The organism is Bacillus sp. DNRA2, assembly GCF_012843265.1.
Lineage (GTDB): Bacteria > Bacillota > Bacilli > Bacillales > Cytobacillaceae > Bacillus_BU.
Window position 1 is genome coordinate 1 of record NZ_JABAIT010000003.1, and the last position, 57,671, is coordinate 57,671.

A 57,671-nucleotide genomic window follows, 5' to 3' on the forward strand; every position below is an offset into this window, starting at 1 on the left:
TACACACTGTAATATAAATTGAACCGCCGTATACGGAACCGTACGTACGGTGGTGTGAGAGGGGCGAAAATAATAATCTTATTTTCCCTCTACTCGATTCGTATTTTTATATTAATTGTTCTTCATATCCTTTAGGGAACCAAATCAGTGGATTTTCACCGAGATCTCGGCTTGTCTCATAATGAACCGGAGCGAAATCCTTCTTTTCCCAAAACTCCTTTGACTTCGCTCGAGGATTCGTTTTTATGGGTAAACCGAAACTTTTGGCATAATTGACTAATGCTGTGCCTAAGCCATGGTCTTGGTAATCAGATAGAACTTCTAACTTCCAGAGCTCAAGGTAATTTTTGGGAGGGGAAAAGTATCGATTATATTTTGCATCAACCTCATATAGGCTCATTCTGGCAACTAGCAAGTCGGCTAAATAGATTCCATAAAAAGGGGAAGCGCTATCATTTTCAATGATGTTGGCTTGTAGGTCTTCTAACATTGATAATTCTTGAAGACCATACTCTTTAAATTTACTAAAATCCTCTAATGTTTTGTAATTCACTCTTAATTTCTCTACTTTTACGTCCACTTAGTTTCCTCCTATTTTTCATTAGTCCAAAACCTGTGAAGCAATTAGTTGATTATTACCAAAAAACATTATTTTTCTAGATAATTCTATTATATACTAAAAAGTCTAAAAATTCTGCATTTTTAAACCCAAGCGAAACCACCTAAAGCTATTTCAAATTGAATATTGTGTTTTGATAAGCATTTTTATATCCTAAGCTAGGATAACAGGGTTTAAAAAAGTTTGCAGAATCGAAATGTTCAATTTTCCATTTTGTTGATAAAATAAAAGCTATCATAGAAAAAATGGGGTTAAAATTTATGAAGATTGGAATTATTGGTGGGGGTTCAATTGGGCTGCTTTTTGCCTATTATTTAAATCAAGCTGCATCGGTGACGTTATATACAAGAACGCTTGAGCAGGCCGATAAGATTAATCGAGAAGGACTTTGCTTAAAATATCAAGATCATTTGCATCATACATACGTTTCGGGGAAAACACTTGAAAGCTGGCAGGGTCAAGAGGATTTAACGATTGTGACGGTTAAGCAATATCAGCTAGAAGCTGTGTTTACAAAAATCCGTCAACAAACTAAACCAACAGGCCGATTACTATTTTTACAGAATGGAATGGGGCATATCAAGCATCTCAAAGCCATCACCAACTGCGAGGTATACGTAGGGTCTGTTGAGCATGGCGCTTATCGTAACAGTGAAAATATTGTCACGCACACTGGTGAGGGGGTAACCCGCTTAGCAGTAATTAATGGTGAACACTCATTTCTTGAAGAGTTTATCGATAAAATTCCGAAATCCTTTCCGTTTGTAGTGGAAGAGCATTATTATCAAATGCTTGTAAAAAAACTGATTGTCAACGCCATCATTAATCCAATGACGGCTGTCCTCAAGGTACCAAATGGAGAATTACTATCTAATCCTTATTATTTTAGCAGCATGAAGTGTTTGTTCAAGGAGCTAATGAGTGTTCTCGAGGTTGATGATCATGATGCGTATTTTCAGCATGTTGTGACAGTTTGTCAGAACACAGCGGGCAATCGTTCCTCGATGCTCAAGGATATTGAAAATCACCAGCCGACTGAGATTGATGCTATATTGGGCTATATTTTAGAAGAAGCTGAAAAGAAAGCCATTCATGTTCCAATCATAGAAACCTATTATCACCTTATTAAAGGATTTAGTATCGGTAAAGGGGAGGAATAAATGTCGAGTCTTATTGCGAATTTGATTGCTGCCATCATTACAATCCCTTTATTAGGTTATCTAATCGTGTTTTTTATTAGTAAATATGTTTTAAAAAATAATCGAAAAGCGTTTCACATGGCGATTGATTGGAGCACGGCATTTCTAATTATTGCTGTTCATCATCTAATTATGGTGATTTGGGAGCACTCATATTTATGGCTCCTCTCGATATTTATGATTTTCGTAGCAAGTGGGTTTGTATTAGTTCATTGGAAAGTAAAGCAGGAAATATTGATTAAACCAATTTTGAAGGGCTTTTGGCGCATGAACTTTTTACTATTTTTTATAGCCTATTTCTTTTTGCTCGTATTTGGAATCGTCCAAAGAATAAGCAGTTAAAGATGATGAAATCGTTATTAATTAGGCAAAGTTTTTTCCTTTTCTAAAATGAAAGTGCTATACTCATTAAGGAATTACAATAGTTGACTAGAAAGGAAGTACAGTAGATGGAGATGTTAAATCTCTCGCTTCCGGCCAATAACCGGTTTGCAACAGAATATTTGGCTCAGACGCCTGATATGATGCAATTTTTTCATTACCGATATCAAAATCATTCTGATTATATAGAGCGATTAAACGAGTTAGCAGGTCGTGAGTTTAACCGTGAGAAAATAGCAGACCATATAGAATATTTTATGACCAAATATCCTACTTCTTATGCGGTGGATCATTCGCTGTCAAAGCTTCGGCAATCAAATAGCGTAGTAGTCATTGGTGGTCAGCAGGCAGGCGTCTTAACTGGTCCGCTGTATGCGGTACATAAAGTGATTTCAATTATTGCTCTCGCAAAACAAAAAGAGTCAGAGCTCGGGATACCAGTTGTTCCAATTTTCTGGATTGCGGGAGAAGACCACGACTATGCCGAGGTCAATCATATTTTTACTGAAGCGGATCAAAAAATTGAGAAAATGACCTATCCTCAATTGGTTCACGGGAAGAAAATGGTCTCTGATATAAGCCTTGATAGAGAACTTTGTGACACTTGGGTTAAGAAAATTATTGAATCCTTTGGTGAAACAGAGTATACAAAGGCGTTACTGGATTTTACCGCTCAGGCAATTGAGCAATCAACAACATTGGTTGATTTTTTTGCCCACATTATTATGGAAATGTTTAAGGATTTTGGCTTGTTAATTATTGATTCAGGTGACATGGCGTTACGAAAATTAGAACAGGACTATTTTCAGTCAATTATTAACAATAGTCAGGAAATTACGGATGCGGTATTGGCTCAACAGGCAATCCTCCAAACCTGTGGCTATTCCAATGCGATTGAACTGAAAGAGACAGCTGCTAATCTTTTCTATTATGATGAAGAATCTAACTCGCGCATTTTACTTGAATACCAGCCGGAGACTAAACTTTTTATTGGCAAAAATCATTCTCTACAATTTTCCTATGCAGACTTGATTGAGTTATCAACGGAAAAACCCCATTTATTAAGCAATAACGTGGTGACGCGCCCGTTGACCCAGGAGTGGTTGTTTCCGACGCTTGCCTTCATTGCTGGCCCAGGCGAAATCGCTTATTGGAGTGAATTGAAGCAAGCTTTTGAATTATTTCAAATAAAGCTTCCACCAATAGTACCGAGACTAAATATAACTTTATTAGAACGCCCTATTGAAACTGATATTGCTGAGTTGGGACTATCACTTGAGGCAGTATTAAAGGAAGGAATTAGCGCACCCAAAGAGGAGTTTCTTCATTCAGTAAAGGATCCTGAACTCGAGCAGCTTTTCTTAAAATTAAACAAAGAGTTTTCGGAGCAGTACGAAGTTATTATCGAGAAAATCGAGGAAATCGATCGAGGCTTGAACACATTAATCAAGAAAAATGAACAGTTGATCCAAAAGCAAATTAGGTTTTTGGAGGATAAGGTTCATGAGTCGATTTATCAAAAACACATGGTGACTTTAAGAAAGCTTGATCGCATCGGCAATGCCCTCAGACCAAACGGAGCACCACAGGAACGAATCCTTAATCCGTATTATTTTCTAAATAAATACGGATTTGAATTCATCAAGCAGTTGGTGATGCTAGATTATCAATTTGATGGTACACATAAGGTTGTTAAATTATAAAGACGAGGGACTAATTCATCGAGAGTTAGTCTCTTTGTTTTTGTGCGGGTTATTTTTGTTAAAAATCGACAATTTTATGACGGTGGAATGTAGGAATGAAGGCTCATCATTGTGAAGAAACACGGTTTACAGAAAAACTTGGATTTTTTTGAACTTTTATGAAGAAAGACCTATGTCAAAATCCCTGAAAAAATCAGGCTTTTTTCAAGATGAGAAATTATTGTCGCAAGAAAACAATGAAAACACAGTGGAAAAAGCAGTTGTATTAGCAGGGATTCAGTATCGATTAGAGAATACTAAAAATATGTGGAGAAAAGTGGGGGGATGTGGTAAATTTAGAAAGGAAAGTGGGGGTAGTGGATATGTTCATGGGTGAGTATCATCATAACGTTGATAATAAAGGTCGATTAATCGTCCCTGCTAAGTTCCGTGATGACCTTGGTGAGACTTTTATTTTAACACGCGGACTGGATCAATGTTTGTTTGGATACCCACTTTCTGAATGGAAACTACTGGAGGAAAAGCTTAAAGGGCTTCCACTCACTAAAAAGGATGCTCGTGCTTTTACTCGATTTTTCTTTTCTGGTGCCACAGAATGTGAACTGGATAAAACAGGCAGGATTAATATTTCCGCCCCATTGCTTCAATATGCAAACTTAGAAAAAGAATGTGTGGTTCTTGGCGTTTCTAGTCGAATTGAAATTTGGAGCAAGGCAATTTGGGAAGAATATTTCTTAAAGTCCGAGGAATCCTTTGCAGACATTGCGGAGAATATGATCGGGTTTGATATTTAGCCTCTCCGACGAGAATGATTAGAAAGGTGGAAGAAACACCATGTTCGAACACACAACAGTGTTGCTGCATGAAGCAGTTGATGGATTAAACATACAACCAGATGGAGTTTACGTTGATTGTACATTGGGAGGAGCAGGTCACAGTGAGCTTATTCTTTCAAAGCTTTCAAGTGAGGGTAGATTATATGCCTTTGACCAAGACGAAACTGCAATCGCCCATGCCAAGGAAAAATTGGCACAGTACCAATCTAACCTAACCATTATTAAAAGTAATTTTTCCAACCTCAAAGAAGAGTTATTGGCCTATGGAGTACATCATGTTGATGGAGTTTTATATGATTTAGGAGTATCGTCCCCACAATTAGACACTCCTGAACGTGGCTTTAGCTATCACCATGATGCCCCTTTAGACATGCGAATGGACAAACAATCCAACGTTTCAGCCTATGATGTTGTCAATTCATGGCGTTATGAAGATTTAGTCCGCATTTTCTTCCAGTATGGTGAGGAAAAATTTTCAAAACAAATTGCTCGAAAAATAGAAGCAGCACGTGAAGTGAAGCCAATTGAGACAACTTTTGAATTGGTCGAGCTCATTAAAGAAGCAATTCCTGCACCGGCAAGGAGAAAAGGTGGACACCCCGCAAAAAGAATTTTCCAAGCAATTCGAATTGCTGTAAATGATGAATTGGGTGTATTTGAGAAATCTTTACAGGATGCGATTTCACTGTTAAACCCTGGTGGTCGTATAAGCGTCATTACCTTCCATTCTTTAGAGGATCGGATTTGTAAGGTTACTTTTAAAAAGGCTAGTGAACTGCCGCAATTACCGCCTGGTTTGCCGATGATTCCTAAAGAATATGAACCGGAGTTAAAGCTTATTACTAGAAAGCCGGTAGTGCCATCGGATGCTGAACTTGAAGCAAATAACCGGGCTAGGTCTGCCAAATTACGTGTTGCTGAGAAAAATAAATAAGAAAACAATATTTCGGGAGGGAAGTAAATGAGTAACTTAGCCAAAAAGCTGCAGCAGGACATACAAAAGCGGGAAATACAACAAACGAAAACAGCGGTTGAGAGAAAAGTACTGTTTTCCCCTGGAGAAAAAATATTAGCTTTGCTGTTTGGAGCCTGTATTTGCATTGGTTCTGTTCAGATTGTATCGAACGCAGCAGAAATCTATAAAGTAAACAAGGGAATTCAAGATGTTGAGGCACAAATTCAAGAACAGCAAAAAGTTAATGGTGATTTAACTGTTCAGGTTGCAGAATTAAGCACATATGAGCGGATTTGGTCTATTGCTACAAAGGAGCTCGGCCTACAATTAAACGACAATGTTAAGGTTGTGCAAGAATAATGATTAAGAAACAACCCAATATGAATCGGGGAGCAGCGATATTATTTGTAATATTCAGCCTGCTCTTTTTTGTCTTAATTACCCATTACATCACTATTCAAGTTTCTGGTGAAGCAAAGGGTGAATCATTAGCCGCAAAAGCACAGCAAAAATATACGAAGGAAAGAGTTATCGAGGCTTCAAGAGGAACGATTTTTGACCGTAATGAAGAAGCGATTGCCAAAGATACAACCTCTTATACAGTGATTGCAATATTAGATAAGAAGATGACGACCGACCCCGATAAACCAAAGCATGTTGTTGACAAGGAAATGACTGCTGAAAAGCTGGCGAAAATTCTTCCAATTAGTAAGTCGGAGATTTTGGAAGCACTAAGCCAAAAGGGAAGGTTCCAGGTCGAATTTGGTATGGCAGGGCGCGATATTTCCCATCAAATGAAAACGGAAATTGAAGCAATGAAGCTTCCAGGGATTACTTTTATTCGTGATAAGAAAAGGTTTTATCCAAATGGGGTATTTGCTTCCCACTTAGTTGGGTTTGTTGAGAAAAAGGAAAATAAAGATGGAACAAATAAAACAGTAGGGGCCCTAGGAATCGAAAGTTCGTTAAATGATGTATTAACTGGGAAGAATGGATCAGTAAAATATGATAGTGATCTTTGGGGCTACCTTCTACCTGATGGGGAGGAAAAAGTCGTCCCGGCGCAAAATGGGGATGATATCTATTTAACGATTGATAAAAAAATTCAAACGTTTTTAGAGGATGCACTGAATAAGGTTGCCGAAGAATACAAGCCGAAAAAAATCATTGCTGTGGTGGCTGACCCAAAAACGGGTGAAATATTGGCGATGGGTCAACGGCCTACCTTCCATCCAAAAACAAGAGAAGGTATTGAGAAAAGCTGGCATAATGAGGCAATTGAAAATTCGTTTGAACCGGGTTCTACCATGAAAATTTTCACCTTGGCAGCAGCCGTTGAAGAAGGCGTATTTAACCCGAATGAATACTATCAATCTGGTTCCTACCGAGTCACACCAAATTCAAAAGCGATTCGTGACCATAACGGAAGCGGATGGGGAACGATTTCATTTCTTGAAGGGGTTCAGCGTTCTTCCAATGTTGCATTCGCGAGAATTGCCAACGAGAAGCTTGGTTTTGATAGGTATCGAGAATATTTAACGAAATTCGGATTTGAACAACCGACCGGGATTGATTTGCCAAATGAAACATCAGGGAAAATTGTTTACCAATATCCAATTGATAAAATTACGACTGCATTTGGACAAGGTACGGCAATCACACCAATCCAGCAAGTCCAAGCTGCAACGGCAGTGGCAAACGGTGGAAAAATGATGCAGCCTTATGTGGTTAGTAAAATCGTCGATCCCAATACTGGTAAGGTTATTAAAAGTGGCCAACCAAAAGTGGCGGGCACGCCAATTTCTGCGGAAACGGCCAAAGAGGTTCGAGACATTTTAGAAACGGTTATTACTTCCCCGAAGGGAACAGGAAACCGTTATAAAATTGATGGATATGATGTTGTTGGTAAGACAGGAACGGCGCAAATTCCGGGAGCAAAGGGTTATTTAACTGGAGCGTCCAACTATATTTTTTCATTCCTTGGTATGGCACCAAAGGATGATCCGAAACTAATCGTATATGTAGCGGTGCAACAGCCTGAATTAGAGAGCTATTTTGATGGTTCGATTCCTGTTTCAATGATTTTTAATTCAGTGATGAAAAATAGCTTGCAATATTTAAATATAAAGCCTGCAACAATGGAAAAGGCTGAAACGAACAACATGCCAGATTTAACGGCTTCATCGCTTGACAAGGCGCTTGCTGAAATAAGTAAAAAGGGTCTAGAAGCTGTCGTAATCGGCGATGGTGATCTGATTCTTGAGCAATATCCGGCTAAAAATACAGCAATTCTCGAAGGGGAAAAAGTGATCTTAAAAACGGACGGTTCTCTAGTCATCCCTGATTTATCCGGCTGGTCTCGCCGCGAAGCGATGACTTTGGCTAAAATGGCTGATTTAAAACTCACCGTTACTGGTAATGGGTATGTCGTCGGGCAAAATATTGCCCAGGGAACTCAGGTCGAAAAAGACAGCTATTTAATCATCGAGTGCAAAACGCCAGCTGAGATACAGAAGGAAACGGAAGAGAAACAGAACGAAGAAAATAATCCGAAACAAGGCGAGGAAGAGGTTCATGATTGAACCTCTTCGTTCTATTTAAAAGGGTACAAGCATATAAATGAACGGAGCTTAGTTGAAATGGACAAATTCTCCAATCAGAAAGCGGTAGATTCTTTGGTTAGAGATGAAGTCTGATAGTAGGAGAAAGGAGTTTCGTTCATACATGCGTGTATCTCAAGTTACCGTTCGGAAAAGATTAGCCATCGCTCTTATTGTTGGTCTCGCCATCTTCCTAGTGATCGATTTGAGGCTGGGATATGTGCAGTTTTTCTTAGGTGAATTACTTACGGATCGGGCGAAAGATTCGTGGAGTCGAAATATCCCATTTGAACCAAAGCGAGGCGAAATTATAGATCGCAGTGGTGTCAAGCTTGCAACTAATGTGAGTTCTCCGACTGTGTATGTCGTTCCGAGACAGATTGTTGATCCGGTGAAAACCTCAGAGAAATTAGCAGCTGCATTAAATATGTCAAAAGAAAAGGCCTATCAGCATATTACAAAAAAAACATCGATAGAACGAATACCTGAAGGACGGAAAATTTCTCATGAAAAAGCAAAGGAAATTCGTTCACTAGGTCTTAAAGGAGTATACATTGGTGAGGATTCCAAACGACATTATCCGTTCGGAACGTATTTGTCCCATGTTTTAGGCTTTGCTGGAGCTTACAATCAAGGCCTAATGGGGCTAGAACTATATTATGATAAGGAATTAATGGGAGAACAGGGATCTGTGCAATTTTATGCTGATGCCAAGGGAAAACGGATGAATGACATGGCTGATGATTATCAGCCGCCTAAGGATGGGCTTGATTTAAAATTAACAATTGATACGAAAATTCAAACGGTGCTAGAGCGGGAGATGGATATTGCGGAAACGAGCTATCAGCCTGAAGGGATTATTGCGATTGCGATGAATCCAAATACGGGTGAAATTCTCGGGATGTCCAGTCGTCCTAGCTTTGACCCAGCCAATTTTAAAAATGTTCCCCAGGAAATTTATAATCGAAATTTACCTGTCTGGAGTACGTATGAGCCGGGGTCAACTTTTAAAATCATCACTTTAGCAGCGGCAATAGAGGAGGGGAAGGTTGACCTTGAAAAAGAACATTTCCATGACCCTGGGTTTGTCGAGGTAGGAGGATCAAGACTGAGATGTTGGAAGCGTGGTGGGCATGGTGATCAAACCTTTCTTGAAGTTGTCCAAAACTCATGTAACCCGGGCTTTGTTGAGCTTGGTCAGCGTTTAGGAAAGGACACTTTGTTTAAATACATTAAGAATTTTGGCTTTGGTCAAAAATCAGGAATTGATTTGCAGGGTGAAGGAACAGGGATTTTGTTTAATTTAAAAAATGTCGGCCCAGTTGAATTGGCGACAACAGCATTTGGTCAAGGGGTTTCAGTAACACCAATTCAACAGGTAGCAGCAATTTCAGCGGCTATCAATGGTGGCACTTTATATACACCATATATCGCTAAGGAACTCGTCGATCCTGAGACCGGAGAAGTGGTAATGAAGAAAACACCTGTCGCCAAACGAAACGTTATTTCCAAGGAAACATCGGAAAAGGTCCGCTATGCATTGGAAAATGTCGTGGCCCAAGGTTCGGGGGGCAAAGCGTTTGTTGATGGCTATCGGGTTGGTGGAAAAACAGGTACAGCGCAAAAGGCGCAAAATGGTCATTATTTAGAGAATAACCATATTGTGTCTTTCATCGGATTTGCACCAGCAGACGACCCGCAGATTGTCGTTTATGTTGCTGTTGATAATCCAAAAGGGACCGTGCAATTTGGTAGCCAGGTTTCAGCCCCAATTGTCGGTAATATTATGAAGGATGTCCTTCCTGTGATGGGAGTAGAACCACGCAAACAACAAATCGATAAGAAAATCGCCTTTGGGGATGTGCCGATGATTGAGGTACCGGACGTAGTCGGCTTTAAAAAGCATGAACTTCGTGAGTTATTTATTAATTTAAAAATTGATTCAAGTGGTGACGGTGATACGGTCGTAAAGCAATCACCTCAGCCGGGTGTAAAAATAAAAGAAGGATCGACGATTAGACTTTATTTTGGTGATGAAAAGGCCGCTGCTAAAAAGAAGGTAAAGTCAGAGGATAATAAGGATAAAGACAAAAAGGAAAAGACAGCGGATAAGTCAAACTAGCTATGTCAAACAAGCTAATAAGCAAGGATAGAATGATCATGAAGGGTTTAAAGAGGCGGCAAATGGTTCATTCGCCGCTTCTTTTTTTTGGAAACCCACTTTTATGCCAAAAAATATCCTATAGGTCGTGGCTATATTACCTCGAATCGTGTACAATAAAACCGCTATATTGTTAATTAGGACTCTTTTTTACAAGAGCATTCACAGTCAAAAAAAACGTTAGCTAAAGCTTTTGGATGAGAGGATATGATACTTTATGAAATTACATACATTGCTTCAGAGTTTACATCCACTGGCTCCATTTGAGTTTGAGGATGTTGAGGTGACTTCGATTGAAAATGATAATCGCAAAGTCACTAAAGGAAGCCTGTTTGTATGTGTCAAAGGCTATACCGTTGATGGACACCAGTTTGCAGCATCAGCTGTTCAAAATGGTGCAGTAGCTATTTTAGCAGAAAAGCCCTTAGACTTACCTGTTCCAGTGATCGTTGTGACAAACACGGTTCGGGCTATGGCTGTGCTTGGGGATGCTTTTTATTCACACCCGACACAAAAGCTACACTTAATTGGAATCACTGGTACCAATGGGAAAACAACGACGAGCCATTTGATTGAAAAAATCTTTGCTGATTTTGGTAAAAAAACGGGATTAATCGGGACGATGTATACCAAGATTGGAAACCAAATGTATGAAACAAAAAATACAACTCCAGAAAGTCTCACCCTGCAAAAACTGTTTAAACAGATGGTAGATGAAAAGGTTGAGGTTGCCGTGATGGAGGTGTCTTCGCATGCCCTCGATTTGGGGCGTGTCCATGGCTGTGCTTTCGATACGGCGGTATTCACTAATTTAACGCAAGATCATCTCGACTATCATCAGACAATGGCTGAGTATAAACGGGCAAAAGGCTTGTTATTTTCCCAACTTGGGAATGCGTTTTCTGACCATGAACCGAAGTTTGCCATTTTAAATGTTGATGACGAAGCAACAAAAATGTATGAAAAATCAACCGCAGCCCATGTGATAAGCTACGGAATTGATCTTCCTGCGGACATTAGTGCTCGCAATATTTCGATGAACGCAGGCGGAACCACCTTTGAATTAGTTACGCCACTAGGTGCTTCTGTGGTGACAACAAAGCTGGTTGGGAAATTTAATGTTTACAATGTATTGGCTAGTATTGCAGTTGCACTTGTTTACCGGATTCCGTTAAAACAGATAATTGAATCGATTGAAGCTGTCCAAGGTGTGCCAGGACGAATGGAGCTTGTCGATGAAGGCCAATCTTACGCAGTTATTGTTGATTATGCCCATACACCAGACAGTTTGGAGAATGTCTTGAAAACGATTGGGCAATTTGCAAATGAACGGATCTATGTGATTGTCGGCTGCGGTGGTGACCGTGATCGGACGAAGCGTCCACTTATGGCACAAATTGCCGTGAAATATGGGACCAATCCAATTTTTACTTCAGATAATCCTCGCAGTGAGGATCCGCTGGCGATTCTTAAAGATATGGAAGCAGGTGTCTCTGGTGAAACGTATCAGGTGATAGTGGATCGGAAAGAAGCGATTCATTTTGCAGTGAAAGCAGCTAAACCTGGCGATATCATTTTAATAGCAGGGAAAGGTCATGAAACGTATCAGCAAATAGGCAATCAAATTCTCGCCTTTGATGATCGACTTGTTGCGAAGGAGGCCATAAAGGGGGAAAGCGGATGTATTTAGAGTTTGAGATACTTAAAGCTGTTTTTCCAAAAGTGGTTGGACTGGATGATCATCAAATGGCATTTCACTCAATTGCCGTCACTGGTGATGCGTTGCAGCCCAAAGGTCTGTTTCTACCGATTTTGGAAAATGAAGGTGATTTGCTTCATGCAATCAATCATGGCGCAATTGCAGCGGTATGGGATGAGTTTATCCCTATTCCCGCTTATACGCCGAACTATTTTCCGCTCTTTTTAACAAAGCAACTATTTGCCGATATAGAAAAATTATTAAGTTTATACAAAGAAAAAGTATTGCAGGAAGAGGATGTAAAGGAAATGTCCATTTTAGTAGACGTAGAACTTCTTAAAGAAAAAATTTCAACATATGATAATTCTAAAAAGTTAACGCAAATTATTCAGATCATGGAAGAATTAGCGGTAGCAAGGAGGGGATAACATGCTGGAGCAGGTGATATTTTTTACAATTATTATGGGTTTTTTAATCACAGTACTACTTTCTCCAGTGTTTATTCCATTCTTGAGAAGATTGAAATTCGGACAAAGCATACGTGAAGAAGGTCCAAAATCGCATCAAAAGAAAACAGGAACACCAACCATGGGAGGAGTTATGATTCTCCTGTCGATTATTGTGACGACCCTTGTGATGACCGGGAAATTTGCCGAGCCAACTGTTAAAACGTATTTATTATTGTTCGTCACATTTGGTTTTGGTTTATTAGGCTTTTTGGATGATTTTATTAAGGTTGTGATGAAACGGAATTTAGGTCTGACATCAAGACAAAAAATGCTTGGTCAAATTATTATTTCAGTGATTTTTTATATCGTTTATACACAAAATCATTTCTCGACTGAGGTTAACATTCCTGTTCTGGATGTTTCGTTTGATTTAGGTTGGTTTTATTTATTCTTCGTCATTTTTTGGTTAGTTGGTTTTTCCAATGCCGTCAACTTAACAGATGGATTGGATGGACTTGTTTCCGGTACAGCTGCAATTGCGTTTGGGGCATTTGCGGTGTTAGCGTGGAATCAATCACAATTTGAGATTGCTATCTTTTCAGTGGCGGTCGTAGGAGCCGTATTAGGATTTTTAGTGTTCAATGCCCATCCGGCTAAGGTGTTTATGGGTGATACAGGTTCACTGGCTCTTGGCGGAGCTATTTGTACCATTGCGATTTTAACCAAACTGGAAATCTTGCTGATTATTATCGGTGGTGTATTTGTGATTGAAACATTATCGGTCATTCTCCAAGTAGCCTCATTTAAAACGACCGGGAAAAGAATATTTCGGATGAGTCCATTGCACCATCATTATGAATTAGTCGGTTGGTCAGAATGGCGGGTTGTCGTGACATTCTGGACAGTTGGCTTATTGTTTGCTGTGTTAGGAATCTATTTAGAGGTGTGGTTATAAACATGAAAAAAATTGAGAACTATCGTCATAAAAAAATCTTAGTATTAGGTTTGGCGAAAAGTGGTGTTAGTGCGGCATCACTTTTACATAAACTTGGTGCTTTCGTGACAGTAAATGATATGAAGCCATTATCTGAAAACCCTGAGGCACAAGGGTTGCTAGAACAGGGAATTAAGGTAATCTGCGGAGATCATCCGATTGAATTATTGGATGAAGGCTTTGAGCTAATAGTAAAAAACCCTGGAATTCCTTATCATAATCCGATGATTGCCTGTGCGATTGAACGTGAAATCCCGGTCATAACTGAGGTGGAGCTTGCTTATCAAATTTCTGAAGCACCATTTATCGGAATTACGGGTACGAACGGAAAAACGACGACGACTACACTTATATTTGAAATGTTAAAAGAAGGTCAAAAGCAACCATTAATTGCCGGAAACATCGGAACGGTAGCTTCAGGAGTTGCAGAGGCTGCACAACAAGAAAATACGATTGTCATCGAATTATCTTCGTTTCAATTAATGGGGATTTCGACGTTTAGACCGAAAATTGCCATCGTCACAAATCTTTATGACGCTCACTTAGATTATCATGGAACAAGACAAGAATATTGGGGCGCAAAAGGAAATATTACGAAACATCAAACAAGCGCTGACTATTTAATTGTAAATGGTGATCAGTTGCAGTGCCAAGAGTTGGCAAAGCAATCTCATGCAAAAGTTTATTATTTTTCCACATCAAAAAAACTTGATGAGGGAGCTTATCTAGAAAACGGCTGGGTTATGTGGGGGCAGGAGCAGGTGGTTCTTCAAAAGGATATCGTTCTTCCTGGTGTACATAATTTAGAAAATATCTTATCAGCGGTTGCTGCAGCAAAACTAAGCGGTGTATCCAATCAAGCAATTTATCAAGTCCTAAGTACGTTTAAAGGGGTTAAGCATCGATTGCAATATATTGCTGAAACTGCGGGACGCCGTTTTTATAACGACTCAAAAGCTACGAATATTTTAGCAACATCTAAAGCTCTTTCGGCATTTGAGGCACCAATTGTTCTTCTCGCAGGAGGATTGGACCGTGGCAATAGCTTTGATGAATTGGTACCATTTTTGTCCAATGTAAAAGCGGTGGTGACCTTTGGACAAACAGCAGGAAAGATTGAGGATGCCGCTAGACAGGCTGGAATAAAAGGAATCAAACGCGTCGATAATGTGGAAAAGGCCGTTCCTGTTGCTTTCGAGCTTTCTGAGCCGGGGGATGTCATTCTCCTATCTCCGGCGTGTGCAAGCTGGGATCAACATAAAACTTTTGAGGTTAGGGGAGACATTTTTATTGAAGCTGTGCATAAGCTTTAATAAGGGTTTGTCCTCCTAAAGCATTCAGGAATCAGGCTCTAAACTCACAGTTGAGGTGTGTTACATTGCCGCAAAAAAAAACTACTCCTGATTTGTTGCTGATGATCATTACGTTTACATTGTTAGCTGTTGGACTGATTATGGTCTACAGTGCCAGTGCCGTCTGGGCCGATTATAAATTTAATGATTCATTTTTCTTTGCGAAAAGGCAGCTTTTGTTTGCTGTTGTTGGGATCTTTGCGATGTTTTTTATTATGAACATTGATTATTGGACATGGCGAACATGGGCGAAGGTACTCATCATCACCTGTTTTGTGTTGCTGGTTCTCGTGCTCATACCCGGAATTGGTAATGTTCGAAATGGCTCACGAAGTTGGATTGGTGTCGGGGCCTTTTCAGTTCAGCCTTCTGAGTTCATGAAGCTGGCGATGATTGCCTTTTTGGCAAAATTTTTATCTGAACGTCAAAAGCTTATTACATCATTTCGACTTGGACTCGTACCATCTTTAGCACTCGTATTTACGGCATTTGCAATGATCATGTTACAGCCTGATTTGGGTACGGGTACGGTGATGGTCGGAACGTGTGTAGTCATGATTTTTATTGCTGGAGCGCGAATTAGTCACTTTGCTGGTTTGGGATTATTGGGTGTTGCCGGATTTGTTGGATTAATTATCTCAGCTCCTTATCGGATGAAACGGATTACCTCGTTCCTTGATCCATGGTCTGATCCTTTGGGCAGTGGATTTCAAATCATCCAATCACTTTATGCAATTGGGCCGGGAGGTTTGTTCGGACTCGGTTTGGGGCAAAGTCGTCAGAAGTTTTTCTATCTACCGGAGCCGCAAACGGATTTTATCTTTGCGATATTGGCAGAAGAACTTGGTTTCATTGGCGGGTCATTTGTCTTGCTACTTTTTGCCCTCCTGTTATGGCGAGGTATCCGAATTGCCTTAGGTGCACCTGACCTATATGGCAGCTTTTTAGCTGTCGGAATTATTGCAATGATTGCGATTCAGGTCATGATTAATATAGGCGTTGTAACAGGTTTAATGCCTGTTACCGGGATCACACTACCGTTTTTAAGCTATGGAGGCTCGTCGCTAACCCTCATGCTCATGGCGATAGGAGTGCTCCTAAATATAAGCCGCTACGCAAGGTTATAATGGGACCCTGTTCAAACAGGGTTTCTTTCATTTGTATTACAATTTGATTATCTTTTTATTGAAATATTAACAATTAAGATTTTTATAGTAAAATTGGAAAGTGACTGCTAAACAATCATATTTGATTATATGTAATCATCATTAGTTCTAACATAGTAAGTAGCGCTTAAGGATTTTCTAATTAGAGGTGAAAAAATGAAAATTGTTGTCAGTGGTGGAGGAACGGGAGGACATATTTATCCTGCGTTAGCATTAATCCGTGAAATAAACAAAAAAGTAAATAATGCACAATTTTTATATATTGGAACAAAAGAAGGATTAGAAAGCAAATTGGTACCGATGGAGCAGATACCATTTGAAGCAATCCATATTACTGGTTTTAAGCGAAAGTTTTCATTCGATAATATCAAAACTATATTTCGATTTTTAAAAGGCGTTCGAGATAGCAAGAAACTCTTGAGAAAGTTTAAACCAGATGTCGTGATCGGTACTGGGGGTTATGTGTGCGGACCGGTCGTTTACGCTGCAGCGAAATTGGGGATACCAACGATTATTCATGAGCAGAATAGCGTTCCCGGTTTAACCAATAAATTTCTAAGCCGTTATGTTGACCGTGTAGCTATTTGCTTTGATGAAGCAAGACAGTACTTTCCTGAATCAAAAGTCGTCATGACTGGAAATCCACGTGCCTCAGAGGTATTGGGACAGGATGGCGATAAGGGAAGAGCATCAGTTGGCTTGGCAACAAACAAGCCTGCTGTACTGATATTTGGTGGTAGCCGTGGGGCAAGACCAATTAATGAAGCTGTTCTAAAATCATTATCACAATTAGCAGAAAAGCCATATCAAGTTTTATATGTAACGGGTGATGTTCATTATGAAAAGGTGCTTTCCGAGGCTGAAATTTCCGGAAATCCTGATAATGTTATTATAAAGCCATTTATTCATAATATGCCGCAAGTTCTAGCTGGAATCGATTTAACAGTATCGCGGGCTGGGGCCACAACATTAGCTGAGTTAACCTCACTGGGTGTTCCAAGTATTTTGATCCCTAGTCCATATGTAACAAATAATCATCAAGAGAAAAATGCTCGTGCCCTTAGTGACCATGATGCGGCTGTTTTGCTATTAGAATCCGAACTGAATTCCGCGAAGTTGATTAAAAAAATCGATGAAATTCTTCTAAACGAAAACAAACTAGAGGAAATGAAGCAGGCAGCCAAACAATTAGGAATTCCTGATGCCGCTGAAAGATTATATGCAGTGATGAAGGAAATTACGAAAAGGTCTTGAAAATAGTGCCCAGATAGTTGCTTAAGCATAAACTACATTACACCGAACCTAACGAATGAAAGGCGGGTTTTAAGATTATGAACGGTTTTTTAACCGAATTAACTGCTTTACAGATTGGTAAGGTTAAAGAAAATGAGCTTCTCAGTTCACACACAACGATGAAAATAGGTGGACCAGCCGAGATTTTCATCGAGCCTTCCTCAATCGAGAATTTACAAAAAACAGTTCAGTTGATTCGAAAATATAATATGTCATGGCGGGCCATCGGAAGAGGCTCAAATTTACTTGTATCAGATCAAGGAATTGAAGGGGTCGTGCTTAAACTTGGCTCTGGTCTTGATCAATTAGAAGTAAATGGAACGGAAGTGAAGGTTGGCGGTGGCTACTCCCTCGTCAGCTTTGCGACAATTATTTGTAAGCGAGGTTTATCTGGATTGGAATTCGCCGGTGGTATACCAGGTTCTGTTGGCGGAGCTGTGTATATGAATGCTGGTGCCCATGGTAATGATATTTCTAAAATATTAACAAAAGCCCATGTTCTTTTTCCAGACGGAACGATGGAGTGGCTTACAAATGAACAAATGGAATTTTCATACAGGACCTCAGTGCTTCAGAAGAAACGGCCGGGAATTGTTGTGGAAGCCGTATTTGAATTGATCCCGGGTGAAAAAGAGTTAATCATTGCCGAAATGCAGAAAAATAAGGATTATCGTAAAAAAACACAACCTTGGAATTACCCATGTGCTGGAAGTATTTTTCGCAATCCACTGCCAAACTATGCCGGTCAATTAATTGAAAAGGCTGGATTAAAGGGCTTTGCAATCGGTGGTGCTAAAATTTCCGATATGCATGGGAACTTTATCGTTAACAACGGCAATGCTACTGCGCAAGATGTCCTTGATTTAATTCAATATATTAAGGATAAAATATATGAGCTATATCATGTCAGAATGGAAACAGAAGTTGAAATTATCGGGAAAAACTTACAGAAATGATGCCGATTGAATCCCATATTATGTTATAATGCTTTAATAGGACAAAGAATGGTCTTAGTAAATAACGGCATGGTTTCGTGCCGTTGTTTTTCGCTTTTAAAGTATTATCAACTACCTTTAAGAGGTGAAATATGTGGATAAGGGGAAAATTGTCTCCCTTGAAGATCGAATTCCAAAGCTCAAGGAACAACGCAAACGTAAAGCCAATAAACGCTTAACCATTCTATTATTTTGCTTTTTCTTGCTCATGAGCTGCATCATCTATTTTCAATCTCCGTTAAGTCATGTAAGAAATATATATGTTAAAGGTAATGAAGTATATTCTTCAGAAGATATCGGGGAGCTTTCAGGGTTGACAAAAAAGACAAATATTTGGAAGGTCAATGAAAAACAAGTTGAAACCAATTTACGAAAACTTAAAGAAATAAAAGCTGTTTCAGTGAAAGTTCAACTACCTTCAACAGTCACGATTAAAATTGACGAGCATCAACAAATTGCTTATATCAATAAAGGTGATCGCTTTTCACCGGTACTTGAAAATGGCGAAATTCTTCCAGAAATGAATCGAGGCGCTTTTCCTGTTCAAGCTCCAATATTAGTTGGTTTTTCGAAGGGGAAAGTTTTAAAAAGAATGATTTCTGAGCTTCAAAACCTTCCAAAAGGCATTGTGAATTCAATTTCTGAGGTTCAATACTCACCGAAAGAAACTGATGAATATAGCATAAAACTCTTCATGAATGATGGGTTTGAGGTTCATGCAACCTTACGTAGCTTTTCTAAAAAAATGGAACATTATCCTTCAATTATTAGTCAATTAAATCCAGAAGAAAAGGGCATAATCGACCTGGAGGTAGGCTCCTACTTCAAAGCTTATAAACAGGAAGGAGCTGAAGAAGGTGAAAATGCTAGTGAAGGTGAAGGGTAAGCACGTCATCCTTTCATTAGTTTGCTTAGTTTTGGGGTTTATGATTGCCTTCTCTTATCAAAGGACAGAAGCTGAAAATAAACAGGCTAACATACCGGACAAGCAGTTGCAAAGAAATTTAGATTTACGGAATCAACTGATTGAACAAGAGGAATTGAACCGAAAATTGCAAAACGAACTTGCGAAAAAACAGCAGCAGGTTCTTGAAATAGAAAAGGAGCTTTCTTCTGAAGCACAGGTGTTTTTTAACCTTGCGGAAGACACCGAAAAATACCGGATGTTTCTAGGAAAAGTCAAGGTTAAGGGTAAGGGTGTTGAAGTAACGTTAGCTGATGGAGATTACAATCCGAAGGAAGAAAATGTAAATAACTATATCGTTCATGAACAACATGTCTTTAAAGTGATAAACGAACTGTTTATTTCCGGGGCCTCGGCCATCGCAATCAATGGCCAAAGACTCTCGTCTAATTCCTATATCATATGTAATGGTCCAGTCATTACCATTGATGGCACCCAGCAACCGGCTCCTTTCATTATTTCGGCAATCGGTGATCCAGATGTTATGAGTGCAGCAATAAATTTGACAGGTGGAGTTAAAGACCAACTAGTTAATGATAATATAGTCGTTAAAATCGAAAAGAAGGAAAATGTTGTATTAGAGCCAATTTTGGGAAACTAAAAACAGGTGAAGCCAGGATATGAAATATTTAAATTTTACTGCAATAGCTGTAATTATCGGTCTGATGCTAGCAATCCAATTTCAAACTGTCAAAAAACCTGTGGAAAGAGATACACGAGACACTTGGCAGCTTCAAGAGGATTTATTAAAAGAAAAAGAGGTTTACTCTAAGCTTCTTCAAGAAATTCGCTCCAACGAAGAAAAGCTAGCTAAGTATGAAACTGAACGGAGCAAAAGTAAGGAACAAGTTTTACGGGAAACCCTTGATGAACTAAAAACACAGGCGGGGTTAACGGAGGTTTCTGGAACAGGAATTATTCTGGTGATTGAGCCAGCCTATGAGGACGTTTTGTTTGCTGGAGATGTTCCAGCTATCTCTCCAGATTCACTTAAGCGTCTGGTGAACGAGCTAAACATGAACGGTGCCATGTATATATCAATTGACGGGAAACGGTTGATTAATACATCTGTTATTCGTGATATTAATGGCATTACAAAAATTGATGGCCATTCACTAAAGGATTTTCCAATCGAAATTAAGGTTATTGCCGAAAATGTCAAAAATGCTGAAAAGCTCTATAACCGGATGCAAGCTTCACAGGCTGCAGAGGAGTTATATAAATTTGACAGTTTACGCGTAAATGTATCCAAACCATCCGATGACCTCACGATTCCTGCGTTTGAAGATACAATCAGAATAAAGAATATGGAACCAGTGGAATCCGAAAAAGGAGGCAGTAAATAAGATGTGGCTTCCGATTCTGGGATTAATTGTCGGAGTTGTTCTTGGACTGCTTACCGATATTCGAATCCCTGATGAATACTCAAATTATTTGTCTATAGCTGTACTAGCTGCACTTGATACTTTGTTTGGTGGAATAAGGGCACATTTGCAAAATATTTACGATGAAAAGGTATTTGTGTCCGGATTTTTTTTCAATATACTTTTAGCTGCAAGTTTGGCTTTTCTGGGTGTACATCTTGGTGTAGACTTGTATTTAGCAGCAGTTTTTGCGTTTGGTGTGCGGCTCTTCCAAAATATCGCGGTAATTAGACGGATATTATTGACAAAATGGTCAACACCACGTGAAAAAATAGAAAAAAATTGAATTATAAAAAAGGGAATAATTATGTTGTGACGAATAATTCTATAATATATTCTGTTTCAACTAAAAATTTGTTGTTCAATAACAGAAATTGCGAAAAGGAGGTGCCAATGAATGAACAGCAATGAAATATATGTAAGTCTTGACATCGGTACATCCAGTGTAAAAGTAATCATTGGTGATATGGTCAATGACTCCTTAAATATTATTGGTGTTGGCAATGTGAAGTCTGAAGGCTTGCGCAAGGGCTCCATTGTGGATATAGATGATACCGTTCATTCAATTAAACGTGCGATTGAGCAAGCAGAGCGAATGATCGGCATGGAAATAAGACAAGTAATCGTAGGTGTTACCGGTAACCACGTTTCATTACAACCGTGTCACGGTGTTGTTGCAGTATCAAGTGAAAATCGAGAAATATCAGATGTTGATGTAGCACGAGTCATTGAAGCTGCTCAAGTCATTTCAATTCCGCCTGAAAGAGAAATCATTGATGTTATTCCTAAACAATTTATCGTTGACGGACTTGATGAAATTACCGACCCTCGTGGTATGATTGGTGTTCGTTTGGAAATGGAAGGAACGATCATTACCGGTTCAAAAACAATCCTACATAACACACTACGCTGTGTTGAACGTGCGGGTCTAGACATTCTCGATATTACCCTCCATCCTTTGGCTGCTGGTTCTTTTGCCTTATCAAAAGATGAAAAAAGTTTAGGCGTAGCACTAGTGGATATCGGCGGAGGTTCTACAACGATTGCTATTTTTGAAAATGGATATTTGCAAGCAACAAGTGTCATCCCAGTTGGAGGGGACCATATTACGAAGGATATCTCCGTAGGTCTACGAACAACCACTGAGGATGCTGAAAAAATAAAGATTAAATACGGACATGCCTTCTATGATCACGCTTCAGAAGAAGAAGTTTTCAGCGTTCCAACAATCGGTAGTGATCAGCAACAGCATTTCAATCAGGTTGAATTATCAGACGTTATCGAAGCGCGCTTGGAGGAAATATATGAGTTAGTCCAAGCAGAAATTAGACGATTAGGTTTTTCAGATCTACCTGGTGGAATAGTATTAACCGGTGGGGTCGCGAATATGCAAGGGGTTTTAGAGCTTGCTCAGGTTATTTTTCAAAATAGAGTGAGAATGGCAATTCCTGATTATATTGGTGTTCGTGAGCCACAATATACTACAGCTGTAGGTTTAATCCAGTTCGCCTATAAAAATGCTAGATTAAAAGGGAGAAAGCACGACCGAGATGGTCATGATATAATGGAAAAGCGTGTTCAAAAGCAGCCACAACCAAAAGCTAAGCCAGACAAGCAGCAACCAGAAGAAAAAATGTCAACTAGAATGAAAAAGTTCCTAGGGTACTTTTTTGAGTAAACGGCTATCAGGAATACGACGAATTAGGAGGATTTGTCATGTTGGAGTTTGATACAAATTTAGATCAACTAGCTACAATAAAAGTCATCGGCGTTGGTGGCGGCGGAAACAATGCGGTAAATCGTATGATTGAGCATGGTGTTCAAGGTGTTGACTTTATTGCAGTTAATACTGATGCTCAGGCGTTAAATTTATCAAAAGCAGAAATCAAAATGCAAATTGGTGGGAAATTAACTCGCGGACTTGGTGCCGGGGCAAATCCTGAGGTAGGTAAAAAAGCTGCCGAAGAAAGTCGCGAACAAATAGAAGAAGCTTTAAAAGGTGCCGACATGGTTTTCGTAACTGCTGGAATGGGTGGTGGCACTGGTACTGGAGCAGCTCCTGTAATCGCGCAAATAGCCCGAGAGTTAGGAGCTCTTACTGTTGGAGTCGTTACGCGCCCGTTTACTTTTGAAGGTAAAAAGCGTGCGTCACAAGCGGCTGGTGGTATTGCTTCAATGAAGGAAGCAGTCGATACCTTGATTGTTATTCCAAATGATCGTTTATTGGAAATTGTTGATAAGAGCACACCAATGCTTGAAGCATTCCGTGAGGCAGACAATGTACTTCGTCAAGGGGTACAAGGTATTTCCGATTTGATTGCCGTACCAGGGCTAATTAACCTCGATTTTGCTGACGTCAAAACCATCATGTCATCAAAAGGTTCTGCTTTAATGGGAATCGGTGTTGCTTCTGGTGAAAATCGTGCCACTGAAGCAGCGAAAAAAGCCATTTCATCTCCATTATTGGAAACTTCTATCGATGGCGCTCAAGGTGTCTTGATGAATATTACCGGTGGCACAAACTTAAGTCTTTACGAGGTTCAAGAAGCGGCAGATATCGTTGCAACAGCCTCTGACCAAGAAGTAAATATGATTTTCGGTTCCGTCATTAACGAGAACCTTAAGGACGAAATTGTCGTAACGGTTATTGCAACAGGTTTTAATGAAGAAGTGGTTCAACCAAAAATGACTCGCCCAGCATTTGGCGGTGTAAAATCTGGCTTGAATTCAATCAAACGAGAGCCAAAACGTGAAGAAGTGCAGCAGGAAGCACCACGAACTGTACAATCACAACAACCAACTGAAGATACATTAGATATCCCAACATTCTTAAGAAACCGCAATCGCAGACGATAAGAATATATTTAAAAACAAGACCCATTGATTGGGTCTTGTTTTTTTGCGCCTTCCGCCCCTAAGCGAGCCGCTTACGCTTTTCTACAAAACTTCCCCTTTTTTGTGTACAGGAAGTGACATACTTCTGTTACCTTGATACGTTATACTTTTTCGTAACAGCCTACTAGAATCGCTTGAGAAGTTTGTTTCATGATTAAAACTAAAAGCTGTTCCCACCTTATTAAAACGGTCCAAGGAAGGGGGGAATAAGGTGACCGTTTACCTTGATGTAATCTGGGCTTTAAACGTGTTATTTGATAGCCTCCTCTTGTTTTTAACAGCGATCATATTAAAACGACAGGTATCAAAGTGGCGTATCTTTTGTGGTGGGTTACTTGGTTCAATTATCGTGCTATTAGCGGTAACCCCGGTTCACCATTTGTCAGGACATCCGCTCTCAAAGCTGCTTTTTTCTATTTTTATGGTGCTTATAGCCTTTGGTTATAAACGCTTCCGTTATTTTATTTCAGGGCTCATGACTTTTTACTTCACAACCTTTCTCGTGGGTGGTGCTCTGATAGGGACACATTATTTTGTTCATTTTGATTTTGAGTTATCCTCATCCGTTATGTTAGCAAGTGTAAAGGGCTTTGGTGATCCGATTAGTTGGATGTTTGTTCTCCTAGGTTTTCCGATTGCTTGGCATTTTTCAAAATCAAATATCGACAGAGTTGAAACTGTTAAAATTCAGGCGAATCATCTTGTAAAGGTGCGAGTTGAATTTGAAGAGATTATCTTGGAGTTAACTGGCTTAGTAGATAGCGGAAATCAGTTATATGACCCGATTTCCAAAGCTCCAGTTATGTTTGTTTCGATCAAAAAATATATGGAGGAAATTCCCGAATCTATTGTACGAATTGTCGACAATCCGGACTCAGTTATGTTCGGTGACGAACATATTCCAACCAACTTAGAAGGAAAAATGAGAATTATTCCTTGCAAGGTGGTCGGGACAGAACACCAGCTCATGATTGCCTTTAAGGCGGACCAAATTGTGATTGAGCAGGATGATCATTGTTTTATAAGGAAAAATGATTTAATTTCTTTTACGATGCAAGAGCTATCAAGTGAAGATTCTTTTCAATGTATCGTTCATCCCAAAATGTTGTCAGGGCCTAAAGAGCGCACCACGACTAAAGTTAGTTAATAATACTATACTCAGTAAAATGAATATTTAGAAGGTGAGGATAAATTATGAAAAGAATCAAACTACGCCTTTACTACTATTGGTATAAATTATTATTGAAACTTGGACTCAAAAGCGATGAGGTATATTATATTGGCGGAAGTGAAGCACTCCCACCTCCATTAACGAAAGAAGAAGAGGAAGTATTACTCAAGAAGCTTCCAAACGGTGATAAAACAGCAAGGTCGATGCTGATTGAGCGGAATTTACGCCTTGTCGTTTATATCGCCAGGAAGTTTGAAAATACCGGAATCAATATTGAAGACTTAATCAGTATCGGTACAATCGGTTTAATTAAGGCAGTTAATACCTTTAATCCGGAAAAGAAAATCAAACTGGCTACATATGCCTCCCGGTGCATTGAGAATGAAATATTAATGTATCTAAGACGAAATAATAAAATCCGCTCTGAAGTTTCATTTGATGAGCCACTCAATATAGATTGGGACGGGAATGAGCTCTTACTGTCGGATGTTCTCGGGACAGAGGATGATATTATCACTAAGGATTTAGAAGCGAATGTTGATCGAAAATTGCTACTGAAGGCGCTTCATCAACTATCAGATCGCGAAAAACAAATTATGGAGCTGCGCTTTGGCTTAGGTAGCGGTGAGGAAAAAACACAGAAGGATGTCGCGGATATGCTGGGGATTTCACAGTCATATATATCTAGATTAGAAAAGCGCATTATTAAACGACTTCGTAAAGAATTCAATAAAATGGTTTAAATAAAAATAGCCAGGTTCTTGATTGAATTTCTATATTAAAAAAATATTTTTTCGGGCCAATCATTCCTAATTTTTCAAGGATTTTCCGTTTTTTTCGAGATTTGCGTCTAAATGGCTTGTGCATATTTTTCCTTCTTGCGGAGATACTGTTTTTTGTACAGCAACTCCTGTGAGGAGGGAATGGATTGACTCGAAACAAAGTTGAAATTTGCGGGGTTGACACATCAAAGCTTCCAGTTTTAAAAAATGAGGAAATGAGAGAACTCTTCAAGCAAATGCATAAGGGCGATATTACAGCTCGTGAAAAACTCGTGAATGGCAATTTAAGATTAGTACTAAGTGTTATTCAACGTTTTAACAATCGAGGCGAGTTTGTTGATGACTTGTTTCAAGTCGGATGTATTGGTCTTATGAAATCAATCGATAATTTTGATTTAAGTCAAAACGTGAAGTTTTCTACCTACGCTGTTCCGATGATTATTGGCGAAATACGCAGGTACTTAAGGGATAATAATCCGATCCGGGTGTCTCGCTCGCTTCGGGATATTGCCTATAAGGCCCTGCAAGTCAGGGAGAGACTGATGAGTGAAACCTCCCGTGAGCCAACAGCTGAGGAAATTGCCAAGGTGTTAGAAGTACCACATGAAGAAATTGTTTTTGCTTTAGATGCAATTCAAGACCCTGTCTCATTATTTGAGCCAATCTATAATGATGGCGGCGATCCGATTTATGTGATGGATCAACTAAGCGATGAGAAAAATAAAGACACTCAATGGATAGAAGAGATTGCCTTAAAGGAAGGCATGAGACGCTTGAATGAACGAGAGAAATTAATTTTGCGAAAACGGTTTTTTCAAGGAAAAACGCAAATGGAAGTTGCCGAGGAAATTGGAATCTCCCAAGCGCAAGTATCTCGTTTAGAAAAAGCGGCAATTAAACAAATGAATAAAAACATCCAACATTAAAGCTGCCAATATCGGCAGCTTTTCGTATTTTTATTTATTTTTGCTGATTCGAAGACATATAATCTAAAAGAAGCACTGTGAGGTGAACAGAATGGTCAAAATATCAGATTTTCAAATTAAAGATGTTGTGAATGTGTTTGATGGGAAAAGGCTTGGCAATATCGGCGACATTGATATTAATCTGAACACTGGAAAAATAGATGCCGTTGTGATTGGTGGAACAGGCAAAGTGCTCGGTATATTCGGTAAGGATGATCAAATTGTGATCCCTTGGAAGAATATCATTAAAATTGGTGAAGATGTTATTTTAGTTCGTTATCAAGATGCTCGTAGCAGTCAATATCTTGAAACAGAGCTAAAGTAAACGCTTTTTTGCTGGGAGCAATTACGTCAATGTGGTACACTAAAGTAAAATGTTATGAGGGGTTAATTCATGGAACCTTTTATTTTAAAAGGAACATCTTTTTTTGAAATAGAAGAATGGACAAAAGCACATCCGGATTTAGTCGCGGGTTTTACAACGAAGCATGGGGGAGTTAGTACAGCCCCGTTTGCTTCGTTGAATTTTGGTTTTCATGTTGGCGACAACCCCGAGAAAGTATGTGAAAATCGGTCAAGTTTGGCTGCGCAAATTAATTTTCCACTGCAGCAGTGGGTTTGTGCAGAACAGACCCATGAAACAAATATCCGCAAGGTGACAAAGGCTGACTGTGGCAAAGGGGCACTTGCCTATGATGATGCTTTTAAAAAAACAGATGGCTTTTATACAACGGAATCGGGTATCTTATTAACACTTGCCTATGCAGATTGTGTTCCGCTATATTTTTTTGCCCCGAAACAGCGAGTGATTGGAGTGGCTCACGCTGGTTGGAAAGGAACAGTAGCTGGCATTGCAATAGATATGATCTCAATGCTCCAAACCAATGAATGGATCAATCCAGATGAGGTTGAGGTTGTAATTGGGCCTTCGATTTGTGGGAATTGTTATATCGTTGATGAGCCTGTCATTGCCCATTTGCAAAATAAGCTAGAAGCTGTCGAAGAAAAGCCGTATAATTTAATAGGAGACAATCAATATCAACTAAACTTGCGTGAAGTGAACCAATTATTATTAATAAGTGCTGGTGTACACGCAGATAAGATAAAACAGACTAAATTTTGTACAAGTTGTCATTGGGATGCCTTTTTCTCGCATCGCAAGGATGGCGGGAAAACAGGAAGAATGATAAGTTTTATTGGCTGGAAGGAGGACTAGCGTTTGAGATGAACGTTTCAGCAAATTTACATGAAATCCAGCAAAAGATAACCTCAGCGTGTGAAAAATCAGGCCGAAAGCCATCTGATATTAAAATTATTGCCGTAACTAAATATGTTAGTATAAAGCGAGCTCAAGAGGCATTGGAAGCTGGTGTGACACATTTAGGGGAAAATCGGGATGAAGGCTTGCTTCATAAGTGGGCTGTCCTCGAGGACAAGCCTATCTGGCATTTTATCGGTACCTTGCAAACGCGAAAAGTAAAAAACGTGATTGATAAGGTCGACTATATTCATTCTCTTGATCGGCTGTCACTAGCTGCCGAAATAGACAAACGAGCGACCAAGCCAATCAATTGTTTTGTGCAGGTTAACACCTCCGGGGAACAATCAAAGCACGGACTTACTCCAAATGAGGCGATTGAGTTTGTTAAGTCACTAAAGGAATATCCTCGTGTTGTTGTAGCTGGTCTAATGACGATGGCACCGAATACTGATGATGAAATCATATTACGCAACTGTTTTCGGAATTTACGAAAGCTAAAAGAAGCGATTATCGAATTGAACCTCGATAACGCTCCGTGCCAGGAGCTTTCGATGGGGATGTCAAATGATTATGAAATTGCTGTTGAAGAAGGTGCGACTATCGTTCGAATCGGCACTGCATTAGTGGGAAATGAAACCGAGGAGGTGAACTAAGATGAGCATTAAGTCAAAACTTAAAACATTCTTTTTCTTAGATGATGAGGATTATGATTACGAAGAGGTTGAGCAAACTGAAATTCAGGAGCCAAGACGCGAAATAAAGCACCAGTCCCAATCCGTTTCCAAGCAAAATGTTGTCAGTCTGCAAAGTGTTCAGAAATCTTCTAAGCTTATCTTGTGTGAACCTCGTGTTTACGCAGAAGCACAGGAAATTGCCGATCATTTAAAAAATCGTCGCTCTGTTGTTGTTAATCTTCAACGAAGTGATTCCAATCATGCTAGACAAATTGTTGATTTTTTAAGCGGCACTGTTTATGCAATTGGCGGCGAGATTTCAAAAATTGGTGCTGAAATTTTTCTGTGTACTCCGGATAATGTAGAGGTTTCTGGAAATATTACCGAATTTCTTCAAGATAATGACTTTCACAATATGAGGTGATGAATGAATGGGTTTTGTTGTTGATGTACTTGGACAAATTATTCAGATATATTCATGGGCGCTAATTATTTATATTTTAATGTCATGGTTCCCAAATGCGCGCGATACTGGGATTGGAAGGTTTTTAACAAATATTTGTGAACCGTATCTAGAACCATTCCGCCGGATTATACCGCCGCTTGGGATGATCGATATTTCACCAATCGTAGCAATTCTAGTGCTTCGCTTTGCAACAAGCGGATTATATCAACTATTTGCTTGGCTAGCCTAATGAAAAAGGCTCTCCACTTTTGAGTAGAGCCTTTTTTCTCGTTTTTGAGGCGGAAAAATGAAATAGTTGATTGGAACGGAGATCAACTTATATGTAAGAAAAAAGGGTGCTTTCATGAATATTTATCAGCATTTTCGACCGGAAGAACGGGAATTCATTGATCAAGTTGTCGATTGGAAGGACTATGTTGAGACTACCTATGCCCCGAAGCTAACTGACTTTTTAGATCCGCGAGAACAACAAATTATCAAAACGATTATTGGTGAACATGGTGATGTTACAGTATCATTCTTTGGAGGAGCAGAAAATAATGAACGAAAGCGTGGTATTCTTGCGCCTGATTACTTTCATGCTGCTCATGATGATTTCAAAGTGGTGCTATATGAGATTGACTATCCTGTAAAATTTGTCACGATTGAACATCGCCAGGTACTAGGGTCGTTAATGTCGTTAGGTTTAAAACGGGGCAAGTATGGCGATATTTTGTTTCATGGAGATACTGTTCAATTTTTTGTAACAAAAGAAATAAGCGATTTTATCGAAATGGAATTAAAATCGATTGGTAGAGCTCAAATCCGTTTGCAGGAATTGCCTTTAGATCAAGCAATCACTGTTGCTGATTCTTGGCAGGATCATTCTGTTACAAGTTCGTCCATGCGCCTAGATACAATCATTTCGTCAATCTATCCAATTTCTCGGCAAAAAGCACAATTGTTAATTGGTCAAGGCTTAGTCAAAGTAAACTGGACCGTGATAGAATCTGTTTCGTTTGAATGTGGCGAAGGAGATACTTTGTCGGTGCGAGGCTACGGACGGGTTAAGATAGCTGCGATAGAGGGTAAGACAAAAAAGGACAAATGGCGAATTTTAGCGAAACTACAAAAATAAATTTAGATGTTTAAGAAGGATTATAAAGGGTACTGTCGAATATTTGAATATACATACGAGTCTTGATTTGGAGGTGGCGTTATGCCGTTAACACCGTTAGATATACACAATAAAGAATTCAGCAAGGGATTTCGAGGCTATGATGAAGATGAAGTAAACGAATTCCTTGACCAAGTCATCAAAGATTATGAATTATTAATCCGCGAAAAGAAGGAATTAGAAGAAAGATTAAAAGACCAAACTGAAAGGCTAGGTCATTTTTCAAGTATCGAAGAGACCTTAAATAAATCGATTGTGATTGCGCAGGAAGCTGGCGAAGAAGTGAGACGTAATGCTCAAAAAGAAGCTAAGCTAATTATTAAAGAGGCTGAAAAAAATGCCGATCGCATCGTTAACGAGTCATTAACAAAGGCAAGAAAAATTGCCTTGGAAATAGAGGATTTGAAAAAACAATCTAAAGTTTTCCGCACTCGTTTTAAAATGCTGATTGAAGCTCAGTTGGATTTATTAAACAATGATGATTGGGATCATTTATTACAATATGAATTAGACGCAGCAGAATTGAAGGCTGCTTCTGAAGAAGATTCTTTGGCTTAAGATAAAGCTTCAGTGGCTTATGACCCCGAGCTCCTAGCCACTGAAGCTAGAATAACTTGACTAAATAAAGTCAAATCGCATATAATGTCATCACAAAAGAATCTTAATATTTATTGACGATGATAGGGACAGTACGTTTTTTCATAAACTTTTAATAGCGAACCGGGGACGGTGCAAGCCCGGGAAAGTTGAAAATTCGAAAAATCACCCTTGAGTTCCAAGTTGAAAGCTATTTTTATAGTCTAAGTAAGCTATGGCGTACATTCACGTTACGAATAACTAGTGGACAGCAAACGTATTACGCTGTCAATTAGGGTGGTACCGCGGGAATCAAAAACCTTCTCGTCCCTTTCTTTGAGGGACGAGAAGGTTTTTTTATTTGTTTTAAAGTTGATTGGAGCGGAAAACAACCTTAAATATCGAAATAAATTCCATAGGAGGAAAAGAAATGGAGTATAAAGATACATTATTAATGCCGCAAACGGAGTTTCCAATGCGCGGAAACCTTCCGAAACGCGAGCCGGACATGCAAGCAAAATGGGCAGAAATCGACATCTATAAAAAGGTTCAGGAACGAACAAAGGGAAGACCAATGTTTGTTTTGCATGACGGACCTCCATATGCAAACGGCGATATCCACATGGGCCATGCCTTAAACAAAATCCTTAAAGATTTTATCGTCCGTTACAAATCAATGAGTGGCTTCCAAGCTCCTTATGTTCCAGGCTGGGATACGCACGGTTTACCGATTGAACAGGCATTAACAAACAAAGGCGTAAAGCGGAAGGAAATGAGCGTTGCTGAGTTCCGTAAGCTATGTGAGCAATATGCTTATGAGCAAATCGAAAACCAACGTGAACAATTTAAGCGTCTCGGTGTTCGAGGTGATTGGGATAATCCATACATCACCTTAAAGCCTGAATACGAAGCACAACAAATTAAAGTGTTTGGCGAAATGGCGAAGAAGGGCTATATTTACAAAGGTCTTAAGCCTGTTTATTGGTCTCCATCCAGTGAATCAGCCTTGGCTGAAGCGGAAATTGAGTATCAAGACAAACGCTCAGCATCTATTTATGTAGCGTTTAACGTAAAAGACGGTAAAGGTGTTTTAGATAGCGATACGAAAATCATCATCTGGACAACAACTCCATGGACCATTCCAGCCAACCTCGGTATCTCTGTTCACCCTGAGTTAACATACGTGGTGGTTGAAGTTGAAGGTAATAAATATGTAGTAGCTGAAGCATTACTTGAGGCAGTTACGAACGAAATCGGCTGGGAAAACCCAACTGTTGTTAAAAAAGTTCAAGGTAGCGAGTTAGAATACATCGTAGCATTACATCCAATCTACGGTCGTGAATCTCTTGTTATGCTTGGTGAACACGTAACAACCGATGCCGGTACTGGCTGCGTTCACACTGCACCTGGTCACGGGGAAGACGACTTCCACGTTGGTCAAAAATACGGCCTAGATGTATTGAATCCTGTTGATGATAAGGGGCATATGACTCATGAAGCGCCAGGGTTTGAAGGGTTATTTTATGAAAATGCAAATAAGCCGATCACTGAAAAGCTTGAGGAAAATGGGGCATTATTGAAGCTTTCATTTATTACACACTCCTATCCACATGATTGGAGAACGAAAAAGCCAGTTATTTTCCGGGCAACTGCACAGTGGTTTGCTTCCATTAAGGATTTCCGTAATGAACTTCTTGAAGCAGTTAAAGAAACGAAATGGGTTCCAGAGTGGGGCGAAACTCGTTTATTTAACATGGTACGTGACCGTGGTGATTGGTGTATCTCTCGTCAGCGTGCATGGGGTGTGCCAATTCCGGTCTTCTATGCAGAAAATGGTGAAGCGATTATTACCGATGAAACGATTGCTCATGTATCTATGTTATTCCGTGAAAATGGTTCAAATATTTGGTTTGAGCGTGAAGCAAAAGACTTACTTCCTGAAGGATTTACACATCCTGGCAGCCCGAATGGTGAATTTACGAAAGAAACGGATATCATGGATGTTTGGTTCGATTCTGGTTCGTCTCACCAAGCTGTATTGGAAGAGCGCGAAGACTTGCAGCGTCCAGCAGATCTGTATTTAGAAGGCTCAGACCAATACCGCGGCTGGTTTAACTCTTCCTTATCAACAGGTGTTGCTGTAACTGGCAAAGCTCCATATAAAGGAGTATTAAGCCACGGCTTTGCACTTGATGGTGAAGGTAGAAAAATGAGTAAATCTATCGGTAACGTTGTTGTCCCTGCAAAGGTTATGCAGCAATTAGGTGCTGACATCCTTCGTCTATGGGTAGCTTCAGTAGATTATCAAGCGGATGTTCGTGTGTCTGATGCGATTTTGAAACAGGTTGCTGAAGTGTATCGTAAGATCCGTAATACATTCCGTTTCTTGCTTGGAAATCTTGCTGATTTTAATGCGGAGACTGATGCAGTTGCTTTCGACCAACTTCGTGAAGTGGATCAATTTATGCTGGTCAAACTTAACAAAGTGATTAAATCCGTTCGTGAGTCATATGAAAATTATGAATTTGCGACAATCTACCATGCAGTTAATAATTTCTGTACATTAGATTTGAGCTCATTCTATTTAGATTTTGCAAAAGACGTACTTTATATTGAATCAACTGATAATCGAGAGCGTCGCTCGATTCAAACTGTTTTACATGAAAGCTTAATCGCATTGGTGAAGCTAGTAACTCCAATTCTTCCTCATACTGCTGATGAGGTATGGGGCTATATTCCAACTGCGAAAGAAGAAAGTGTTCAGTTAACTGATCTACCTGAGTATCAGGAGCTTCCAAACGCTGCTGCGCTTGAGGAAAAATGGTCATTGTTTATGAAGCTTCGCGATGATGTACTGAAGGCATTGGAAGAGGCTCGTAATGAAAAGGTAATCGGAAAATCCTTAACAGCAAAGGTAACGCTTTATGTTAACGATGCAACAAGAGAATTGCTCGATTCGATTGATGAGAATCTCACGCAGCTCTTCATCGTGTCTGGATTTGAGGTTGCCGGTACTTACGGTGATGCCCCTGAAAATGCGGTGAAGCTAGACAACGCAGCAATTGTCGTGACAAAGGCTGAAGGCGAAACTTGTGAACGCTGTTGGATTGTCACAACTGAGGTTGGTCAGGATACAGAGCATCCAACCCTTTGCCCACGCTGTGCAACTGTCGTAAAAGAAAATTATTAAGCTTGATTTTTGATGAGTGAGAGGCTAACCGAAATTTTGGTTAGCCTCTTTTTATTTGTTTGGTTGTTTTCGAATAGAATGTAGCTTTTTAGCGTTCAAGGTAAAACACTTTGAACATGATTAGGATAACCACAGGATAAATGACCGTTGCTTATTATTCTTCTGTTTCTAGCGGACACAGAGTACCTTATTTGCAGTAAAATCCTTGATTTGAAAGATTTGCGGACATCAGATACCTTATTTAGCCAAAATCTTGAAAGTTAGACAGTGATTAGGGCAAATAGAGGATTCAATGTCCGGTTACATCTCGAAAATACTGTTATTAGCACAAATAAAGGATTCAATGTCCGCTAATTATTGTATCCAACCATCTTCACCCAAAACACAACATTCTTTTACAATAGAGCCATTTGTTTTGCAAACGATAGGTGTATTGGTAACAAAACGAGGGGAGGGGCGGTTGGAACTGTACACCACGACATATCCACCGTTTTCCACTTCCGCTAATCTTTGTGGCATTTGACAATAGTTTAAATGCGTTCAGTCCTCCAAAAAAGCCATAATAAAAGCAAATGAGCTAATCGGAGGGATTGATATGGAAGCGAACATGGCACAGCTTTATTCCGAACTCCGTAAAACAAGTGATGAATTATTAACCAGAATGACAAGTCAAAATGGCTCGCCACAAATTCAGGCGATATTAAAAGAAGAGCTAGCGGACATTGAAACCGCCATGAATAAAATTAAAACTGGTGAATTTGGTAAGTGTGAAATTTCAGGGGAGATGATCCCCCTTGAGGTTCTGAGAATGATGCCAACCATCAAAACAATCAAGGATATTGACAGCATCAACAGCTTTTTTCGAAAACCGTTTAACACAATTTGAAAAAAATATCGTTTTCGTCTGGAGTATGCTAAAATGCAAAGGTATATATTTGTCTAAAGTTGGGGGTTACCTTTGTGTTTTATTACATAATTGCGTTTTTTGTGATTTTGCTTGATCAATTTACAAAGTGGTTAATTGTGAAAAATCTTGAGCTTGGAGAGAGTATCACGATAATCGATCAGTATCTTTATATCACCTCGCATCGAAATCGTGGGGCAGCCTGGGGAATATTACAAGGTCAAATGTGGTTTTTTTATATAATAACAGTGATTGTGATAATCGGAATAATTGTTTACATTCAAAAGGTTATTAAAAATAAAAATAGACTTACGGGTATTTCACTTGCGTTAATGCTAGGTGGTGCAATTGGTAACTTTATCGACCGTGTTGCACGCAAAGAAGTAGTCGACTTTATCAACACGTATATATTTGAATATGACTTCCCGGTATTTAATATCGCTGATTCAGCATTGGTCATTGGGGTTATATTACTCATGATTCAAATGCTATTGGAAGAAAGACAGATGAAGCGAACAAAAGAGAACTAAAGGAGCAAATGAATGGATAGCTTAACATATACCGTAAGTGAGGAACAAAAAAATGACCGAATTGATAAGGTGATTTCAGGATTAAACCCAGAATGGTCACGGACTCAGGTTCAACAGTGGATTAAAGATGGACATGTTCTGGTCAATGGTGCCGGAGTTAAGACGAATTACAAATGCCATATTGCTGATGAATTAACGATTAATATTCCTGAACCAGAAAATTTGGATGTCGAAGCTGAAGAAATGGATCTTGACATTTATTATGAAGATTCTGATGTGCTAGTGGTCAATAAGCCTAAAGGGATGGTTGTTCATCCTGCTCCAGGACACTTAAGTGGAACACTAGTGAATGGTTTGATGGCCCATTGCAAAGACCTGTCGGGAATAAATGGAGTTCTTCGCCCGGGGATTGTGCATAGAATTGATAAAGATACATCAGGTTTATTGATGGTGGCCAAAAACGATATGGCCCATGAAAGTCTCGTTAATCAATTGGTAAACAAAACGGTCGTTAGAAAATATATGGCGATTGTCCATGGCAATATTCCTCATGATTATGGAACCGTTGATGCACCAGTTGGCAGAGATCCTAAAGATCGCCAGAGTATGACGGTTGTTGATAATGGTAAAAATGCCGTCACACACTTTCAAGTAATCGAGCGGCTTGGTGAGTATACACTGATTGAGTGCCAACTTGAGACAGGAAGAACCCATCAAATTCGCGTTCATATGAAGTACATCGGTTACCCGCTTGTTGGAGATCCAAAGTATGGACCGAAAAAGACGCTCGACATTAATGGTCAGGCACTTCATGCGGGGATACTAGGCTTTGAACATCCGCGTACGAATGAATTTTTGCAATTTGAAGCACCGCTTCCATCTGAATTTGTGTCCTTATTGGAACAGCTTCGAAATAATCGTTGACAAAAATCGACGATTATCTTAAGATAACAATAGTTAATAGGAACCTTTAATACAGTCCCGTGAGGCTGAGAAGGAAACGGATATCTTTTGGGGGATTTTTGTAATCCTCAAGAGCTAACTTTGTGTACGCACACCCTCTCGCTATATCGGTGAGAGGGTTTTTTGTTTCAATTTTTTTGGGGGGAGGATCACCATGAGCCAGAAAGCAATTGTTTTAGATGAACAAGCAATAAGGCGCGCACTTACACGAATAGCCCATGAAATTATTGAAAAAAACAAAGGTATCAAAAATTGTGTCTTAGTCGGAATTCGCACAAGAGGGATTTATTTAGCGGACCGGTTAAGTGCAAGAATTGAACAAATCGAGGGTACGAAGGTACCAGTCGGAGAAATTGATATTACACTGTATCGTGATGATTTAACCAAGATTACGACAGATCAGGAACCACTGGTAAAAGGTAATAACATTCCGATTGATATCAATAATCAAGTCGTGATTTTAGTAGATGATGTATTATTTACAGGAAGAACAGTCAGAGCGGCGATTGATGCAGTGATTGACCTTGGCAGACCAGCTGCAGTACAGCTGGCAGTATTGGTAGATAGAGGTCATCGCGAACTGCCGATAAGAGCGGACTATGTTGGGAAAAATATACCGACATCGAGTTCAGAAAAAATAGTAGTTGAATTAACGGAAGTAGATGAGATTGATCAAGTAAGCATTTATGACAAATAAATAACCCTTTTAAGTGCAGTCCAGAGAGGCTGGCAAAAGGGGGGAGGGCAAACCACATCGATGTGTTTCGCCAAAGCTTTATCACCCTCTTTTGCCCTAGGCAAGAGAGGGTTATTTCATAAAGGAGAGAGATGAAACATGAGTAAACCAGCATTAGATATCAACGAAGTACCAACACCAGGAAAATGGTTAACACTTAGTCTCCAGCACCTATTTGCGATGTTTGGCGCAACAATCCTTGTTCCATATTTAGTCGGATTAAGTCCGTCGATTGCCCTCATCTCAAGTGGTTTAGGTACACTTGCCTTTTTGATTATCACCAAATGGCAAGTACCTGCGTATCTCGGTTCTTCCTTTGCATTTATTGCACCAGTTATAGCCGCAAAAGCAAGCGGTGGTCCTGGAGCTGCGATGATTGGCACGTTTTTAGCCGGACTTGTATATGGTCTAGTAGCGATCGTCATCAAAAAATTAGGCTATCGCTGGATTATGAATTTGCTTCCCCCAGTGGTAGTTGGTCCGATTATAATCGTCATCGGTCTAGCGTTATCAGGAACAGCAGTCGGAATGGCAATGAATAATCCTGAGGGAGAATACAGCTTACTTCACTTTTCAATCGCACTTGTCACTTTAGCAGCAACTATTATCTGCTCGATTTATATGAAGGGAATGCTCAGCTTAATCCCGATTTTATTCGGAATCGTCGTTGGCTACATTTATGCACTATCAGTTGGAGTGGTGGATTTTTCACCGGTTCAACAAGCTAAATGGATAGAAATGCCGGATTTTCTCTTCCCGTTTGTTGACTATAAAGTAAAAGTTACAATGGAATTAATATTATTGATGGTACCCGTGGCGATTGTCACCTTATCTGAGCACATTGGACATCAGCTTGTGCTAAGTAAAGTGGTGGGCCGCGACTATATAAAAAATCCAGGCTTACACCGTTCAATTTTAGGAGACGGTATGGCAACCATGATTTCCGGTTTAATTGGCGGACCGCCAAAAACCACTTACGGTGAAAACATTGGAGTTCTAGCGATTACGAAAGTTTACAGTGTCTACGTATTAGCAGGTGCAGCTGTAATTGCCACGATCTTCGGTTTTGTCGGGAAAATCACCGCATTAATTTCAACCATTCCAACACCAGTCATGGGCGGAGTATCGATTCTCCTGTTTGGAATTATCGCTTCATCAGGCTTAAGAATGCTTGTTGATAGCAAAGTGGATTTTGGAAATAACCGCAATCTGATGATTTCTTCTGTTATACTTGTAATTGGAATAGGTGGAGCATTCATCAAGATTAGCGACGACTTCCAAATTCAAGGAATGGCGCTTGCAGCCATTATCGGTGTATTACTGAATCTAATTCTTCCTGGCAGAGAACCTGTGAAGGAAGATATGTTTGAAACTGAAACTAAATCAAATGAAGCAGCTTCTTAAGAACCTTTTAATTAAGTCCAGAGAGACTTACAAGGGTGATAACAAAATGATCGGAACAAGAGCAGTACTATGCCTTTTTCCAGTCTTTTGACGACGTTCATTTTGACACCCAGATGATCAGTATATCTGGGTGTCTTTTTTATAAAAATAAGGAAGAAAATTCCTGATGAGGAGATGGGAGTAAATGAGAGATTTACTTAAAACGACGGAGCTTTCGACCGATGAGATTAAAAAAATATTAATTGATGCCCAGCGTTTTGCTGAGGGAGAGCAATGGGCCCCTGCAAAGCCAACATATGTTGCAAACTTATTTTTTGAACCAAGCACAAGAACTAAGACCAGCTTTGAAATGGCTGAGCGAAAATTAGGATTACAAGTGATTCCGTTTGAAGCAGGGCGCTCAAGTGTCCTAAAAGGGGAAACTCTGTACGACACAGTTAGGACATTAGAATCGATTGGTTTAGATGCCGTGGTGATTCGCCATGAACAGGATAATTTCTTTGCAGAATTACAAGATAAATTTAATTTATCAATTGTCAATGCGGGCGACGGTTGTGGACATCATCCAACGCAATCATTATTAGATCTCTTAACAATCCAACAGGAATTTGGCAAGTTTGAAGGATTGAAGGTTGCCATCATCGGTGATATCCGCCATAGCCGCGTTGCTCATTCCAATGCTGATGCGCTCGTTCGCCTCGGAGCACAAGTCGTTTTTTCAGGTCCTGAAGCTTGGTTTGATGAAGAAATGCCGCAAGGGTGTATAATGGAACCGATAGACCGCGCAATTTCGACAGCAGATGTCGTCATGTTGCTCCGAATTCAGCATGAACGTCATAATGGGTCGGAAACTGCCGATTTAAACGAATATCATCGTCAATATGGCTTAACGATAGAAAGAGAAAAAACGATGAAAAAAGGCAGCATCATCATGCATCCGGCACCGGTAAACCGCGGCGTTGAAATTGCAGAATGCTTAGTTGAATGTGAGCGTTCAAGAATTTTTAAACAAATGCAAAATGGTGTTTTCGTTCGAATGGCGGTACTTAAGCGCGTTTTAGAATCATCACAAGGGGGTAGTGAGAATGTCGATCATCATCAAAAATGGTCAATTGCTTACTGAGACAGGAGAACTTACAAAGGTAGATCTTTATATCGACAAAGGGGAAATTATTGAGGTAAACCAGGAAATTACACGCGATGCTGATGAAGTCATCGATGCGGGCGGGCTTTTGGTTGCGCCGGGTTTTATCGACCTACATGTCCATCTTCGTGAACCAGGTGGAGAAAAGAAGGAAACCATTGCTACAGGAACAATGGCTGCGGCTAGAGGTGGTTTTACGACTGTTGCAGCAATGCCAAATACAAGACCAGTTCCAGATTCAAAGGAACAATTACAATCGCTAAATGCACGGATTAACGAAACAGCAGCCGTTCGCGTGCTGCCCTATGCTTCGATTACCGTTCGTGAACTCGGTCAGGAGCTTACAAATTTCTCGGAATTGAAGGAAGCTGGCGCAGTTGCTTTCACCGATGATGGTGTCGGAATTCAAGAAGCAGGAATGATGCTTGAAGCAATGAAAAGGGCTGCACAATTGGATATGGCAGTTGTTGCCCATTGCGAGGACAATTCTTTAATCAATAAAGGCTGTGTTCATGAGGGAAAATTTTCAGAAGCCAACGGTCTAAACGGAATCCCATCCGTATGTGAATCAGTACATATTGCCCGTGATGTATTATTAGCAGAAGCTGCTAATTGTCACTATCACGTTTGCCATATCAGCACGAAGGAATCTGTTCGTGCAGTAAGAGATGCAAAGCGAGCAGGCATTAATGTAACGGCAGAAGTAACTCCACATCACTTACTATTATGTGATGAAGACATACCAGGGCTAGATACGAATTATAAAATGAACCCGCCACTTCGTGGAAGCGAAGATAAATTGGCGCTAATTGAAGGATTATTAGATGGAACGATTGATTGCATCGCAACAGATCACGCTCCACATACTGCTGAAGAAAAAAGTGCAGGAATGCAACTGGCACCATTTGGGATTGTCGGACTAGAAACAGCATTTCCGCTTTTATATACACATTTTGTTGAAACAGAAATCTTAACACTTAAGCAATTAGTGGATTTCTTAACCATTAGGCCTGCCGAAACCTTTAAGCTTCCATTTGGAAAAATTGAAGCAGGACGACCAGCAGACATAGTTTTACTTGATTTAAATCAAAAGGATGCTGTTGATTCTAGCAAGTTCCTATCTAAAGGAAAAAATACACCTTTTGACGGCTGGGAATGTAAAGGCTGGCCAGTACTGACAATCGTTGCAGGAAAAATCGCGTGGAAAAAGGAGAGAGTCGATATATGAAAAGACAATTGATACTCGAAGACGGAACGATCATGATCGGTGAAGGATTTGGAAGTGATGTCGATACAATTGGTGAGGTCGTTTTCAATACAGGGATGACTGGTTATCAGGAAATCTTGTCCGATCCATCATATTGTGGTCAAATTGTTACCTTGACGTATCCGTTAATTGGTAACTATGGAATTAATCGTGATGATTTTGAATCGATTCAGCCTGCGATTAAAGGGTTTATTGTAAAGGAAGTTTGTGATTTTCCATCCAACTGGCGAAATGAATTATCGCTAGATGAATATTTCAAAATTAAAAAAATCCCAGGAATCTCAGGGATTGATACAAGAAAATTGACAAGAATCATCCGTAATCACGGTACATTAAAAGGTGCAATCTGCAGTATGGAAGAAGATGCAGCAAAAATTGTCGAAATGTTAAGAGAAAAGCCGTTAGAAACAGATCAGGTGAAACAGGTTTCTACCGTTACACCTTATGCAAGTCCTGGACGTGGTAACCGTGTTGTCCTCGTTGATTTTGGTATGAAGCACGGAATTTTACGTGAGCTTAATCACCGTGACTGCGATGTAATTGTTGTACCTTACCACTTCACAGCAGAACAAATTTTACAATTAAGTCCTGATGGCGTGATGCTGTCAAATGGACCTGGAGATCCAAAAAGCGTACCAGAAGCTAAAGAAATGATTGCTGGTCTAATCGGGAAGGTTCCACTATTCGGAATTTGCCTTGGACACCAACTTTTCGCTTTATCATGTGGAGCCAATACTGAAAAAATGAAATTTGGACACCGTGGTTCCAACCACCCTGTTAAGGATTTATCTACAGGTAAAGTTTCATTAACTTCGCAAAATCATGGCTATACCGTTGAAGATGCTTCGATTGCCGGAACTCAACTTGAAGTAACACATATTGCCTTGAATGATGGCACAGTAGAAGGTTTAAAGCATAAGGAATACCCAGCCTTTACTGTTCAATTTCATCCAGAGGCTTCACCTGGACCAGAAGACACAAACGGATTATTTGATCGTTTCTTAAATATGGTAGAAGAACACAAACAAGAGAACGGGAGAGTGCTAAATAATGCCTAAACGTACCGATATCAATAGTATTTTAGTAATTGGGTCAGGTCCGATTATCATCGGTCAAGCCGCTGAATTTGACTATGCGGGAACGCAAGCATGTATGGCACTGAAAGAAGAAGGCTATCGTGTAATTCTCGTTAACTCTAACCCTGCAACCATTATGACAGATACAGAAATTGCCGATGCAGTTTACATCGAGCCATTGACTGTTGAATTTATCTCACGTGTTATTCGTAAAGAACGCCCAGATGCGCTTGTACCGACACTTGGAGGCCAAACAGGCTTAAACTTGGCGGTTCAATTAGCGGAGTCGGGAATTCTTGAAGAATTAAATGTCGAAATATTAGGAACTAAGCTTTCTGCGATTAAGCAAGCGGAGGATCGTGAGCTGTTCAGAGACCTAATGAACGAGCTAGGTGAGCCAGTACCAGAAAGTGATATCGTCCATAGTTTAGAGGAAGCCTATCGCTTTGTCGGTGTCGTTGGCTATCCGATTATCGTTCGACCTGCTTACACTTTAGGTGGTACAGGCGGCGGTATATGTCATAACGAAGCGGAATTAATTGAAATCGTTACGAGCGGTTTGAAAAACAGTCCAGTTAACCAATGTTTACTTGAGAAGAGTATCGCTGGTTTTAAGGAAATTGAATATGAAGTAATGCGTGATGCCAACGACAGTGCCATTGTAGTTTGTAACATGGAAAACATCGACCCGGTAGGTATTCATACTGGTGACTCAATCGTCGTAGCACCAAGCCAAACACTAAGCGATCGCGAGTATCAATTATTAAGAAATGTATCGTTAAAAATTATTCGTGCTTTAGGTATCGAAGGTGGTTGTAACGTACAGCTTGCACTTGATCCTGACAGCTTTAACTACTACATCATTGAAGTAAATCCACGTGTAAGCCGTTCATCAGCTTTAGCATCAAAAGCAACTGGCTATCCAATTGCGAAACTTGCTGCAAAGATTGCGGTTGGCCTGACATTGGATGAAATGATGAACCCTGTAACTGGAAAAACATATGCATGCTTTGAACCAGCACTTGATTATATCGTTACGAAAATCCCACGTTGGCCATTTGATAAATTTGAAGCAGCTAACCGCTTATTAGGAACGCAAATGAAGGCTACTGGTGAGGTAATGGCCATTGGTCGTACGTTTGAAGAGTCGCTGTTAAAGGCTATTCGTTCACTTGAAGCAAAAATCTATCATTTCGAGCTTAAAGAAGCAGATCAAATTGATGATGTATTAATCGAAAAGCGGATTAGGAAAGCAGGCGATGAACGCTTATTCTACATCGCTGAAGCCTTAAAACGTGGTGTGACCATCGAAACGATTCATGACTGGTCTAAAATTGATTTATTTTTCCTTAAGAAATTTGAAGGAATCATCAAATTCGATGAGGTTGTTGAACAAAATGCGTTTGATATTGAAGTAGCGAGACAAGCTAAGGAAATGGGTTATTCTGATAAAACTATAGCAGCAAAATGGAATACAAAAGAAATTGAAGTTTATAACTGGAGAACAGAAAATGGTATTGTTCCTGTTTATAAAACAGTCGACACTTGTGCTGCTGAATTTGAATCAGAAACACCATATTTCTACGGAACCTACGAAGATGAAAATGAATCGATTGTAACCGACCGTGACAGTGTTATCGTGTTAGGTTCAGGTCCGATTCGTATCGGACAGGGAATTGAGTTTGACTACTCAACCGTTCATGCAGTCTGGGCGATTAAAGAAGCTGGTTATGAAGCGATTATCATTAATAACAACCCGGAAACAGTTTCAACTGACTTCAGTATTTCCGATAAATTATACTTTGAGCCACTTACCATTGAAGATGTCATGCACATCATCGATTTAGAAAAACCACTGGGTGTCATCGTCCAATTTGGTGGTCAAACAGCTATCAATCTAGCAGGACAATTGGTTGAAAGAGGCGTGAAGATTTTAGGAACATCCTTAGAAAATCTTGACCGAACAGAAGACCGTAATCAATTTGAGGCAGCCCTTTCTAAGCTTGGTATACCACAGCCTAAAGGGAAAACGGCTTTAACAGTCGAAGAAGCTGTTGCCGTTGCTACGGAAATTGGCTATCCCGTACTTGTTCGTCCTTCCTATGTACTAGGCGGAAGAGCGATGGAAATTGTCCATAAAGAAGATGAGTTAAGATTTTACATGAAGAATGCTGTTAAAGAAAATTCTGATCCAATCCTGATTGACCGTTACGTAACTGGAAAAGAAATCGAGGTTGACGCGATTTGTGATGGTAAGGATGTCGTGATTCCTGGGATTATGGAGCACATCGAACGCGCAGGAGTTCACTCCGGGGATTCCATCGCCGTTTATCCACCACAAAGAATCACTGATTCTGTCAAAGCGAAATTGATTGAGTACACTGATAAGTTGGCTAAGGGCTTAGGAATCATCGGCTTACTTAACATTCAATACGTCGTTGCAGGTGAAGATGTATTTGTCATTGAGGTAAACCCACGTTCAAGTAGAACGGTGCCATTCTTAAGTAAAATTACAAACGTTCCGATGGCTAATATCGCTACCAAAGTCATTTTAGGACACAGCCTTGCTGAACAAGGATATCAGTCAGGTCTAGTTCCAGAGAAAAAAGGTGTTTATGTAAAAGTACCAGTCTTCTCATTCGAAAAGCTTCGTCGTGTTGACATCACGCTTGGACCTGAAATGAAATCAACTGGGGAAGTAATGGGTAAAGATTTAACGTTTGAAAAAGCTTTATATAAAGGTTTTGTAGCAGCGAAAATGAATATTAAAAAATCTGGAACTGTGCTATTAACAGTTGCTGATAAAGACAAAGCAGAAGCTTTACAGCTTGCGAAAAGATTTGCGGCAATTGGGTATCAGTTGTTAGCAACAAGCGGTACGGCTACTTACTTACAGGAAAACAGCATTCCAGTAATGGTAGTTGAAAAAATCGATGCAAGTGATTCGAATCTTCTTGATGTGATTCGAAAAGGAGAAGCGCAGTTAGTAATCAATACATTTACACGCGGAAAACAACCTGAGCGTGACGGCTTCCGTATTCGTCGTGAATCAGTCGAAAATGGGGTTCCTTGTTTGACATCCTTGGACACTGCTGATGCTATACTTCGAGTAATTGAATCGATGACCTTCTCAGCAGAAGCGATGGAAAGTGCTCCTGAGGTGCGAAAGGCGGTCTTAATGTGATCAAAAAAGAGCAGTGTACCGTTATTAGTCAGCAAGAAATCGCATCAGACATTTTTGAATTAACGTTACAGGGTGAAGTCGTGCTCGAAATGCAGGAGCCTGGACAATTTGTTCAGTTGAAAGTTGCAAACGCCATTGATCCATTATTAAGAAGACCGATTAGTATTTCGAACATAGATCATGACAATCATCAGTTTACGATGATTTATCGGAAAGAAGCAAAGGGCACCACGCTTCTTTCCCAGAAAAAAAGCGGTGATACCGTCGATGTGCTAGGCCCGCTAGGTCACGGTTTTCCAGTTGATGAAACTTTTGCAGGCCAAACAGCACTGTTAATTGGCGGTGGTATCGGTGTTCCGCCACTTTACGAGTTATCAAAGCAATTAGTCAAGAAGGGAGTCAAGGTGATTCACATCCTTGGCTTCCAAACGGAAAATGTGGTTTTTTATGAAAAGAAATTTGCCTTACTCGGTGCTACATATGTGGCGACTGTTGACGGGACACATGGCCACCGGGGCTTTGTTACAGATGTTATTACTTCTGAAGGGATTACTTTCGATACCCTTTATGCTTGTGGACCAAAACCAATGTTAAAGGCGCTTGAGACAAGTTTCCCTAATCAAAAAGTCTTCTTGTCATTAGAAGAGCGGATGGGCTGTGGCATTGGCGCCTGCTTTGCTTGCGTGTGTCATACAAGTGATAATCCGGAAGGTCACACATATAAAAAGGTTTGTACAGATGGACCGGTATTCCGGGCAGGGGAGGTAGTCATATGAGTTCATTAAATATTGAATTACCAGGGTTGTCCTTGAAGAATCCGGTCATGCCTGCTTCCGGTTGCTTTGGATTTGGAAAAGAGTACAGTCAGTTATTTGATTTAGATAAACTCGGGGCCATCATGATCAAGGCAACGACGAGTGAACCACGTTTTGGTAATCCAACTCCACGTGTCGCTGAAACAGAAGCTGGGATGTTAAACGCAATCGGCTTGCAAAATCCGGGTCTCGAAAAAGTAATGAACGAAGAACTTCCGTGGTTGGCTGAGCGCTTTAGTGTACCAATTATTGCTAATGTTGCCGGTTCAAAGGAAGAGGACTATGTGGAAGTGGCTCGGAAAATTTCGACAGCCCCAAATGTTCACGCGTTAGAATTAAATATTTCTTGTCCAAACGTTAAAACGGGCGGAATTGCTTTCGGTACATGTCCGGAAACGGCGAAACGGTTAACAAAGCTTGTTAAGGAAGTTTCTTCCGTACCGGTTTATGTAAAATTATCACCGAATGTCACCAATATCGTCGAAATCGCGCGGGCGGTTGAAGCTGGCGGTGCAGACGGTTTAACGATGATTAATACATTGCTCGGGATGCGCCTTGACTTAAAAACCGGAAAGCCAATTTTGGCCAATCGCACTGGTGGCTTGTCCGGTCCTGCGATTAAACCAGTTGCGATCCGAATGATTCATGATGTCAGTCAGGTTGTTTCGATTCCAATCATCGGCATGGGCGGAATTTCTTCAGCCGAAGATGTCATCGAATTTTTCTATGCCGGTGCAAGCGCAGTGGCCGTTGGCACAGCCAATTTCGTTGATCCATTTGTCTGTCCGACAATTATTGATGAGTTACCAGCTTTATTGAAAAAATTAGGCTATGAACACATTTCAGAATGTACGGGAAGGAGCTGGGGACTTCATGAAAAACTCGCTCATCATCGCGCTTGATTTTGCCTCAAAAGAAGAGGTATTCCAGTTTCTTAACCAGTTTGAGGGAGAGTCATTGTTCGTTAAAGTCGGTATGGAATTATTTTATCAGGAAGGTCCTGCGATTATTTCTGAGTTAAAAGAAAAAAATCATCAAGTGTTTCTTGATTTAAAGTTGCATGATATTCCAAACACAGTCCATAAAGCGATGAAAGGCTTGGCTCGACTTGGTGCAGATTTAGTGAATGTTCATGCTGCTGGTGGCAGCGAAATGATGAAAGCTGCACTCGACGGCTTGGATGCAGGAACCCCAAGTGGAAGCGTGCGCCCAAGTTGCATCGCGGTAACCCAGTTAACAAGTACGTCAGAGGCGCTAATGCAACGTGAGCAACTGATTCCAGTTTCGATTGAGGAATCGGTGCTTCATTATGCAAGTGTCGCTAACAGTGCGGGAATGGATGGAGTTGTTTGCTCAACATGGGAAGCAGGTAAAATTCGAACTGTGCTTGGACCGGAATTTTTAACTGTCACACCAGGAATTCGCTTAAGCACTGATGCAACGCAGGATCAAAAGCGGATTGCCACTCCGGAAACAGCAAGACTTGCGGGTGTATCAGCCATTGTAGTCGGTCGTCCAATAACACAGGCGCAAGATCCAGTTGCCAGTTACAGACATATTAAGCAAGCATGGGAAGGAGCAAGTTTAACATGAAACGTAAAATTGCCGAAAGACTATTAGAAATCGAAGCGGTTGCGTTGCAGCCAAACGATCCATTCACTTGGGCTTCTGGCCTACGCTCACCAATTTATTGTGATAATCGCCTAACTTTATCATATCCTGCTGTTCGCAAGGAAATTGCCACTGGCTTAAAGACGCTTATTGAAGAAAACTTTGCCGGGGTTGAAGTGATTGCTGGTACGGCTACAGCAGGCATTCCTCACGCAGCGTGGGTGAGTGACTTACTCGATTTACCGATGTGCTATGTACGTTCGAAGCCAAAAGGTCATGGGAAAGGTAATCAAATCGAAGGTCGTGTGTCGGAAGGTCAAAAGGTTGTTGTAGTGGAAGATTTAATCTCTACAGGCGGCAGCGTGATTACGGCTGTTGATGCATTACGTGAGGCAGGTTGTGAAGTGCTTGGCGTTGTATCCATCTTTACATATCAGCTTGCAAAAGGTGAAGAAATGCTTGCTGAAGCAGGTGTTAAAGCATTTTCATTAACTGACTTTACGACTCTATCTGAAGTGGCTGAGACTAAAGGCTATATCAAAGGTGAAGATCGCGAAACGCTAGCAGCGTGGCGGGTAGACCCAGCCGAGTGGGGCAAGCAATTTGCTTAAGGTATAGGTAGATGAGAGGATGAACTTGTTCATCCTCTTTTCTGATGTGTGGGGGGATTTTGGCAAATAAATTACGAAATCGGCAAATAAATTAAGATTTTGGCAAATATATGTCCTTTCCCACCCAAACTATTCTAGAGCAGCAGCTCGTACACCTCGTTTAATTGGTGAGCGCGTTTTGCATCTTGTTCTTCCTTTGCATAATTAATTTCATCAGGTAAAATTTTATCTAAAAAATCGATTTCCTCCTGATCAAGTGCCCGCACAAAAGCTTCCTCACTGTGAAAATCGTGACTTGCCAGCTTTTGATAAACTCTTTTTCCAATTGAGTATTGATCTGTGTAATTGGACAACGTTTCGCGCAGGTATCCAAGTGTCTTATCCATTCTTATCTACTCCTCAAAAAAATCTAAAAATGCTTTTTTATCAGTTTCTTGTTTATTTTGATAATATGGATTGTCCTCCGTTGCATCTTTTGGGTCGAGGTTCGTCTTGATCACTAAAAATGGACCATCAGGTTTATCAGCAATCATCCTGTCGCTTAAATTTTTAAATTCAGGCATATTTTTGCTTCCGGGTTGTCGTGGTTCTGTCACTTCCTCCACCTCCTAAAAGATAGGGTGCAGAAAAGTGTGGAATTTTATGTACCGAAGCTTTAATAGCAAAACTTAAAGAAGAGAGAATGTTACAAAGTTGTGAATTTTGAAGGGAATCAGTGTATTTCAAGGCAAAATGTCTTTTATGCTCTATTTCTAATTTTGAAAAGTACATTAAATTACGTGAATTTCATCAAATTGAATGCAAATCGCTAATATAACACTGATGTAATTATGTACATTACCTCTGTATAAGATATTTGTTCGACTATTAGAGATTTATGCTCGGCTTTCAAGAAAATATGCTCGAATTTTTGAGGAATATGCTCGACTTTTAAGAATATATGCTTGATGTAAATTTTTGTATGCTCGAAAATATTGCTATATGCTCGGCAAAACCCCAATTTGCTCAACTTTTCTACTTTTTGCTCCTATTGAAAGCTATTTGCCCGCTTCCAACCCGCACAATCTCAATCACACAAAAATGATGCTGACTCAAACAAAGTCAGCATCTCAAAGTCTTATTTCTGCAATTTTAATACAATTTCTTCACTCGGTGTTACATATACGGTCTGCTGGTTATCGTAAATCACAAAGCCAGGTTTGGCACCGCTTGGCTTTTTCACATGACGGACGAGTGTGAAATCAACCGGTACGGAGCTTGATTCCCGTGCTTTACTATAATAGGCAGCAAGTGAAGCAGCCTCCAGAATTGTTTCGTTAGACGGAGATTTAGAGCGAATCACGACATGTGAGCCGGGAATATCTTTTGTGTGAAACCACAAATCGTCCCGCGCTGCTAATTTATTGGTTAAATAATCATTTTGTTTATTATTTTTTCCGACTAAAATTTCAGTACCGTCAGAGGCTGTATAGGCATCGAGGACTGGTTTTGCGTTCACATTCTTTTTCGCCTGCCTTTTCCTGCGGTCACGGATATAACCACCCTCGACAAGCTCCTCGCGAATTTCCTCGATATCCTTTGGTGAAGCCGTTTCGACCTGAGCCAGAAGTGCATCGAAATAGCTTACTTCATCACGGGCCAAAGCAATTTGCTCGCGAACAATCTCCAAGGCGTTTTTCGCCTTCTGATATTTGCTGAAAAACTTTTGAGCATTATCAGACGGTGTTTTTTGCGGGTCGAGGGGAATCGTAACGGTCCCACCGTTTTCATCATAATAGTTGATGACCTCGATTTCCTTCATGCCTCTAGATACGGCGAATAAATTGGCAGTGAGCAATTCTCCATATAGCTGATACTCACTGGCACGTTCAGCTTCATTAATAGTCGCTTCCAGTTTGCCGATTTTCTTCTCATTCTTTTCTTTTTCATTAACAATGAAGCGCAACAGATCGGTTGCTTGTTGCTTCACGCGGTCACGCCCAGCTTTGCCAAAATAAAACCGGTCAAGCATTTCACTTAAGCTCACAAACGTTTTTGCCTCTCCACCTAAAGACTGAAGCGGGAATAAATAAAAGGATTCCTTGCCGTCATGCTCGGTTATCGCAGGCAAATAGTCATGCTGTTTGATTTTTCCAAGTACGGTTAAAAAAGCCTTTGGTAAAGTAGCCCGATTTGCCAAGCCTGCTTGAAATAAAATCTCTTTGGCAAGAAGCGGCGAGATTCCGGCAAAACTGTTGACGAACTGTTTATCAAGTTTGCCGGCATTAAAGTCTAAACGACGCAAAATTTCCGCTTCACTCAGTTCTAGAGGATTTTGTTTATCCTGCTGTGGCGGTAGAATATAAGGCTGCCCCGGTAATATTGCCCGGTGGCTGTTTACGGCAAAGGAGACGTGTTTAATGCTATCTAAAATGATTTGCCGGTCTTTATCCACGAGAATGATGTTGCTGTGTCGGCCCATGATTTCTACAATCACCTGCTTGTATGAAAGGTCGCCAAGCTCATTTCGCCCCCTCACTTCAAAAACGATAATCCGATCTAGTTCCATTTGATGAATGTCCTCTAAAATATACCCTTCGAGGTGCTTGCGCATGAGCATACAAAACATCGGTGGTTCGGCCGGGTTATCATAGCTTTCCTTCGTCAGCTGTGCTCGTGCATAGCTCGGGTGAATCGAAAGCAGAAGGCGATGATTTTTACCATTGGCACGTATTACCAGCAGCAATTCATTCGCGAAAGGCTGTTGGACTTTATTAATTCTTCCCCCTTTAAGCGCTTGGGAAAGTTCGTTGGTCATGGCGCGCGTAAATAAACCGTCAAAAGACATAGTCAAAACATCCTTTTCTTTATGTAGCGCTCAAGTGTGAGCTTTTCTCTACATTCTATCATTTTTTTGGACGAGGCTGAATAAGCTTTATTTAGATAAGCAGTATATGTATATAGAGGAGGAAGTGAGATGGCCGGATGAAGTTCCACGAGATGAGTAGAAATGATGTAGGGGAAGCGTTAAACACCGACCTATCCTTAGGATTGACCGAACAAGACGTAAAAATGAGGAGAAAACAGTACGGCTTTAATGAGCTCGAAGAAGGGGAAAAACAGTCCGCCATCCTTCTTTTTTTAAGTCAATTTAAAGATTTTATGGTCCTTGTGTTGCTTGCTGCCACACTGATTTCTGGTTTATTGGGAGAGTATATTGATGCAATTGCCATCATTGCGATTGTGATTGTCAATGGCTTTTTAGGCTTTTTTCAAGAACGACGGGCCGAGAAATCCCTACAGGCGTTAAAGGAGCTTTCGGCTCCACAAGTGACGGCGCTCAGAAGCGGCAAGTGGGTCAAAATTCCTTCTAAGGAATTAGTGCCAGGTGACTTAATTAAATTCATAAGTGGGGACCGCATTGGTGCCGATGTGAGATTAATAGAATCATTAAGCTTAGAAATCGAAGAATCCGCATTAACTGGTGAATCATTACCCGTGCAAAAGCACACCGATTCCCTAAATCCAACTGAAAACCTAGGTATTGGTGACTTGGAAAATATGGCTTTTATGGGTACGATGGTAACCCGAGGCAGTGGGATAGGCGTTGTATGTGCAATCGGAATGAAAACAGCGATGGGGCAAATTGCCGACTTGTTACAGTCAGCAGAAACAATGGAAACACCACTGCAACGTCGATTAGAGCAATTAGGAAAAATCTTAATTGTAGCTGCGCTGTTACTTACCGTCTTGGTGGTAGCGCTAGGGGTCATGCAAGGACATGATTTATATACGATGTTTCTTGCCGGAGTGTCACTTGCTGTTGCCGCTATACCTGAGGGACTTCCTGCAATCGTAACTGTCGCTTTAAGCCTTGGCGTACAGCGCATGATTAAGAAAAACGCAATTGTCCGTAAGCTTCCAGCGGTAGAAACGCTCGGATGTGCTTCGGTCATTTGTTCAGATAAAACAGGAACCATGACACAGAACAAGATGACAGTTACCCATCTTTGGAGTGGGGGACGCATATGGACGGTCGATGGTGTAGGTTATCAGCCAAAGGGAACCTTTTATGATCGGGATCGTCCTTGCAGTCCTGACAGCGAAAAAGCACTTCAACAACTGTTGATGTTTGGGATGCTTTGTAATCATGCGGAAATTGCCAAAAAGAATGAAGAATTTATCATCGATGGAGACCCAACTGAAGGGGCGTTGCTGGTTGCTGGAATGAAAGCTGGCTACGGGCGCAATCAGTTATTGAAGCAATTTGAAATTGTTAATGAATTCCCATTTGACTCCACTCGAAAAATGATGAGCGTCATTGTCAAAGATCAAACGGGTAAGCATTTTGTCATTACTAAGGGTGCGCCTGATGTTCTCTTAGGTAAATGCCAATCAGCACTTTGGGACAATAAGACTCAATACTTAAACGCTGAATCAAAAACCAACGTCCAGAATGCGATTAATGAGCTTGCCTCACAGGCGCTTCGAACCATTGCGATTGGCTTTAAGCCTCTGCAGACAAATACGCTTATCCTTCATGAGACAGAAGCAGAAAAGGATTTAATTTTTATCGGCTTACAAGGGATGATTGACCCGCCTCGTCCCGAAGTGAAACAAGCTGTAAAGGAATGTCGTGAAGCGGGAATCAAAACCGTGATGATTACTGGAGACCATGTTATCACTGCTAAGGCAATTGCCAAACAGTTAGGGATCCTTACTGGGAAAGCTAAAGTGCTTGAGGGGAAAGCGTTATCGGAAATGGAGCTTGATGAGCTCGAAGAAGTCGTTGATGACGTTGCCGTATTTGCGCGTGTTTCGCCTGAACATAAGTTGAAAATTGTAAAGGCTTTGCAAAATCGTGGACATATTGTTGCGATGACGGGCGATGGGGTGAATGATGCTCCAGCAATCAAGGCTGCTGATATCGGCGTAGCCATGGGGATTACCGGAACAGATGTTGCGAAAGAAGCATCTGCGCTTGTTCTGTTGGATGATAACTTTGCGACGATTAAAGCGGCGATAAAGGAAGGTCGCAATATATACGAAAATATCCGCAAATTTATCCGGTATCTACTTGCATCGAACGTTGGTGAGATTCTCGTTATGTTGTTTGCGATGTTAATGGGATTACCGCTACCACTAGTACCGATTCAAATCCTCTGGGTTAATCTGGTCACAGATGGTTTGCCAGCGATGGCACTTGGGCTTGACCAGCCTGAAGGTGATGTGATGAAACGAAAACCGCGAAGTCCGCGCGAGGGTGTTTTTGCGAGAGGATTGGGCTGGAAAGTCGTTTCAAGAGGTTTTTTAATAGGGGCGGTAACGATTGTCGCGTTTATGACGACATACCGCTCCCCGGACGAGCTTGCCTACGCTCAGACTGTTGCCTTCAGTGCACTTGTCATGGCACAATTAATCCATGTATTTGATTGTCGCAGTGAAAATTCTATATTTTCCCGAAATCCGTTTGAAAATAAATACTTGGTATTGGCGGTTATTTCATCGTTAATCTTAATGTTGGTTGTGATTTACTATCCGCCGTTACAGCCAATTTTCCATACGGTTCCGATTGTAGCCAAGGATTGGATTTTAATTACAGCATTATCCTCTATTCCAACTTTTTTACTGGCAGGCTCATTTTTCGCAAGAAAAACAAAATAAAGTATGTTATAATTCACAAGGTAATAGAGGGGTCTCTATTACCTTTTTCTTATCTTGTTTCATTAGTAAATAGATTCGCTTATGCAAAGAGAGAGTTTCTTCATAGATTGGATGTGTGACAATGATCGTAAGCATGACGGGTTTTGGTCGAAGTAAAAAAGAATCTGATCAACTTAGTGTCACGGTTGAAATCAAAACGGTGAATCATCGTTTTTGTGAGTTTTATTTTCGAATGCCAAGAGTTCTTTTAAAAATTGAAGATAAATTGAAAAAGAAGCTAAGTGATTATATCTTAAGAGGCAGGGTAGAGGTTTTTGTTACCTTGACTGGAGATGCAGTCATTAATCGTAAGGTTCACATTGATTGGAACCTGCTTGACGAGTACTATCAATACATAACCGCAATTAAAGAGAAATACAGTTTATCAGAGCAAGTCTCGTTAAAGGAGCTTATCGAACGGGAAGAAATCATCACATTTGAGGAAAGTGATGAGGAAAACGGTGAGCTTGAAGCGCTCGTCATCGCTGCTGTGGAAGAAGCAGCACTGAGCCTTAAAGAGATGAGGCAAACAGAAGGGGAAGCATTGGCACAGGATGTTTCTGACAACCTAGCGCAGCTGAAAAATCGGGCAACTCAATTGAAGGAATATGCTCCGACAGTTGTTAACCAATATAAGGATCGAATTACGAAGCGAATGCAGGACTATTTATCCGGTCAAATCGATGAAGCGAGAATCGTGACTGAGGTTGCTATATTTGCTGAAAAAGTCGATATTAATGAAGAACTTACAAGATTAAACAGTCATATACAACAATTTCAAAAAACGATATTATTGAAAGAGCCGGTTGGCCGAAAGCTTGATTTTCTTGTGCAAGAAATGAATCGTGAGGTTAACACGATTGGCTCCAAAGCGAATGACTCGGCAATTGCCAGTGAAGTGGTCGAAATGAAGAGTTTATTAGAGAAAATTAAAGAACAGGTTCAGAATATCGAATAGAACCGTTTAGCCTTTGTGGTCTGCGGTAAAAATGGAAAGAGAGTTTACAGGGGGATTACTATGGGGATTCAATTAATCAACATCGGGTTTGGGAACATTGTATCTGCAAACAGAATTATTTCTATTGTTAGTCCTGAATCCGCACCGATAAAGCGAATTATCCAAGATGCACGTGATCGAGGCTCGTTAATTGACGCTACATACGGTAGACGAACTCGCGCTGTAATGATTATGGATAGTGACCATGTGATATTATCGGCTGTTCAACCAGAAACAGTTGCACAAAGGTTAAATATTAACCGTGAGGAAACAATAGAGGAAGGGTAGGATCTACAAATATGCACGAAAAAGGCTTATTAATCGTTCTTTCCGGGCCATCCGGTGTTGGAAAGGGGACTGTTCGGAAAGCGATTTTTTCCCAGCCAGATACAGCGTTCGAATATTCCATTTCGATGACCACGAGAGCACCGCGTGAAGGTGAAGTAGATGGCGTGGATTATTTCTTTAAATCGAGACAAGAATTTGAAGGGTTAATCGAACAAGGGAAGCTTTTGGAGTATGCCGAGTTTGTTGGGAACTATTATGGCACTCCTGTTGATTATGTTAGAGAAACCTTGGATCGAGGCAGAGATGTTTTCTTGGAGATTGAGGTTCAGGGTGCACGCCAAGTTCGCGAAAAGTTCCCTGAAGGTTTATTCATTTTTCTTGCCCCACCTAGTCTTAGCGAGTTGAAAAATCGCATAACGACAAGAGGAACTGAATCTGAAGAAATCATTAATAATCGCATGACGGTGGCAAAAGAAGAAATTGAAATGATGTCATTATACGATTACGTGGTTGAAAATGACCAAGTCGAGCATGCCGTCGAGAAAATCAAGGCGATTGTCATTGCTGAACACTGCCGTAGAACACGGCTTGAACAACGTTATAAAAAAATGCTGGAGGTAGAATAAACATGCTTTATCCTTCGATTGATTCATTATTAACTAAGATTGATTCAAAGTATTCACTAGTATCAGTAGCAGCTAAACGTGCAAGAATTTTACAAGAGGATGGAAGTTATCAGCTTCCAAAATACGTGTCCCATAAAAATGTAGGTAAATCTCTTGAAGAAATTCATGCTGGTAAATTAACATTTGCTAATGTGCCAAATATGGATGATGCTCCGACTGAATAAGGTCAACCAAATAACAACCTGTATGGGTTGTTATTTTTTTAGGTTGTAAGCTGTTGGACAGCGCAGTGCCTAAAAGCCTAAAAGAATGAAAAAATTCTAATCTTCTTGCATAATAAAAAGAAAGAAATGTCGAAAGGTGGGGGCAAATACATGTTAAACGGAAAAAAGATTCTCCTTTGTGTAACCGGTGGTATTGCGGTATACAAAGCAGCAGCACTAACGAGTAAACTTACCCAAGCAGGGGCTTCTGTTAAAGTGATTCTCAGTGATGCTGCAGCAAAGTTCGTCACACCGTTAACTTTTCAAGCATTATCAAAAAATGATGTATATACGGATACATTTGATGAAAAAGATTCAAAAGTGATTGCGCATATTGATTTGGCGGATTGGGCAGATCTTGTTCTTGTTGCACCTGCAACAGCTAATACGATTGCGAAACTGACTTACGGTTTAGCAGATAATATGATTACGACGACATTGCTGGCAACAACGGCTCCAGTCTGGATTGCTCCTGCCATGAACGTCCATATGTACGACCATCCTGCTGTTCAAAATAATATTATGACTTTAGCCCAATATGGCTATCAATTTATCGAGCCAAGTGAAGGCTATTTAGCCTGTGGCTATGTTGGCAAAGGTCGATTGGAAGAGCCTGAAAAAATGGTTGAGCTTATCAAGCTATCTTTTGCCAAAAAGAATCCAAAGCTAATCGGCAAAAAGGTCATTATTACCGCTGGTCCTACCCAGGAAGCCATTGACCCGGTTCGTTATATCACGAATCATTCGACTGGAAAAATGGGTTATGCAATTGCTGAGGAAGCAAGTAAGGCTGGGGCGGATGTTTTGTTAATCTCAGGACCTGTCAGCATCACGCCACCAAACGGTGTCACGGTTGTGAAGGTGAAAAGCGCTGAAGAAATGTATCAAGCGGTAATAAAGGAATATGATCAAGCAGATGTGGTCATCAAAACTGCCGCTGTTGCGGATTACCGACCAAAAATTCAGCATGACAATAAAATGAAAAAGCAGCCTGGTGAGCAGGTACTGGAATTAGAACGTACGAAGGACATTCTGTTTGAGTTAGGGCAAAGAAAGGCGAAGCAAATTTTGGTTGGCTTTGCGGCAGAAACAGAACATGTCGAAGAATACGCCATGGGCAAGTTGAAAAAGAAAAATACGGATATGATTGTGGCTAATAATGTGAAAACTGCTGGAGCAGGATTTGGGACTGAAACGAATATTGTCACGATTTTTAAAAAGGATGGAAGTAGTCTTGAACTTCCGTTAATGTCCAAGCATGAGGTGGCACAGAACATCCTCGACCAAATTTCGCAGTTACTATAGGATGAGGAATTATGAAAATAGCTAATGTTGTTGTGGATGTTGCAGCTAAACAAGTTGACAAAGGTTTTGACTATCTTATACCTGAACAATGGCAAGGTGTAATCGAACCTGGCATGCGAGTGGTGGTGCCATTTGGTCCCCGTCAGCTTCAAGGTTTTGTCATAGCTTTGAAGGATGAATCAGATTTCGATATCGCTAAGCTTAAAGAAATCATTGAACCGATGGATTTGACACCTGTCCTGAATCCAGAAATGCTAAATCTCGGACATTGGCTGACAAATGAGGTGCTTTGTACGAAAATCTCGGCCTTTCAAGCGATGCTTCCTGCTGCCTTAAAGG

Annotated in this window: 57 protein-coding genes and 1 other annotated feature (1 of these 58 running past the window's edge); of the genes, 53 read left to right on the forward strand and 4 right to left on the reverse strand. The window is 40.4% G+C overall.

What is annotated here, in order from left to right; genetic code table 11:
* Window positions 1–106 precede the first annotated feature (106 nt).
* Window positions 107–580, reverse strand: a complete 474-nt coding sequence (locus tag HHO41_RS03780; RefSeq protein ID WP_169095643.1) for an N-acetyltransferase — start codon at window positions 578–580, stop codon at window positions 107–109.
* Between the two features lie 299 nt (window positions 581–879).
* Between HHO41_RS03780 and HHO41_RS03785 the strand changes: the two genes are divergently transcribed.
* The 46 genes from HHO41_RS03785 (at window position 880) to pyrE (ending at window position 48,171) form a co-directional block, all read left to right on the forward strand.
* Window positions 880–1,779 (forward strand): 2-dehydropantoate 2-reductase, encoded by a 900-nt coding sequence (locus HHO41_RS03785; RefSeq protein ID WP_169095645.1) that lies wholly within the window; start codon window positions 880–882, stop codon window positions 1,777–1,779.
* Window positions 1,780–2,160: a DUF3397 domain-containing protein gene (locus HHO41_RS03790; RefSeq protein WP_169095647.1), complete on the forward strand. Its 381-nt coding sequence runs from the start codon at window positions 1,780–1,782 to the stop codon at window positions 2,158–2,160.
* A 107-nt stretch (window positions 2,161–2,267) separates the two neighbouring features.
* On the forward strand, window positions 2,268–3,902 hold the full coding sequence (bshC, locus tag HHO41_RS03795) for a bacillithiol biosynthesis cysteine-adding enzyme BshC (RefSeq protein WP_169095649.1): 1,635 nt from the start codon (window positions 2,268–2,270) through the stop codon (window positions 3,900–3,902).
* Between the two features lie 172 nt (window positions 3,903–4,074).
* Window positions 4,075–4,278, forward strand: a complete 204-nt coding sequence (locus HHO41_RS03800) for a hypothetical protein (RefSeq protein ID WP_169095651.1) — start codon at window positions 4,075–4,077, stop codon at window positions 4,276–4,278.
* Window positions 4,265–4,696: a division/cell wall cluster transcriptional repressor MraZ gene (mraZ, locus tag HHO41_RS03805; RefSeq protein WP_169095653.1), complete on the forward strand. Its 432-nt coding sequence runs from the start codon at window positions 4,265–4,267 to the stop codon at window positions 4,694–4,696. Before HHO41_RS03800 ends, mraZ begins: the two co-directional genes overlap by 14 nt.
* A gap of 40 nt (window positions 4,697–4,736) precedes the next feature.
* On the forward strand, window positions 4,737–5,672 hold the full coding sequence (gene rsmH, locus HHO41_RS03810; RefSeq protein WP_169095655.1) for a 16S rRNA (cytosine(1402)-N(4))-methyltransferase RsmH: 936 nt from the start codon (window positions 4,737–4,739) through the stop codon (window positions 5,670–5,672).
* 27 nt (window positions 5,673–5,699) lie between these two features.
* Window positions 5,700–6,053: a cell division protein FtsL gene (ftsL, locus tag HHO41_RS03815; protein WP_169095657.1), complete on the forward strand. Its 354-nt coding sequence runs from the start codon at window positions 5,700–5,702 to the stop codon at window positions 6,051–6,053.
* Entirely contained in the window at window positions 6,053–8,275 is a 2,223-nt protein-coding gene (locus tag HHO41_RS03820; RefSeq protein WP_169095659.1) for a penicillin-binding protein, read from the forward strand. The genes ftsL and HHO41_RS03820 overlap by 1 nt, the downstream gene beginning before the upstream one ends.
* Before the next feature lie 142 nt (window positions 8,276–8,417).
* Window positions 8,418–10,415: a stage V sporulation protein D gene (locus tag HHO41_RS03825; protein ID WP_169095661.1), complete on the forward strand. Its 1,998-nt coding sequence runs from the start codon at window positions 8,418–8,420 to the stop codon at window positions 10,413–10,415.
* 256 nt (window positions 10,416–10,671) lie between these two features.
* Window positions 10,672–12,144 (forward strand): UDP-N-acetylmuramoyl-L-alanyl-D-glutamate--2,6-diaminopimelate ligase, encoded by a 1,473-nt coding sequence (locus HHO41_RS03830; RefSeq protein ID WP_169095663.1) that lies wholly within the window; start codon window positions 10,672–10,674, stop codon window positions 12,142–12,144.
* Entirely contained in the window at window positions 12,135–12,581 is a 447-nt protein-coding gene (locus HHO41_RS03835) for a hypothetical protein (RefSeq protein ID WP_169095665.1), read from the forward strand. The genes HHO41_RS03830 and HHO41_RS03835 overlap by 10 nt, the downstream gene beginning before the upstream one ends.
* A 1-nt stretch (window position 12,582) precedes the next feature.
* On the forward strand, window positions 12,583–13,557 hold the full coding sequence (gene mraY, locus HHO41_RS03840; RefSeq protein ID WP_169095667.1) for a phospho-N-acetylmuramoyl-pentapeptide-transferase: 975 nt from the start codon (window positions 12,583–12,585) through the stop codon (window positions 13,555–13,557).
* A gap of 2 nt (window positions 13,558–13,559) precedes the next feature.
* Window positions 13,560–14,909, forward strand: a complete 1,350-nt coding sequence (gene murD, locus HHO41_RS03845) for a UDP-N-acetylmuramoyl-L-alanine--D-glutamate ligase (protein WP_169095669.1) — start codon at window positions 13,560–13,562, stop codon at window positions 14,907–14,909.
* A gap of 65 nt (window positions 14,910–14,974) precedes the next feature.
* A complete protein-coding gene (gene spoVE, locus HHO41_RS03850) occupies window positions 14,975–16,075 on the forward strand; it encodes a stage V sporulation protein E (RefSeq protein WP_169095671.1) in 1,101 nt (366 codons plus the stop codon).
* 195 nt (window positions 16,076–16,270) lie between these two features.
* Window positions 16,271–17,368, forward strand: coding sequence for an undecaprenyldiphospho-muramoylpentapeptide beta-N-acetylglucosaminyltransferase (gene murG, locus HHO41_RS03855; RefSeq protein ID WP_169095673.1), 1,098 nt, complete (start codon window positions 16,271–16,273; stop codon window positions 17,366–17,368).
* Between the two features lie 77 nt (window positions 17,369–17,445).
* Window positions 17,446–18,363, forward strand: coding sequence for a UDP-N-acetylmuramate dehydrogenase (murB, locus tag HHO41_RS03860; RefSeq protein WP_169095675.1), 918 nt, complete (start codon window positions 17,446–17,448; stop codon window positions 18,361–18,363).
* Between the two features lie 133 nt (window positions 18,364–18,496).
* Window positions 18,497–19,288 carry a cell division protein FtsQ/DivIB gene (locus HHO41_RS03865; protein ID WP_169095677.1) on the forward strand — a complete coding sequence of 264 codons (792 nt, stop codon included), beginning with the start codon at window positions 18,497–18,499 and terminating at the stop codon, window positions 19,286–19,288.
* Complete coding sequence (locus tag HHO41_RS03870) at window positions 19,266–19,967, forward strand: DUF881 domain-containing protein (protein WP_169096061.1); 702 nt, start codon at window positions 19,266–19,268, stop codon at window positions 19,965–19,967. Before HHO41_RS03865 ends, HHO41_RS03870 begins: the two co-directional genes overlap by 23 nt.
* Window positions 19,968–19,986: 19 nt before the next feature.
* A complete protein-coding gene (locus HHO41_RS03875; protein ID WP_169095679.1) occupies window positions 19,987–20,712 on the forward strand; it encodes a DUF881 domain-containing protein in 726 nt (241 codons plus the stop codon).
* 1 nt (window position 20,713) lies between these two features.
* A complete protein-coding gene (locus HHO41_RS03880) occupies window positions 20,714–21,076 on the forward strand; it encodes a small basic family protein (protein ID WP_169095681.1) in 363 nt (120 codons plus the stop codon).
* Between the two features lie 111 nt (window positions 21,077–21,187).
* Window positions 21,188–22,468, forward strand: a complete 1,281-nt coding sequence (gene ftsA, locus HHO41_RS03885; protein ID WP_169095683.1) for a cell division protein FtsA — start codon at window positions 21,188–21,190, stop codon at window positions 22,466–22,468.
* A gap of 38 nt (window positions 22,469–22,506) precedes the next feature.
* Complete coding sequence (gene ftsZ, locus HHO41_RS03890; protein ID WP_169095685.1) at window positions 22,507–23,646, forward strand: cell division protein FtsZ; 1,140 nt, start codon at window positions 22,507–22,509, stop codon at window positions 23,644–23,646.
* A gap of 250 nt (window positions 23,647–23,896) precedes the next feature.
* Complete coding sequence (spoIIGA, locus tag HHO41_RS03895; RefSeq protein WP_169095687.1) at window positions 23,897–24,832, forward strand: sigma-E processing peptidase SpoIIGA; 936 nt, start codon at window positions 23,897–23,899, stop codon at window positions 24,830–24,832.
* Between the two features lie 47 nt (window positions 24,833–24,879).
* Window positions 24,880–25,599: an RNA polymerase sporulation sigma factor SigE gene (gene sigE / locus HHO41_RS03900; RefSeq protein WP_169095689.1), complete on the forward strand. Its 720-nt coding sequence runs from the start codon at window positions 24,880–24,882 to the stop codon at window positions 25,597–25,599.
* Between the two features lie 185 nt (window positions 25,600–25,784).
* Entirely contained in the window at window positions 25,785–26,564 is a 780-nt protein-coding gene (gene sigG, locus HHO41_RS03905; protein ID WP_147531959.1) for an RNA polymerase sporulation sigma factor SigG, read from the forward strand.
* Window positions 26,565–26,655: 91 nt separating this feature from the next.
* On the forward strand, window positions 26,656–26,928 hold the full coding sequence (locus tag HHO41_RS03910; protein ID WP_169095691.1) for a YlmC/YmxH family sporulation protein: 273 nt from the start codon (window positions 26,656–26,658) through the stop codon (window positions 26,926–26,928).
* A gap of 69 nt (window positions 26,929–26,997) precedes the next feature.
* Window positions 26,998–27,819, forward strand: a complete 822-nt coding sequence (gene pgeF / locus HHO41_RS03915) for a peptidoglycan editing factor PgeF (RefSeq protein ID WP_169095693.1) — start codon at window positions 26,998–27,000, stop codon at window positions 27,817–27,819.
* Between the two features lie 8 nt (window positions 27,820–27,827).
* Entirely contained in the window at window positions 27,828–28,517 is a 690-nt protein-coding gene (locus HHO41_RS03920; RefSeq protein WP_169095695.1) for a YggS family pyridoxal phosphate-dependent enzyme, read from the forward strand.
* A 1-nt stretch (window position 28,518) separates the two neighbouring features.
* The gene (locus HHO41_RS03925; protein ID WP_169095697.1) at window positions 28,519–28,962 is read left to right on the forward strand and encodes a cell division protein SepF; all 444 of its coding nucleotides are present in this window, start codon (window positions 28,519–28,521) and stop codon (window positions 28,960–28,962) included.
* A 7-nt stretch (window positions 28,963–28,969) separates the two neighbouring features.
* Window positions 28,970–29,233, forward strand: coding sequence for a YggT family protein (locus tag HHO41_RS03930; RefSeq protein ID WP_169095699.1), 264 nt, complete (start codon window positions 28,970–28,972; stop codon window positions 29,231–29,233).
* Window positions 29,234–29,347: 114 nt separating this feature from the next.
* A complete protein-coding gene (locus HHO41_RS03935) occupies window positions 29,348–30,121 on the forward strand; it encodes a YlmH family RNA-binding protein (RefSeq protein ID WP_169095701.1) in 774 nt (257 codons plus the stop codon).
* An 81-nt stretch (window positions 30,122–30,202) separates the two neighbouring features.
* Window positions 30,203–30,718: a DivIVA domain-containing protein gene (locus tag HHO41_RS03940; protein WP_169095703.1), complete on the forward strand. Its 516-nt coding sequence runs from the start codon at window positions 30,203–30,205 to the stop codon at window positions 30,716–30,718.
* A gap of 110 nt (window positions 30,719–30,828) precedes the next feature.
* Window positions 30,829–31,071, forward strand: a binding site (T-box leader).
* A 95-nt stretch (window positions 31,072–31,166) separates the two neighbouring features.
* On the forward strand, window positions 31,167–33,926 hold the full coding sequence (ileS, locus tag HHO41_RS03945) for an isoleucine--tRNA ligase (protein ID WP_169095705.1): 2,760 nt from the start codon (window positions 31,167–31,169) through the stop codon (window positions 33,924–33,926).
* A 595-nt stretch (window positions 33,927–34,521) separates the two neighbouring features.
* On the forward strand, window positions 34,522–34,812 hold the full coding sequence (locus tag HHO41_RS03950) for a hypothetical protein (RefSeq protein WP_169095707.1): 291 nt from the start codon (window positions 34,522–34,524) through the stop codon (window positions 34,810–34,812).
* A 74-nt stretch (window positions 34,813–34,886) separates the two neighbouring features.
* Window positions 34,887–35,360 carry a signal peptidase II gene (lspA, locus tag HHO41_RS03955; protein ID WP_169095709.1) on the forward strand — a complete coding sequence of 158 codons (474 nt, stop codon included), beginning with the start codon at window positions 34,887–34,889 and terminating at the stop codon, window positions 35,358–35,360.
* Between the two features lie 12 nt (window positions 35,361–35,372).
* Window positions 35,373–36,284: an RluA family pseudouridine synthase gene (locus HHO41_RS03960; RefSeq protein WP_169095711.1), complete on the forward strand. Its 912-nt coding sequence runs from the start codon at window positions 35,373–35,375 to the stop codon at window positions 36,282–36,284.
* Window positions 36,285–36,477: 193 nt separating this feature from the next.
* Window positions 36,478–37,020: a bifunctional pyr operon transcriptional regulator/uracil phosphoribosyltransferase PyrR gene (pyrR, locus tag HHO41_RS03965; RefSeq protein WP_169095713.1), complete on the forward strand. Its 543-nt coding sequence runs from the start codon at window positions 36,478–36,480 to the stop codon at window positions 37,018–37,020.
* Between the two features lie 138 nt (window positions 37,021–37,158).
* A complete protein-coding gene (locus HHO41_RS03970) occupies window positions 37,159–38,463 on the forward strand; it encodes a solute carrier family 23 protein (protein ID WP_169095715.1) in 1,305 nt (434 codons plus the stop codon).
* Window positions 38,464–38,647: 184 nt separating this feature from the next.
* Complete coding sequence (locus HHO41_RS03975; protein ID WP_169095717.1) at window positions 38,648–39,586, forward strand: aspartate carbamoyltransferase catalytic subunit; 939 nt, start codon at window positions 38,648–38,650, stop codon at window positions 39,584–39,586.
* Window positions 39,549–40,835, forward strand: a complete 1,287-nt coding sequence (locus HHO41_RS03980) for a dihydroorotase (RefSeq protein ID WP_169095719.1) — start codon at window positions 39,549–39,551, stop codon at window positions 40,833–40,835. The genes HHO41_RS03975 and HHO41_RS03980 overlap by 38 nt, the downstream gene beginning before the upstream one ends.
* Window positions 40,832–41,932: a carbamoyl phosphate synthase small subunit gene (locus HHO41_RS03985; RefSeq protein WP_169095721.1), complete on the forward strand. Its 1,101-nt coding sequence runs from the start codon at window positions 40,832–40,834 to the stop codon at window positions 41,930–41,932. The genes HHO41_RS03980 and HHO41_RS03985 overlap by 4 nt, the downstream gene beginning before the upstream one ends.
* A complete protein-coding gene (carB, locus tag HHO41_RS03990; RefSeq protein ID WP_169095723.1) occupies window positions 41,925–45,134 on the forward strand; it encodes a carbamoyl-phosphate synthase large subunit in 3,210 nt (1,069 codons plus the stop codon). Before HHO41_RS03985 ends, carB begins: the two co-directional genes overlap by 8 nt.
* Window positions 45,131–45,910 (forward strand): dihydroorotate dehydrogenase electron transfer subunit, encoded by a 780-nt coding sequence (locus HHO41_RS03995; protein ID WP_169095725.1) that lies wholly within the window; start codon window positions 45,131–45,133, stop codon window positions 45,908–45,910. The genes carB and HHO41_RS03995 overlap by 4 nt, the downstream gene beginning before the upstream one ends.
* Complete coding sequence (locus tag HHO41_RS04000) at window positions 45,907–46,851, forward strand: dihydroorotate dehydrogenase (RefSeq protein WP_169095727.1); 945 nt, start codon at window positions 45,907–45,909, stop codon at window positions 46,849–46,851. Before HHO41_RS03995 ends, HHO41_RS04000 begins: the two co-directional genes overlap by 4 nt.
* The gene (pyrF, locus tag HHO41_RS04005; protein WP_169095729.1) at window positions 46,823–47,542 is read left to right on the forward strand and encodes an orotidine-5'-phosphate decarboxylase; all 720 of its coding nucleotides are present in this window, start codon (window positions 46,823–46,825) and stop codon (window positions 47,540–47,542) included. Before HHO41_RS04000 ends, pyrF begins: the two co-directional genes overlap by 29 nt.
* Window positions 47,539–48,171, forward strand: coding sequence for an orotate phosphoribosyltransferase (gene pyrE / locus HHO41_RS04010; protein ID WP_169095731.1), 633 nt, complete (start codon window positions 47,539–47,541; stop codon window positions 48,169–48,171). The genes pyrF and pyrE overlap by 4 nt, the downstream gene beginning before the upstream one ends.
* Window positions 48,172–48,305: 134 nt before the next feature.
* Here pyrE and HHO41_RS04015 read toward each other — a convergent pair whose 3' ends face one another.
* The 3 genes from HHO41_RS04015 to HHO41_RS04025 form a co-directional block, all read right to left on the reverse strand.
* Entirely contained in the window at window positions 48,306–48,557 is a 252-nt protein-coding gene (locus HHO41_RS04015) for a sigma-G-dependent sporulation-specific acid-soluble spore protein CsgA (RefSeq protein WP_169095733.1), read from the reverse strand.
* A 6-nt stretch (window positions 48,558–48,563) separates the two neighbouring features.
* Window positions 48,564–48,767: a hypothetical protein gene (locus tag HHO41_RS04020; RefSeq protein ID WP_169095641.1), complete on the reverse strand. Its 204-nt coding sequence runs from the start codon at window positions 48,765–48,767 to the stop codon at window positions 48,564–48,566.
* A 521-nt stretch (window positions 48,768–49,288) separates the two neighbouring features.
* Window positions 49,289–50,998 carry an Rqc2 family fibronectin-binding protein gene (locus tag HHO41_RS04025; RefSeq protein ID WP_169095735.1) on the reverse strand — a complete coding sequence of 570 codons (1,710 nt, stop codon included), beginning with the start codon at window positions 50,996–50,998 and terminating at the stop codon, window positions 49,289–49,291.
* 137 nt (window positions 50,999–51,135) lie between these two features.
* On the opposite strand from HHO41_RS04025, the gene HHO41_RS04030 reads away from it, so the two are divergent.
* From HHO41_RS04030 to priA, 7 genes are all read left to right on the forward strand, one after another.
* Window positions 51,136–53,814: a calcium-translocating P-type ATPase, SERCA-type gene (locus HHO41_RS04030; protein ID WP_169095737.1), complete on the forward strand. Its 2,679-nt coding sequence runs from the start codon at window positions 51,136–51,138 to the stop codon at window positions 53,812–53,814.
* Between the two features lie 121 nt (window positions 53,815–53,935).
* Entirely contained in the window at window positions 53,936–54,811 is an 876-nt protein-coding gene (locus tag HHO41_RS04035; protein ID WP_169095739.1) for a YicC/YloC family endoribonuclease, read from the forward strand.
* 60 nt (window positions 54,812–54,871) lie between these two features.
* Complete coding sequence (remA, locus tag HHO41_RS04040; protein ID WP_169095741.1) at window positions 54,872–55,138, forward strand: extracellular matrix/biofilm regulator RemA; 267 nt, start codon at window positions 54,872–54,874, stop codon at window positions 55,136–55,138.
* 11 nt (window positions 55,139–55,149) lie between these two features.
* A complete protein-coding gene (gmk, locus tag HHO41_RS04045) occupies window positions 55,150–55,764 on the forward strand; it encodes a guanylate kinase (RefSeq protein ID WP_169095743.1) in 615 nt (204 codons plus the stop codon).
* Window positions 55,765–55,766: 2 nt separating this feature from the next.
* A complete protein-coding gene (gene rpoZ, locus HHO41_RS04050) occupies window positions 55,767–55,988 on the forward strand; it encodes a DNA-directed RNA polymerase subunit omega (RefSeq protein ID WP_169095745.1) in 222 nt (73 codons plus the stop codon).
* 150 nt (window positions 55,989–56,138) lie between these two features.
* Window positions 56,139–57,332, forward strand: a complete 1,194-nt coding sequence (gene coaBC / locus HHO41_RS04055) for a bifunctional phosphopantothenoylcysteine decarboxylase/phosphopantothenate--cysteine ligase CoaBC (protein WP_169095747.1) — start codon at window positions 56,139–56,141, stop codon at window positions 57,330–57,332.
* 11 nt (window positions 57,333–57,343) lie between these two features.
* Window positions 57,344–57,671, forward strand: the 5' portion of a protein-coding gene (priA, locus tag HHO41_RS04060) for a primosomal protein N' (RefSeq protein ID WP_169095748.1). 2,090 nt of this gene lie beyond the right edge of the window; only the first 328 of its 2,418 coding nucleotides appear in the window; it begins with the start codon at window positions 57,344–57,346; its stop codon lies beyond the right edge, outside the window.

What these genes read in the sequence shown, in the direction of transcription:
- HHO41_RS03785 (WP_169095645.1), top strand. Translation starts at nt 880, where the DNA reads ATGAAGATTGGAATTATTGGTGGGGGTTCAATTGGGCTGCTTTTTGCC.
- HHO41_RS03790 (WP_169095647.1), top strand. Translation starts at nt 1,780, where the DNA reads ATGTCGAGTCTTATTGCGAATTTGATTGCTGCCATCATTACAATCCCT.
- bshC (WP_169095649.1), top strand. Translation starts at nt 2,268, where the DNA reads ATGGAGATGTTAAATCTCTCGCTTCCGGCCAATAACCGGTTTGCAACA.
- HHO41_RS03800 (WP_169095651.1), top strand. Translation starts at nt 4,075, where the DNA reads ATGTCAAAATCCCTGAAAAAATCAGGCTTTTTTCAAGATGAGAAATTA.
- mraZ (WP_169095653.1), top strand. Translation starts at nt 4,265, where the DNA reads ATGTTCATGGGTGAGTATCATCATAACGTTGATAATAAAGGTCGATTA.
- rsmH (WP_169095655.1), top strand. Translation starts at nt 4,737, where the DNA reads ATGTTCGAACACACAACAGTGTTGCTGCATGAAGCAGTTGATGGATTA.
- ftsL (WP_169095657.1), top strand. Translation starts at nt 5,700, where the DNA reads ATGAGTAACTTAGCCAAAAAGCTGCAGCAGGACATACAAAAGCGGGAA.
- HHO41_RS03820 (WP_169095659.1), top strand. Translation starts at nt 6,053, where the DNA reads ATGATTAAGAAACAACCCAATATGAATCGGGGAGCAGCGATATTATTT.
- HHO41_RS03825 (WP_169095661.1), top strand. Translation starts at nt 8,418, where the DNA reads ATGCGTGTATCTCAAGTTACCGTTCGGAAAAGATTAGCCATCGCTCTT.
- HHO41_RS03830 (WP_169095663.1), top strand. Translation starts at nt 10,672, where the DNA reads ATGAAATTACATACATTGCTTCAGAGTTTACATCCACTGGCTCCATTT.
- HHO41_RS03835 (WP_169095665.1), top strand. Translation starts at nt 12,135, where the DNA reads ATGTATTTAGAGTTTGAGATACTTAAAGCTGTTTTTCCAAAAGTGGTT.
- mraY (WP_169095667.1), top strand. Translation starts at nt 12,583, where the DNA reads ATGCTGGAGCAGGTGATATTTTTTACAATTATTATGGGTTTTTTAATC.
- murD (WP_169095669.1), top strand. Translation starts at nt 13,560, where the DNA reads ATGAAAAAAATTGAGAACTATCGTCATAAAAAAATCTTAGTATTAGGT.
- murG (WP_169095673.1), top strand. Translation starts at nt 16,271, where the DNA reads ATGAAAATTGTTGTCAGTGGTGGAGGAACGGGAGGACATATTTATCCT.
- murB (WP_169095675.1), top strand. Translation starts at nt 17,446, where the DNA reads ATGAACGGTTTTTTAACCGAATTAACTGCTTTACAGATTGGTAAGGTT.
- HHO41_RS03870 (WP_169096061.1), top strand. Translation starts at nt 19,266, where the DNA reads ATGCTAGTGAAGGTGAAGGGTAAGCACGTCATCCTTTCATTAGTTTGC.
- HHO41_RS03875 (WP_169095679.1), top strand. Translation starts at nt 19,987, where the DNA reads ATGAAATATTTAAATTTTACTGCAATAGCTGTAATTATCGGTCTGATG.
- HHO41_RS03880 (WP_169095681.1), top strand. Translation starts at nt 20,714, where the DNA reads ATGTGGCTTCCGATTCTGGGATTAATTGTCGGAGTTGTTCTTGGACTG.
- ftsA (WP_169095683.1), top strand. Translation starts at nt 21,188, where the DNA reads ATGAACAGCAATGAAATATATGTAAGTCTTGACATCGGTACATCCAGT.
- ftsZ (WP_169095685.1), top strand. Translation starts at nt 22,507, where the DNA reads ATGTTGGAGTTTGATACAAATTTAGATCAACTAGCTACAATAAAAGTC.
- sigE (WP_169095689.1), top strand. Translation starts at nt 24,880, where the DNA reads ATGAAAAGAATCAAACTACGCCTTTACTACTATTGGTATAAATTATTA.
- HHO41_RS03910 (WP_169095691.1), top strand. Translation starts at nt 26,656, where the DNA reads ATGGTCAAAATATCAGATTTTCAAATTAAAGATGTTGTGAATGTGTTT.
- pgeF (WP_169095693.1), top strand. Translation starts at nt 26,998, where the DNA reads ATGGAACCTTTTATTTTAAAAGGAACATCTTTTTTTGAAATAGAAGAA.
- HHO41_RS03920 (WP_169095695.1), top strand. Translation starts at nt 27,828, where the DNA reads ATGAACGTTTCAGCAAATTTACATGAAATCCAGCAAAAGATAACCTCA.
- HHO41_RS03925 (WP_169095697.1), top strand. Translation starts at nt 28,519, where the DNA reads ATGAGCATTAAGTCAAAACTTAAAACATTCTTTTTCTTAGATGATGAG.
- HHO41_RS03930 (WP_169095699.1), top strand. Translation starts at nt 28,970, where the DNA reads ATGGGTTTTGTTGTTGATGTACTTGGACAAATTATTCAGATATATTCA.
- HHO41_RS03935 (WP_169095701.1), top strand. Translation starts at nt 29,348, where the DNA reads ATGAATATTTATCAGCATTTTCGACCGGAAGAACGGGAATTCATTGAT.
- HHO41_RS03940 (WP_169095703.1), top strand. Translation starts at nt 30,203, where the DNA reads ATGCCGTTAACACCGTTAGATATACACAATAAAGAATTCAGCAAGGGA.
- ileS (WP_169095705.1), top strand. Translation starts at nt 31,167, where the DNA reads ATGGAGTATAAAGATACATTATTAATGCCGCAAACGGAGTTTCCAATG.
- HHO41_RS03950 (WP_169095707.1), top strand. Translation starts at nt 34,522, where the DNA reads ATGGAAGCGAACATGGCACAGCTTTATTCCGAACTCCGTAAAACAAGT.
- HHO41_RS03960 (WP_169095711.1), top strand. Translation starts at nt 35,373, where the DNA reads ATGGATAGCTTAACATATACCGTAAGTGAGGAACAAAAAAATGACCGA.
- pyrR (WP_169095713.1), top strand. Translation starts at nt 36,478, where the DNA reads ATGAGCCAGAAAGCAATTGTTTTAGATGAACAAGCAATAAGGCGCGCA.
- HHO41_RS03970 (WP_169095715.1), top strand. Translation starts at nt 37,159, where the DNA reads ATGAGTAAACCAGCATTAGATATCAACGAAGTACCAACACCAGGAAAA.
- HHO41_RS03975 (WP_169095717.1), top strand. Translation starts at nt 38,648, where the DNA reads ATGAGAGATTTACTTAAAACGACGGAGCTTTCGACCGATGAGATTAAA.
- HHO41_RS03980 (WP_169095719.1), top strand. Translation starts at nt 39,549, where the DNA reads ATGTCGATCATCATCAAAAATGGTCAATTGCTTACTGAGACAGGAGAA.
- HHO41_RS03985 (WP_169095721.1), top strand. Translation starts at nt 40,832, where the DNA reads ATGAAAAGACAATTGATACTCGAAGACGGAACGATCATGATCGGTGAA.
- carB (WP_169095723.1), top strand. Translation starts at nt 41,925, where the DNA reads ATGCCTAAACGTACCGATATCAATAGTATTTTAGTAATTGGGTCAGGT.
- HHO41_RS04000 (WP_169095727.1), top strand. Translation starts at nt 45,907, where the DNA reads ATGAGTTCATTAAATATTGAATTACCAGGGTTGTCCTTGAAGAATCCG.
- pyrF (WP_169095729.1), top strand. Translation starts at nt 46,823, where the DNA reads ATGAAAAACTCGCTCATCATCGCGCTTGATTTTGCCTCAAAAGAAGAG.
- pyrE (WP_169095731.1), top strand. Translation starts at nt 47,539, where the DNA reads ATGAAACGTAAAATTGCCGAAAGACTATTAGAAATCGAAGCGGTTGCG.
- HHO41_RS04015 (WP_169095733.1), bottom strand. Translation starts at nt 48,557, where the DNA reads ATGGATAAGACACTTGGATACCTGCGCGAAACGTTGTCCAATTACACA.
- HHO41_RS04025 (WP_169095735.1), bottom strand. Translation starts at nt 50,998, where the DNA reads ATGTCTTTTGACGGTTTATTTACGCGCGCCATGACCAACGAACTTTCC.
- HHO41_RS04030 (WP_169095737.1), top strand. Translation starts at nt 51,136, where the DNA reads ATGAAGTTCCACGAGATGAGTAGAAATGATGTAGGGGAAGCGTTAAAC.
- HHO41_RS04035 (WP_169095739.1), top strand. Translation starts at nt 53,936, where the DNA reads ATGATCGTAAGCATGACGGGTTTTGGTCGAAGTAAAAAAGAATCTGAT.
- remA (WP_169095741.1), top strand. Translation starts at nt 54,872, where the DNA reads ATGGGGATTCAATTAATCAACATCGGGTTTGGGAACATTGTATCTGCA.
- gmk (WP_169095743.1), top strand. Translation starts at nt 55,150, where the DNA reads ATGCACGAAAAAGGCTTATTAATCGTTCTTTCCGGGCCATCCGGTGTT.
- rpoZ (WP_169095745.1), top strand. Translation starts at nt 55,767, where the DNA reads ATGCTTTATCCTTCGATTGATTCATTATTAACTAAGATTGATTCAAAG.
- coaBC (WP_169095747.1), top strand. Translation starts at nt 56,139, where the DNA reads ATGTTAAACGGAAAAAAGATTCTCCTTTGTGTAACCGGTGGTATTGCG.